We start from the raw sequence: 50,977 nt of genomic DNA on the forward strand, positions 1-50,977 counted from the left end.
GATCGCGGTGTCGAGCGTATCTGCCTCGATCCCCGCGCGTTGTTCAGCTGCACATCGACCGATCCCTCGGTACTACATGCCCAATCGAAAAAGCCCCGGGTGCCACCCCGTCCGGCCGCCTTCACGCAATGTCCGCAGGTGCGTTTCATCGGCCATCCGCAGCTCGAGGCCAACGATCCGTTCCTGATGCCGTGGGTCGAGAAAATCGCCGTGTGGATCGAAGAGGGGCGTACGCCCTATATCTTCCTGCACACCGCCGACAATTTGCTGGCCGCCAAACTGGCGCAACGTTTTCACGCAAAACTGATGCTGCGTTTACCTGGCCTGCCGCCGCTGCCTGAGCTATACAGAGAGCCCGCTGCCGAGCAACTTGGCCTGCTCTGAAGCGGATTCCTTGTCTTTTTCAGGAGCCTGCCAATGGATGCGCAAACCCTTCGAGCCCAAGCGTTCAAAGCACTGCACGAACGCGCGGGGGCTTTTGTCATTCCCAACCCGTGGGATGCCGGCTCGGCGAAGATGCTCGCCAGCCTTGGTTTCGAAGCGCTGGCGACCACCAGCGCCGGATACGCTTTTTCCAACGCCCGCCCCGATGGCGGGCTGACGCTGGACGACACCCTGGCAAACGTTCGGGCGATTGTGGCGGCAACTGATCTGCCCGTCGCCGTCGACCTGGAAAACGGCTTCGCTGACGATCCCGCCGAATGCGCACAGAGCATTTTGCGTGCGGCAGAGGCCGGGGCGGTCGGCGGCTCTATCGAAGATGCCACCGGCCGTGAAGAAGCGCCGATCTACTGTTTTGAGCACGCCGTCGCGCGCATTGAGGCTGCCGTGGCCGCCGCTCGCAGCTTGCCGTTCCCGTTCATGCTCACAGCCCGAGCGGAAAACTTTTTGCACGGCAATCCTGATCTCGCCGATACCATTCGCCGCTTGCAGGCATTTGCCGAGGCGGGCGCCGACGTGCTTTATGCGCCGGGGCTGCGCAGCGCTGAAGAGGTGTTGGCGGTGGTCCGTGCCGTGGCGCCGAAACCGGTCAATGTGTTGATGTCTGGCGGACTGAAATTGACGGTCGAGCAGTTGAGCGAAATGGGCGTCAAACGCATCAGCGTCGGTTCGGCACTGGCCTTGGCCGCCTACGGCGAGTTTTTCCGCGCGGCCGAAGAGATCAAGACGTCGGGCACCTTCGGCTTCACGTCGCGTTCCATGCCGTACGCCCAGGCCAATAAATTGTTCAAAGGCTGACGATGCGGTTTCGGTGGTGGCTGCTGTTGATGCTGTTGATCATCGGCATGGCGGCCGTGAGCGTCTGGCGCGGCTGGGTCTCAGTGCCGGCGCAGTGGAATCCCTGGGCACCGCTGGACGTGAAGGCCGCGCCCAATTTTCTGACCCGCTACAAACTGATGCGCCTGCGCAATGATCAGCAGTTGTGCGATCAAGCCCTGAGCAGCTCCGGATTACGCGTAACCCATCAGGCCGACAGCCCCGATGCGACGTGCCCGTTGCTCAACACCTTGCGTGTGCAGGGCGGCGAGGTGGCGCTGAGCAGCAGTTTCCTCGCCAGTTGCCGCCTGGCGGTGTCGTTCGCCCTGTTCGAACACCACGCCCTGCAACCCGCCGCACAAGCGGTCTACGGCCAAGCGGTCACGCGAGTCGACCATCTCGGCAGCTTTGCCTGTCGCAACGTCTACAGCCGCGAGAACGGCAGGCGCAGCCAGCATGCCAGTGCCGATGCGCTGGATATCGCCGGTTTTCGCTTGGCCGATGGCCGCACCATCAACGTGCTCAAGGATTGGTCGAAGGATAATCAGGACGCGCGGTTTTTACGTCAGGTCCGCGATGGCGCCTGCGACATGTTCAGTGTGGTCTTGAGTCCGGATTACAACGCCGCCCACCGCAATCACTTTCATGTGGATGTCGGGCCGTGGTGGGTGTGTCGCTGAGGGCTTGTTATTGAAAGTCAGGCGGCGATGCGCAGGTTTTGCAGGACGATCGGGCGAGCCCAGCCGTTATCGAAGTCGAATTGTTTCTGTTGTTCCATCAGCTCTTCGGGCGAGAACGGCGGGAAGGGCTTGTCCAGCAGATCGAGTTCGAATTCGGCGATTGGCAGGTGCAGCGCACGCGGTTGTGGCGCCGGACCTGCTTGCGGCACAGGCTGACCTGCGGTGAGCACGATCGGGCGGACCCAACTGCTTTCGAAGTCCTGTTGTTTCTGCTGAGCGACGATTTCTTGCGGCGGGAACGGTGGGAAAGGTTTGTCGGCCAGCTCCATTTCGAACTCGGCAATCGGCAGGAACAGTGGCTCGGGCGGGCGGACCTCGGTTTCTTTCACATCGCATTCGCGTTGGGAAATGATGTGCGCCAGCAGTTCGCTGCCAACGGTGGGTTCGACCGGGCTGTCGAGATCGACCGGTGGAAAGTTGAGAGAAGCCGGTACGACATCGCCCGACTGATCGGCCAGGGCCTGGGCAAAGAAATCCTGCCACAGGTGACTGACGCCGCTCAGTGCTTGGGAGTTTCGCAGGCCAAAATCGCCGTGGGGCGAGATGTAGCCTATCGATGTGCGTTGAATGTCTGACATTTCTCTCGGTCGACGCTCAGCTCTGGCAAAATGCTCGATAGTTTTGTTATCGGCCGTTTTTGCCGATCATTAATTTTTTGAGCGTGTTTTCTCATGATTGAGCAACCTGCGGCCTGCCGCATCCATGTCGAGGCCCTGGCCGCGACTTTTCAGCCACAGGCCGAACAATGGGCCGAGCGCCTGGGTTTGCCGATGCAGGTGGATGACGGTGAGTTCGCCTTGCAGGTCGGCGACCAGGGGTTGCAGCTGCAGCAACTGGGCCCGGACGCGCCGGGACCGGTGCGGGTGGACTTTGTCGAGGGCGGTGCGGCCCATCGTCGGTTGTACGGTGGCGGCAGCGGTCAGATGATCGCCAAGGCTGTCGGGGTTGCCCAAGGCGTGCGTCCGCGCGTGCTGGATGCCACGGCGGGGCTGGGCAAAGATGCGTTCGTGCTGGCGAGCCTGGGCTGCGAGATGAGCCTGATCGAGCGTCAGCCGCTGATTGGCGCGTTGCTTGAAGATGGCCTGGCGCGCGGCGCGGAAGACTTTGAGGTGGCGCCGATCGTGGCGCGGATGCGCTTGCTCAAGGGCAATTCGATCGAGGTGATGCGCAATTGGGAAGGCGAGCCGCCACAGGTGATTTACCTCGACCCGATGTTTCCCCATCGTGAGAAAACGGCCTTGGTGAAGAAGGAAATGCGCCTGTTCCGGCCGCTGGTAGGCGATGACCCGGATGCGCCTGCACTGCTCGAAGCGGCGTTGGCGTTGGCCAGCCATCGGGTGGTGGTCAAGCGCCCGCGCAAGGCGCCCTGCATTGAAGGGCCGAAGCCGAGTCATGCGCTGGACGGTAAATCCAGTCGGTATGACATTTATCCCAAGAAAGCGCTCAAGCCCTGACTCAACACTGATCGTTCCCACGCTCTGCGTGGGAATGCCTCAACGGACGCTCCGCGTTCGGCTTTGGATGGGACGCAGAGCGTCCCGGGCTGCATTCCCACGCAGAGCGTGGGAACGGTCATTGCTCAGGCCGATACGCCCGCATAAACAATTCCACCACTTCCTGCACATGGCTCTCGGCCGCATCCCCGATCAACGGTTCGCCACAACCATAAAGCAGCCTGAAATTCCCTGCCCCCTTGAGCAGGCAGAAGAAATGCTCGGCCGCATTGCGCGGTTTGTCGATGCTCAGCGCGCCGCTGTGATCAACCTTGCTCAGCAACCGCTCCATGCCTTGCAGCATGCGCTCAGGTCCGGCCTCGAAGAAGATCAGCGATAGTTTCGGGTCCTGGCTGCCCAGCGTCATCATCAGCCGATGCAGGTTGACCGATTCGTCGCTGTTGATCAGCTGATGAAAGCCGCGCGCGATGTTCAACAGCACCGTTTCTACGGCAACGCCGTCCGGCAATTCGAAAAACAGCGTCGGCAATTGCTCTTCGCACTTGGCCATCACGGCGGCGGAGAACAGCGTCTCCTTGTCGTTGAAATGGCTGTAGACCGTCAGCTTCGACACACCGGCCTCGGCCGCGACGGCGTCCATGCTGGTATTCGCATAACCCTTGCTCAGAAACAGAATTTTCGCCGCATCGAGGATTGCCTGGCGCTTGGCCAGATCCTTGGGACGGCCCGGACCGTTGGGTGCTGGGAGATTGTTCGACATTCTTCGCTTTTAATACTGGACTGGTGAGTTTGCTATTAATAACATACCGCCCAGTATAATTATTCCAAGCACCATTAGCGAAAGGTCCTTCACCATGTTCCGCTATGCCTTGCCCCTCGCGTTGCCAGTCAGCCTGGCGTTTTTATTGTCTGCGTGTGGTCACGAAGAGGCGCCTCAAGTCACCGTTCGTCCGGCCATGGTCGTGCAGCCAGAGCCGTCATCCCAGGCGATGGAGAGTTTTCCGGGTGAAGTCCGGGCAAGGTATGAGCCGGAGTTGGCGTTTCGCATTGGCGGTAAGGTCAGTCGACGACTGGTCGAAGAGGGGCAGCGGGTCAAGGCCGACCAGCCTCTGGCGGAACTCGATCCTCAGGACGTGCGCCTGCAACTGGAAGCCACTCGCGCCCAGGTCGCCGCTGCCGAGGCCAACCTGAGCCTGGTGCGCGCCGAACGTGACCGCTACAAGACCCTGATGGAACGTCAGATGGTCAGCCGTTCGCAGTACGACAATGCCGAAAACCTTTACCGATCCGGTGAAGCACGCCTCAAGCAAATCAAAGCCGAATTCAACGTCTCGACCAACCAGGCCAGTTACGCGGTGCTGCGTGCGCCGCAGGATGGTGTGGTGGCGAAACGCTCGGTTGAAGTCGGGCAAGTCGTGGCGGCGGGGCAAACCGTATTTACCCTCGCCACCGATGGCGAGCGCGAAGTGTTGATCAGCTTGCCGGAGCAAAGCTTTGGCCGCTTCAAGGTCGGTCAGCCAGTATCGGTGGAACTCTGGACCCAACCCGACCAACGTTTCGCCGGGCGCATCCGTGAGCTGTCGCCCGCTGCCGACCCAAAATCGCGCACCTTTGCCGCCCGCATCGCCTTCACTGCCGGCAAGGTGCCTGCCGAACTCGGCCAGAGTGCCCGGGTGTTCGTTCAAACCTCCGATGTGGTGCCGCTGTCGGTGCCGCTTTCCGCGCTGACTGCGGAAAACGGCGCGACCTACGTCTGGGTCGTCAATGCCAACAACACCCTGAAGAAAACCCCGGTGCGGGTCGGTGCCTTCGGCGAGAAAACCGTCCCGGTACTCGAAGGACTGAGCGCCAGCGACTGGGTGGTGGCCGCTGGCGTCCATGTGCTGCTGGAAGGGCAGCAGGTGCGTCCGGTGGATCGCTCCAACCGCGTGGTCAATCTGGCGGACAAGGAGTAATCCCCGATGGGTTTCAATCTTTCCGAATGGGCGCTGCGCAATCGCCAGATCGTACTGTTCCTGATGCTCTTGCTGGCCATTGTCGGCGCACTGTCCTACACCAAGCTCGGCCAAAGTGAAGACCCGCCGTTCACCTTCAAGGCCATGGTGATTCGGACCATCTGGCCAGGGGCCACGGCGCAGGAAGTGTCGCGCCAGGTCACCGAGCGCATTGAAAAGAAACTGATGGAAACCGGCGAGTACGAACGCATCGTTTCGTTCTCCCGTCCGGGCGAATCCCAAGTGACGTTTGTTGCCCGTGATTCCATGCATTCGGTGGAAATCCCGGAGCTCTGGTACCAGGTTCGCAAGAAGATCAACGACATTCGTCATACCCTGCCACCGGGCATCCAGGGGCCATTCTTCAATGATGAGTTCGGCACGACGTTTGGCAATATCTACGCCCTGACCGGCGATGGTTTTGATTACGCGGTGCTCAAGGACTACGCCGACCGTGTGCAGATTCAGCTGCAACGGGTCAAGGATGTGGGCAAGGTCGATCTGCTCGGGTTGCAGGACGAGAAAGTCTGGATCGAACTCTCCAACGTCAAACTCGCCACCCTCGGCCTGCCTTTGTCGGCGGTGCAGCAGGCCCTTGAAGAGCAGAACGCGGTGTCCACCGCCGGGTTCTTCGAGACCTCCAGCGAGCGATTGCAGCTACGCGTCTCGGGGAATTTTCAGACGGTCGAAGAGATCAAGAGCTTCCCGATCCGCGTCGGTGATCGTACGTTCCGCATCGCCGATGTGGCGGATGTGCGGCGGGGTTTCAACGATCCCCCAGCGCCGAGCATGCGCTTCATGGCGGAAAACGCCATTGGCCTGGCCGTTGCCATGAAGGACGGTGGCGACATTCTGGTGCTGGGCAAGGCACTGGAAATCGAGTTCGACCGAATCCAGAAAAACCTTCCTGCCGGTATGCAGCTGCGCAAGGTCTCCGACCAGCCCGCCGCCGTGAAAAGCAGTGTCGGCGAATTTGTTCAGGTGCTGGTGGAAGCGCTGGCAATCGTCCTGCTGGTGAGTTTCTTCTCCCTCGGCGTGCGCACCGGCATGGTGGTTGCGCTGGCGATTCCTTTGGTATTGGCGATGACGTTCGCCTGCATGTATTACCTGGGAATCGGCCTGCACAAAATTTCCCTGGGGGCGTTGGTACTGGCGCTGGGTTTGTTGGTGGACGACGCGATCATCGCCGTGGAAATGATGGCGATCAAAATGGAGCAGGGCTTCGACCGCATCAAGGCAGCCAGCTACGCCTGGACCAGCACCGCATTCCCGATGCTCACCGGTACGCTGATCACCGCTGCCGGCTTCCTGCCGATTGCCACTGCGCAATCGGGCACGGGTGAATACACCCGTTCGATCTTCCAGGTGGTGACCATCGCGTTGCTGGCCTCGTGGGTGGCCGCGGTTGTGTTTGTGCCTTATCTGGGGGAAAAACTCCTGCCGGATCTGGCGAAGATTCATGCCGCCAAACATGGCACCGGCAATGGCCAGCCCGACCCTTATGGCACGCCGTTCTATCAGCGCGTCAGGCGCCTGGTGGAGTGGTGCGTACGGCGGCGCAAGACGGTCATTGTCCTGACGGCGGTGTTGTTTATCGGTTCTGTCATCCTGTTTCGCTTCGTGCCGCAACAGTTCTTCCCTGCGTCGGGTCGTCTGGAATTGATGGTCGATCTGAAGCTGGCGGAAGGCGCTTCGTTGAGCAACACCCGCGATGAGGTCAAACGACTCGAAGCCCTGCTCAAGGATCACGCCGGTATCGACAACTATGTCGCGTACGTCGGCACCGGTTCGCCACGTTTTTACCTGCCCCTGGATCAACAACTTCCTGCCGCGAGCTTTGCGCAGTTTGTTGTCCTGGCCAAAACCATCGAAGAGCGCGAAGTCCTGCGCACCTGGCTGATCGAAGCCCTCAAGGAACAATTCCCGGCCCTGCGCGCGCGGGTGACACGTCTGGAGAACGGGCCTCCGGTTGGCTATCCGGTGCAGTTCCGGGTCACCGGTGAGCACATCGAGGAAGTTCGCGCGCTGGCCCGTAAAGTCGCGGCCAAGGTTCGCGAGAACCCGCACGTGGTCAACGTCCATCTGGATTGGGAAGAGCCAAGCAAAGTCGTTTATCTGAACGTCGATCAGGACCGCGCCCGGGCGCTTGGCGTGAGCACTGCGAACCTGTCGAGGTTCCTGCAAAGCTCGCTGACCGGTTCCAGCGTCAGCCAGTACCGTGAAGACAACGAGTTGATCGAGATTCTGTTGCGCGGCACGTTGCACGAACGCACCGAACTGTCGCTGCTGCCAAGCCTGGCGGTGCCGACCGACAATGGTCGCAGTGTTGCACTGTCGCAAGTCGCGACCCTGGAATACGGTTTCGAAGAAGGCATCATCTGGCACCGCAACCGCTTGCCGAACGTGACGGTCCGCGCCGACATCTACGGCAAGGAACAACCGGCGACGCTGGTGAAGCAGATCATGCCGACCCTCGATCCGATTCGCGCCGAACTGCCGGACGGGTATTTGCTGGATGTCGGCGGTACGGTGGAGGACTCGGCTCGCGGGCAGAATTCGGTGAAGGCCGGTGTGCCGCTTTTCATCGTGGTGGTGCTGACGTTACTGATGCTGCAACTGCGCAGTTTCTCACGCACGGTGATGGTGTTTCTGACGGCGCCGTTGGGGTTGATCGGTGTGACCATGTTCCTGATGGTGTTCCGTCAGCCGTTCGGTTTCGTTGCCATGCTCGGCACCATCGCGCTGTCCGGGATGATCATGCGTAACTCGGTGATTCTGGTTGACCAGATCGAGCAGGATATCGCTTCCGGGCTCAAGCCCTGGCAGGCAATTATTGAAGCCACGGTGCGGCGTTTCCGGCCGATTGTGTTGACTGCTCTCGCGGCGGTGCTGGCGATGATTCCGCTGTCGCGCAGCGTGTTCTTCGGTCCGATGGCGGTGGCGATCATGGGCGGGTTGATTGTCGCGACGGCGCTGACGTTGCTGTTTCTGCCGGCGCTGTATGCGGCGTGGTTCCGAATCAAAAAGGACCCAGCCTAAACCTCTGTAGGAGCAAAGCTTGCTCGCGATGCAGGCGCCTCGGTTCCAATGGCCGATCGAGGTGCAGCCATCGCGAGCAAGCTTTGCTCCTACAGTTGTTTCAGAATCTTCCGATATTGAGTCAAAGGGATCGGAATGCTGTACTCAAAACTCGGTTTTACGAGTGTTTGAGACAACAATAATGAAAAAGCCGCCCATTTTTAGGGGAAGGACCGACCCGGTATTCGACCTGTTGGGGAAGTCGCCCCACAAGGAACGCCTCTCGGATTACCTCGGCTTGCTCAAGCCGATGGACGACCAGGGGCGTTATCTGCCGTTCGATGAATTGCGCTACCGCTGGGCGCCGGGGCTGGATTCGAATCTGTGCTGGGCGTTGGTGAAGAAAGCACGGACTGCGCAGTACTCAAGTCTTTTGCCTTTGGGCGAGCCGCTTCAATGGGGCAACTTCGTGCTCACTCCGCTCGCGCAGAAAGCTATTTCCGCTGTCGATCGAAAAGCCACGACGGCCGCGCTGGAGTACATGACCAGTCAGATCGGTGAGCATGCGCATTTCAGCTACCTGTTGAATGACTTGATCGAAGACGAAGCCATCAGCAGCAGTCAGCTCGAAGGCGCAGCGACCACCACGCGGGTGGCCAAGGACATGCTCAAGCGCAATCGCCTGCCGCGCACACCGGATGAGCGAATGGTGATCGGCAACTACAAGATGATGAATTTCGCCTGGGAAAAGCGTTATGACGCCCTGAGTGCCGAACTGATTTCAGCCATGCACCGGGTGGGTGTCGAGGGCATTGATGACACGCAATATTCGCCGGGGGAGTTCAGGGGCAACGATGATGTGGTGGTGCAGGACGGTGAGGGAAACACCGTGCATACACCGCCGCCCGCCGCAGGGCTGGCGTCACGATTGCGGGTGCTGTCGACGTGGATCAATCAGCCCCACAACGATCCCGATCAAAAGGATTACCTTCATCCACTGATCAAAGGCATCGCACTGCATTTTGCTCTGGGCTATGAGCATCCTTTTCGTGATGGCAACGGCCGGGTGGCGCGGGCGTTGTTTTATTGGTTCATGTTCAAGAATGACTTCTCTGCCTTTCGCTACATTGCGATCAGCATTTTGCTGCGCAGTGCGCCGGTGAAATACGGACGGTCGTATCTGAACACTGAGGCTGATGACCTCGATCTGACTTATTTCATCGACTTCCAGTGTTCGGTCATCTTGCGGGCTGCCAGCGGTTTTACCGATGCTTATCGGAAAAGTCTGGCGTATGCCGAAAGCTTTGATCGTTGGTTGTTGGAATCCGGTTTGTTAGACCGATTGACCGAGAAGCAACGAGCCGTATTCCAGGTGGCCAAGAGTGGAATGGCCAAGGAGTTTACGGCGGTCAATTTGAAGGAGAACCTGGGCTGTTCCTACAACACCGCGTCGGCCACATTGAATGGCCTGGTCGAGCTGGAGGTGTTTGAGAAAAGGAAGATGGGACGCGAGTGGGTGTTCTTTCTGCGGGTTCAAAACACAACCCCGTTCTGATCATTCCCACGCAGAGCGTGTGAATGATCAGCGGGAGAGAGTACTAGAGGGTGCCAAACACCTTCTTCGCCAAACTGGTCGCTGCCGCCGCAGGATTCTGGCGAATGGTTTCTTCCTGTTTACCAATCATTTCGAACAAACCGTTCAACGCCTGCTCGGTCACGTAGCTTTCGATGTTGGCGTTCTTCGCATCCACCACACCCAGCGTCGCGGCTTGCCCGGCGAACGAGTTGTACTGCTTGGCCAGGCCCACCTGGTCGGTGGCTTGCTTGACGATCGGCAGGAACTTGACGCGGATCTGTTCGCGGCTGGTTTTGCTCAGGTACTGCGTGGCCGAGTCCTTGCCGCCGCTGAGAATGCCCTTGGCGTCCTCCACGCTCATCTTCTTCACCGCGTCCACCAGGATCGGCTGGGCTTGCGTCACCGCGGTTTCAGCCGCTTTGTTCATGCTGGTTTCCAGCTGATCGACCTGGGCGCCCATGCCGAACTGTTTCATCTTGCTGGCGACTTTGCCCAGTTTGCCCGGCAATTCGATTTTCACGTCCGGGTTGTTGCTGAAGCCGCCCGGCGTGCCGAGTTGTTTCACGGCCAGTTGCGCACCTTGGGTCAGGGCATCCTTGAGGCCGCCGGTGGCGTCTTGTTGGGACAGGTCGTTGAGCGACAGTGCCAGGGCGCTGGCGGAGATCATCAAGCCTGCGCACAGGCCGGCGAAGCGAAGGGTAGGACGGAACATGGCAGCTTCCTTGTTCAAAATAGAAAGTTAGCGGGCGGCATCGACGCGGATTTTCAGTGGCTGCGGATCGCTGCCATCCAGCTGAACGGCGTGATGTTCGGTGGTGATGAACATCAGTTCGCCATTCACTTCGATCCGTGCGCTGACCGAATAACGATGGCCCGGTTTGATCTGGGCTGGATCGTAACTCAGATGAAACGGCAGCGGCACCTGGCCTTTGACCGGGCCTTTGTGTTCGTCGAGGACCACGGCGGGCGCGTCGGCCAGGGAAACGTCCTGCAAGCTGACGCTTAAGGTCGCACTCGGCGGCAGGGCGATGCGTTGCAGGTAGAACACTTCGCCATTGAGGCTGGTTTTCGCAGCAGGTTGTATTGATTGGCAGGCAGCGAGTAGAGCCGTAAGCCCTAGAAGCGAGCGTTTTTTCATGAGTTGAATCCCTGTCGTTGGCGCCCGAAGTAGACGAGCGCCAACAGCAATTTAACGGAATTTTCCGGTGATTTCTCCCCATGAATCTTTCGATAAGCGCTTTTTTCAGGTTCTACCAAAAGGTTTCAATACAACGGATCCTGGATAGACCGTAATTGAATTGTGGTACTCATTTTCAGTGGCTGCCAGCGTATAGCGCTTGCCGGGTACGACAGTGTCCGGATCGTATTCCAGATAAAACGCCTCCGCCATTTTTTCGCTGATATGTATTTGCGTCAGTTGTGCAGCCGTATCGTCGTGTTCGTGGGCGACAACAGTCACTGCGTGTTCAGGTTGTACTGCCCGAGGTTCCTGTGCCTGGAGATAGAGGCGGCCGATGGGGCTAAGGTGAAGGGTTTGTCGGTGCGGCGCACGGTGGACGATCACGAAGTAGTCCAGGTCAATCAGCAGTGGAACGCCGTTGTGGGTCATGCTGACGGTGACAAGGTATTTAACGCTGACATCGGAATAGTTGTGTGCAAAGTAAAAGTTCCAGCGCCCACTGCGCAGTACGGGTTCACGGGATTGCGCCACTTTGATGGGGGTGGAAGAGTTTGCGGTATGAACGCTTATATAAGTTTCACCTTCGCCACCGCTGGGCGGAATAAAGTCTTCAGGCAAACTAAAGGTGAGAGTGACGTATGGGGTGGTATTTTCTAATGGGTTCATCGCGATATCCGTATCGAGATTAGTTGTAGAGGGCCTCTATTAATTCATAACTGGGTGATTATAAGAACATCCTTGTTCTTATAATCATTGTCAGAAAGTTACAGCTAATCTCAACTAAACTTGATCCGCCGCATCTTCACTGCGATGCAACGCAACTTGACGAATCGACAAGCGAATCTCCGCGGGCAGCACTCGCTTGGCCGCACCTTCGGCCAGTTCGCCGAGCAGTTCGTGATAGCTCAGCTTGCCGGCTTCGTCGCGCTTGAGCACGTCGAGGTCGAGCAAAGTCTGGATGAAGTGGCGGAACAGGCTCTTGTCGAAAAACTCCGGGGCGTTGAGGCCATGGAGGATCGACAGGCGCTGGGCCATGACCGTGCACAAGTCTTCCAGCTCTTCGGCGCTGATGCTGTTCTGACCGCTGTTGAGCAGCAGCGAGACCGTCATGTAGAAGCGTTGCAGGGTCTGGGCGATGCTTTTCGACAGCAGCGTCAGCAGCACGAAATGCCGCGAGCTCGGCGCCGGCCGCAGGTAGACGTCGTTCTCGAAGCGAAGCAGACCTTGCTCGACGAAGGCTTCGAGCCATTGATCGATCACCGCATCCAGTTCGTCCAGCGACCAGCGAATGAACAGCTCCGATTGCAGGTACGGATACAGCGCGCGGGTGTAGCGCAGGATCTGTTCGCGGCTCATGCGCGAGGCGCTCTGGAAGAAGCTCGCCAGCAGCGCCGGCAAGGCGAAGATGTGCAAAACATTGTTGCGGTAGTAGGTCATCAGGACGGCGTTTTGTTCGTCCAAATACAAAATCTTGCCCAGGGCATCGCTCTGCTCGGACAGCAAATCCATGTCCTTCACATGCTCGATCAACGCGCGGCCGTTACCTTCGGGCAACGTGGTGTGCGGCGAATACGGGACCTTGCGCAGCAGTGCCAGGTACAGATCGAGGACGCGCGCCATCGCACGATCATCCAGCGCGAGACGGCTGGTGGACAGTAGCGCCAGGGCCACCAGGTTGACCGGGTTGATTGCCGCCGCCTCGTTCAGGTGTTGCGCGACTTTCTCGCCGAGGCGGTTGGTGGTTTCGTTGAGCCAGGCCGGTTTGAATTGCGGACCGAGTTCCTGTTGACGCCAGTCCGGCTGCTCGCTGTCTAGGAATTCCGCCAGTTTGATCGGCTCGCCGAAGTTCACCGCGACCTGGCCGAAGCGCTGCTTGAGCGCGCCGATGACTTTGAAGATGTCGAAAATCGATTCTTTCTTCTTGGTCGCGCCACGCAGTTCGCCAAGGTAGGTCCGGCCTTCCAGCACACGCTCGTAACCGATGTAGACCGGGATGAAAACGATCGGCATCCGTGACGAACGCAGGAAGCTGCGCAGGGTGATCGCCAGCATGCCGGTTTTCGGTTGCAGCATGCGCCCGGTGCGCGAACGGCCACCCTCGACGAAGTACTCCACCGGGAAGCCTTTGGTAAACAGGGTGTGCAGGTATTCGTTGAACACTGAGGTGTAGAGCGGGTTGCCCTTGAAGGTGCGGCGCATGAAGAACGCACCGCCACGGCGCAGCAGGCTGCCGATCACTGGCATGTTGAGGTTGATCCCGGCGGCAATGTGCGGCGGGGTCAGGCCGTTGCGGAACAGCAGATAGGACAGCAGCAGGTAGTCGATGTGGCTGCGATGGCACGGCACATAGATCACTTCGTGACCCTGGGCGACCTTCTGCACGCCTTCGATATGGTTGACCTTGATCCCGTCGTAGATCTTGTTCCAGAACCAGCTCAGCACCACTTCCAGAAAGCGGATCGCGGTGTAGGTGTAGTCGGAGGCGATCTCGTTGCCATAGCGCAGGGCCTGGGCCTTGGCTTTCTCCGGGGAGATGTTTTCACGCTCGGCTTCGTCGAGGATCGCTTGCTTGACCAAGGGCTGATTGAGCAGGCCTTTGACCAGGTTGCGGCGGTGGGAAATGTCCGGGCCGATCACCGCGGCTTTCAGGTTGCGGAAGTGCACCCGCAGAATTCGCTGGGCCATGCGCACGGTGCGCTCGTGGCCTTTGTTGTGGTCGATCAGCTCGCGCAAATGGATCGGCGCGGAGAACTGAACGCGGGTCTTGCGCCCCAGCACAATGATGCTCAGCAACCGACGCAAACGCCCGGTGACCGCCCAGCTATCGGCGAAGAGCAGCTTCCACGGGCTCGATTCGCTGTCCGGCGACTGGCCCCAGAACACGCTGACCGGAATGATCTGCGCGTCTTCGGCGGCATTCTGGCTCAACGCGCTGACCAGGCGGGTGAGGGTCGGCGGCGCACCGCGTTTGTCCTGGCGGCCAAGCCAGTCAGGCTCCGGCGTCAGGTAAAAGAACGCGGCGGGTTCTATCAACGCACCCACCGATACCGGCAGCACTGGTCGCGGCAGGCCGGCCTTGCTGCATTCGGTGTCGACCACGGCGAGGTCGGTCAGTGAAGGATTTTGCAGGACGTAGAACACCGGGCGGCTGCGGTCGAGGTTGAGGGTGAACGACGACTGATTGATCGTCTCCGAGCGAACCCAGAGGTAGAGCAGTCGGCGCAGGGTGCCAAACACAAGACGGCGGAACGGGGAACGGGTCATACGGCTTCTGCGTGAGTGGAAAAAACCGAGCAAATGCTCGGGCGGCCGATAGTGTGCCGTATTCGCCGAAAATCGGCAAAAAAGCGGCTAAGTAAAGTGAGTTGAGAGTTTTGGCGGCTGTCATATACTCGGCCGTTCAAAATAAAAACAAGGGGGTACTGACATGGCAACGCGCGAAACCGGCAATGTGAAGTGGTTTAACGACGCCAAGGGCTACGGCTTCATTCAGCGCGAGGATGGGGTGGACGTGTTCGTGCATTACCGCGCGATCCGCGGCGAGGGGCATCGTTCGCTGGCTGAAGGCCAGCAGGTTGAATACGGCGTGGTGACTGGCGAGAAAGGCTTGCAGGCTGAGGACGTTGTAGGCTTGTAAACACAACCCTTCAAAATCACACAACACCCTGTGGGAGCGTGGCTTGCCCGCGATGACGGCGGCACATCCAACAATGATGTGACTGACAAACCGCAATCGCGGGCAAGCCCGCTCCCACAGGTCCGTTGTACGGATTTAAGCGGTTTTCCAGGTGATCTCTTCTTCACCATCGGCGCTAATGCGCATCCAGCGATCCGCTGTCTCTTCACCTTCTTCCTCGACCCAGCTACCCGGTGCGCAACGCACTTCGACGTTCAGCGCGGCAAACGCGGCGCGGGCGCAGGCGATGTCGTCTTCCCACGGGGTCTGGTCGCTGTCCAGGAACAGGCTGTTCCATTTGCCCACGGCTTTCGGCAACCAGGTGACCGACACGTTGCCGGCCTTGCACTTGTAGGTCTGGCCTTTCTGGACCCAGTCGGTGCATGGGCCCAAAGCAGTGCCGAGCCAGGCCGCGACGGCCTTGTAGTCGACGTCGGCGTCTTTCAGGTAAATCTCGATATCGGGTTGGCGCATGGATGTCCTCACTGCGGGTCTGAAAAATCCATTCGCGGATTTAGCCGGCCTAGGGCAAATGCCGAAGACCAAAAAATTAAAAATTATTGAAGTACGAAGTAATCGTAGCGCATCGAAACAGTGACCTCGAACGGCTCGACCTGTTCGATGACCGCCGCCCGGCGTTCAGCACTGGCGCGCCAGCCGTGGGGCGTCATGGCCAACAGGTTTGCACGGTCCTGACCCTTTTCCAGCGTCAGTTTGAACTCCAGGGTTTCACTGTGTTGCAGCGTCATGCCTTCAGGCACCAAAGCCAGATGCTTGTCGTCGGTGTATTCACGCACTTCGTCGTACAGACGTTCGCGCAATTCCATCAGATGGCCGCTGGTCGGCCCGACTTTCATCAAGCCGCCGCCGGGGCTGAGCAGGCGCTTGGCTTCCTCCCAGTCCAGAGGGCTGAACACGCTGGCGAGAAACTGGCAGCTGCCGGAGGCCAACGGTATCCGCGCCATGCTGGCGATCAACCAGGTCAGCTGCGGGTTGCGTTTGCAGGCGCGTTTGACCGCTTCCCGGGAGATGTCCAGCGCGTAGCCGTCGGCGTTCGGCAAAGCCTCGGCGATTTGCGCGGTGTAGTAACCCTCGCCACAACCGATGTCCAGCCAGCGCTGCGGTGCGTATTGCGCCGCCAGTTCCGCCAGACGCTTGGCCACCGGCGCGTAATGGCCGGCGTTCAAAAAGTCCCGTCGGGCTTCGACCATCGCCAGGTTATCCCCAGGGTCGCGGCTGTTCTTGTGCTGCACCGGCAACAGGTTCAGGTAACCCTGGCGCGCACGGTCGAAACGATGCCCGGCGGGGCAGGCCACGCCGTTGTCCACCGCGTTCAGCGGTTCACTGCAGATCGGGCAGGCGAGCATCAGGCGAGCAACTTGATCAGGGTCTGGTAGTAGATTTCGGTCAGCACATCGAGGTCGGCAGCCAGCACGCGCTCGTTGACCTGATGGATCGTCGCGTTGACCGGGCCCAGTTCAACCACCTGCGTACCCATGGTCGCGATGAAGCGCCCGTCGGAGGTGCCGCCACTGGTGGAAGCTTTGGTTTCGCGCCCGGTGATGTCCTTGATGCTCGACGCGACGGCATCCAGCAATGCCCCCGGTTCGGTGAGGAACGGCAGGCCGGACAGCGCCCAGTCGATGTGCCAGTCCAGGCCATGCTTGTCGAGGATGTCGGCGACGCGTTTTTGCAGGCCTTCAACCGTGGATTCGGTGGAGAAGCGGAAGTTGAACACCGCCACCAGGTCGCCCGGGATCACGTTGGTCGCGCCAGTGCCGGAATTCACGTTGGAGATCTGGAAGCTGGTCGGCGGGAAGAAATCGTTGCCGTGGTCCCAGTGCTGGGCGGCCAGTTCGGCCAACGCCGGGGCGGCGAGGTGGATCGGGTTCTTCGCCAGATGCGGATACGCCACGTGGCCCTGCACGCCGCGCACGGTCAATTTGGCGCCAAGGGAGCCGCGACGGCCGTTCTTGACCACATCGCCCACCAGGGTGGTGCTCGACGGTTCGCCGACGATGCACCAGTCCAGACGCTCCTTGCGGGCGGCGAGGCGCTCGATCACCGCTTTGGTGCCGTGGTGCGCCGGGCCTTCTTCGTCGCTGGTGATCAGGAAAGCGACCTTGCCCTTGTGATCCGGGTAGTCGGTGACGAAACGCTCGGCCGCCACGGTCATGGAAGCGAGGCTGCCTTTCATGTCCGCCGCGCCGCGACCGCAGAGCATGCCGTGTTCGTCGATCACCGCGTTGAACGGATCGATCTGCCAGGCGGTCACCGGGCCGGTCGGCACTACGTCGGTGTGACCGGCGAAGCACAGTACCGGACCGTCGTGTTTACCGTGGGTCGCCCAGAAGTTATCCACATCTTCGATGCGCATGGGTTCCAGCATAAAACCGGCATCGCCCAGGCGCTGCATCATCTGCTTCTGGCAATCGGCGTCGACCGGCGTCACGGACGGACGGCGGATCAGGTCGATGGCGAGTTGAAGGGTCGGCGAAAGGTCGGCGTGGGCCGTCATGGGAAACTCCGAAAACATGAAATATGGGCGCGGACTAACTAAATGTGGGAGCCAGCCTGCTGGCGATGGCGGTGTGGCAGTCAACATAAACTGTGATTGTTACATTGCCATCGCGAGCAGGCTCGCTCCCACAGGGATGGATTCACGCCAAGCCCTGCAAAATGGCGGTTATCTTAAAGCAAAACGGCGGCCATTGGCCGCCGTTTAGTGCATCTGGAACGATTTAGACCGCCGGAGCCGTCTCGCCCTCGACCGCCGGTTTCGGCAGCGAAGACAAGAACGCCATGATCAGCGCCGCCAGGTACGGCAGCGACTGCACCAGCAACATGGTCACCCAGAAGCGCATGTCGTTGCTCGGCAGGCCGTTCACCAGGAAAATCCCCAGCGCCGCGCTCCACAGCAGCAGCATGATGAACATTTCTTCGCGAGCCTCCGAAATCGCCACCCAGAAGCCGTGGTTATCGGCGTTTTTCGGGGTGCGGAAGAACGGAATGCTGCTGGTGAAGAAGCCGTACAGCACCGCTTTGGCGATGGTGTGCGACAACGCCAGCCCTGCCAGCGCCGCGCAGAACGCATCCTTCAGGTTCACGCCAACGGCGCGACGGTAAAGGAAGATGATCTTGCCCACCTTGAACACGAACAGCGCCAATGGCGGGATCGCGAAAATCAGCAACGGTGGATCGACCCGCTGCGGCACGATGATCATCGCCGCCGACCACAACAGGGCGCCGACGGTGAAGAAGATGTTCATGCCATCCGCGACCCACGGCAACCAGCCCGCGAGGAAGTGGTAACGCTGGCCACGGGTCAGCTCGGTGTCCTTGCCGCGCAGCAGGCTGGCGGTGTGACGCTTGATGATCTGAATCGCACCGTAAGCCCAGCGGAAACGCTGTTTCTTGAAGTCGATAAAGGTATCGGGCATCAGGCCTTTGCCGTAGCTGGTGTGGTAATACGCCGCTGACAAGCCTTTTTCGAACACGCGCAGACCCAACTCGGCGTCTTCACAGATGCACCAGTCGGCCCAGCCCAGTTCCTCGAGCACCGAGCGTCGGGTCATGGTCATGGTGCCGTGCTGAATGATCGCGTCACGGTCGTTACGAGTGACCATGCCGATGTGGAAGAAACCTTTGTATTCCGCGTAGCAGAGCTTCTTGAAGGTGCTTTCGTTCTGGTCGCGGTAATCCTGTGGCGACTGCACCACAGCGATTTTCGGGTCGGCGAAGTGCGGCACCATGTGCTTGAGCCAGTTCGGGTCGACGCAGTAGTCCGAGTCGATCACCGCAATCACTTCGGCATCCTTCGCAGTGTGCGGAATCAGGTAATTCAGCGCGCCACCCTTGAAGCCGGCCAATGGCGCGACGTGGAAGAACTTGAAGCGCGGGCCGAGGGTTTCGCAATAGTCGCGCACCGGTTCCCAGACCGCCGGGTCCTTGGTGTTGTTGTCGATGATCAGGACTTCGAAGTCCGGATAGTCGAGGTTGGCCAGGGCGTTGAGGGTCTGTTTGACCATCTCCGGCGGCTCGTTGTAGCAAGGTACGTGAATCGATACTTTCGGTCGGTAGTCCGAATCGCCGACCACCGGCAGGAATTCGCGCCGGCGTTTGTGGGTCCAGACCGCTTCGGCCAGTTCATGGGCCTCGGTCAGCAGCACGATAAACACCCCGAGTGCGCCGAGGGCAAGCAAGAAGCCCACCGTCAGGCTGAACCAAGTGCTGTATTGCTGGCTGTAGTCGTAACCGATCCACACCAGCACCGAACCACAGAGGAACGCGATGAAGGTCAGGAAGGTGCGGCCACGCTGACGCAAGGCCGAGCCGTCGATCATCAGCAGGGTCAGGGACAGCAATGCCAACACTACCGAACCGATGGCCAGCACGCGCCATTGCGGGATCGCAACGACCGGGCCTTCAAAGTTGAATTTCTGCTGGCGTGCGGCGTTGAACACGCCCCAGTAAGCGCCCACGGAGCCTTCGTCACTGGCCTTCCACGGTTGGTCAAAGGCTTCGATCACGAAGTAGTTGAAACCCTGGCGATTGAGCTTGTTGACCAAGGTCCGCAGATAAATCGCCTGGTCTGCCGGCGACGCGTCGGCGCCACCGCGCATACGGCCGTTGCTCGGCCAGCCGACTTCCGACAGCAGCAGCGGTTTTTTCGGGAACATCTTTTTCAGGTCGCGGGCGCGGTCGAGGACGAACTGTCCGGACTGCTCCATCGGCACATGTTCCCAGTACGGCAGGACGTGGGCGGCGATCAGGTCGACGTGCTTGGCCAGGCTCGGGTTATCTTTCCAGATGTGCCATTGCTCGGAGGTCGTCACCGGTACTTTCACGGCCGCGCGGACGCGATCAAGGATCACGCTCAGTTCGGCGGCGGTAATTTCCTTACGAAAAATCGCCTCGTTACCGACCACTACACGAACCACGCTACGGGAGGTCTTGGCCAGGTCGATGGCGCGCAGGATTTCACGCTCGTTGCGTTCAAGGTCCGGGCTGATCCAGATACCCAGCGTCACGCGCAAACCGAACTCTTCGGCGAGCCTGGGAATATCACCCAGGCTGCCATCGACCGAGTAAGTACGGATGTTGTCCGTCAGCTTGCTCATGATCTCCAGATCGCGACGCATTTCATCGTCGGTCGGGTATTGCTCTTTTTGCGGGTACTGCCCTTGCTGGAACGGCGAGTACGAAAAGCCGGAGATCTGTTCAGGCCAGTTGGGGGCGGTGACCGGGCGATTGATCAGCGCCCAGAAGCCGGTAAACAAGGCTGCGATGGCGAGCACCACGACCAGGTTGAGTCCAAATTTACGCGATGACATAGCTATTTCAGGTTCCAGGAGCTGCTGAACGAAGGAACGGTCGGCGGCCGATTGCCAAGAGGCTGGGGGCGCGCATCCTACACCGGGCGTTCACTGACCGTACAGCGGACAGGGAAAGGCCGGACGTTGGGCAATCCAAGTCGACTTAAGTTCTTTGACCTGGGCGCTGCAGCTCAATTCCAATAAATTTGTCGTCAATTGAAGCCCTCAAGACTGCCGTCCATAGCCCAAAGGTGCTCTTGCCCGCTGACGGCCCTATAATGCGCGCCGGTTTTTGGGGTAATGGTCATGAGTACAGAAGATCCGCGGTTTGCAGGCATCGCCCGTTTGTATGGCATCGAAGGCCTGGAGCGTTTGCGCGCGGCCCATGTGGCGATCGTCGGCGTCGGTGGCGTCGGTTCCTGGGCGGCTGAAGCCGTCGCCCGTTGTGGCGTGGGCGAGATTTCGCTGTTTGACCTGGACGACGTTTGCGTCAGCAACGCCAACCGTCAGTTGCATGCGCTGGACAGCACCGTCGGCAAACCCAAGGTCGAGGTAATGGCCGAGCGCCTGCGCGGGATCAACCCGGACTGCACCGTGCATGCGGTGGCGGACTTCGTCACCCGGGAAACCATGGCCGAGTACATCACGCCGAACATCGACTGCGTGATCGATTGCATCGACAGCGTGAATGCCAAGGCGGCGCTGATCGCCTGGTGCAAGCGCCGCAAGATCCAGATCATCACCACTGGTGGTGCGGGCGGGCAGATTGATCCGACATTGATTCAGGTGTGCGATTTGAACCGGACCTTCAATGATCCGTTGGCTTCGAAAGTGCGCTCGACCTTGCGCCGGGACTACAACTTCTCACGCACCGTGACCCGCCATTACAGCGTGCCGTGTGTGTTTTCCACCGAACAACTGCGCTACCCGAAACCGGATGGCAGCATTTGCTTGCAGAAGAGTTTTGTCGGTGACGGTGTGAAGCTCGACTGCGCCGGAGGATTTGGTGCGGTGATGATGGTGACGGCGACGTTTGGCATGGTCGCGGCGACCAAGGCTGTGGATAAGATTGTTGCCGGGGTACGTCGCCCCGCCGATCGCATCAAACCGGCCTAACCTGATCGTTCCCACGCTCTGCGTGGGAATGCAGCCCGGGACGCTCCGCGTCCTTTTCTGGATCTGGATCTGGAACGCGGAGCGTCCCTTGAGGCATTCCCACGCAGAGCGTGGGAACGATCAGTTACTGAGCTCTTTCATTCGCTGTAACACGGCATTGAGGCCATTGCTGCGTGAAGGGGAGAGCTGACGACTCAGTCCAAGCTGATTAAACCAATCCGGCAAATCCACCTGCTGCAACTCAACCGCCGACAACCCGTTAACCCGTGCCAGCAACAACGCCACCAACCCGCGAATCAACCGCGCATCGCTGCTCGCGGCAAACTGCCAGTGACCGTCATCCAGCGCACCCACCAACCACACCTGGCTTTCACAGCCGTGCACCCGGTTGGCTTCGACTTTATCGACATCGCTCAAAGCAGGCAGACGGTCGCCCCATTGCATCAACAGCCGCGCCCGTTGTTCCCAGCCGACAGCATTCTGAAAAACCTCCAGCGCCGCAACCGCATCGGCAGGCAAGTTCATCGCAACAACTCCAGCGCCTGATCCAGCGCTTCAAAGAACCGTTCCAGATCTTCGGAATCGTTGTACAGCGCCAACGACACCCGAATCGCCCCGGCCAATTCAAAGCTTTTCAGCAACGGCATGGCGCAGTGATGACCGGCGCGCACCGCGATCCCTTGTTCCGTCAGTAAGTGCGCCAGATCAGAGTTATGCACACCCTCGACGACAAAACTGGCCAGCGCCAGTTGCGGCTTGCCCAGCAACCGAATGCCGTTGCGTGCTTCAAGGCCTTTGAGCAAATAGTCATGCAGCGCTGCTTCATGGGCGCAAACCGCGTCCTGATCGAGCCCCGCAAGATAATCCAGCGTCGCCCCCAGACCAATCACACCGGCAATCGGCGGCGTACCCGCCTCAAATCCCAGTGGCGCCGGGCGGAACCGTGCGCTGTGGTAATCCGCATCCAGCACCATTTCGCCGCCGAATTGCCAGTGGCGCAGTTGCTCAAGCGCTTCATTGCGACCGAACAGCACGCCCAGTCCATCGGGGCCGTAGAGCTTGTGGCTGGAAAACACATAGAAGTCGCAACCCAGCGCTTGCACGTCATGCCGACCATGAACCACACCTTGGGCGCCATCGACCACGGTCAGCGCGTCATGCGCCTTGGCCATCGTCAAGAGGGCGGGCAACGGCTGCCAGGCGCCGAGCACGTTGGACAGCTGACTGACCGCCAGCAAGCGGGTTCGCGGACCGATCAACTGCGTGGCAGCATCAAGGTCGATCAGACCGTCGGCGTCCAGCGGCAGGATCACCAGCTTCAGGTCGCGACGCTGGGCCAGTTGCTGCCATGGCAACAGGTTGGCGTGATGCTCCAGGGCGCTGATGACCACTTCATCGCCCGGATTGAAAAGATGTTCCAGGCCATAAGCCAGGAGGTTCAGCGCCGACGTTGCGCCGTGGGTAAAGACAATCTGCCCGCAATCGCCGGCATTGAGCCAATGGGCGACTTTGCTGCGGCTGGCCTCGAACGCCTGGGTGGCGTGGGCGCCGGGCAGGTGTTGCGCCCGATGCACATTAGCCGCGCCGTTGGCGTAGTAATGCGCCAGGGCATCCAGCAGGGCTTGAGGTTTTTGCGTGGTGGCGGCGTTGTCCAGATACGTCTGGTCTTGCCGTTGCAATGCGGCGATGGCCGGAAAATCGGCGCGCCAGGGAGAGGCAATCATCATGCTATCGAGCCCTGTTAAACATGGGCGGGTGTACGCCTGAACCTGTAGGAGCAAAGCTTGCTCGCGATGCTTTTGGCGGCCTCAAGGGCCCCATCGCGAGCAAGCTTCGCTCCTACAGGTCAGGTGATCGTTTGACGCTCTGCTCAGTTGTGAGCGTGCAGCGCTTCGTTCAGTTCGATGGCCGATTTGTGGGTTTTGCATTCCACGGCACCGGTCTCCGAATTGCGACGGAACAGCAGGTCAGGCTGACCGGCCAGTTCACGGGCCTTCACGACTTTGACCAGTTTGTTGTTTTCGTCCAGCAGCGCCACTTTGGTACCCGCGGTCACGTACAGGCCCGACTCAACGGTGTTGCGATCGCCCAACGGAATGCCGATACCGGCGTTCGCGCCGATCAGGCAGCCTTCGCCAACCTTGATCACGATGTTGCCGCCGCCCGACAGGGTGCCCATGGTCGAGCAACCGCCGCCCAGGTCCGAACCCTTGCCGACGAATACGCCAGCGGAAACGCGGCCTTCGATCATGCCCGGGCCTTCGGTGCCGGCGTTGAAGTTGACGAAACCTTCGTGCATCACGGTGGTGCCTTCGCCGACGTAGGCGCCCAGACGAATACGTGCCGCGTCAGCGATACGCACGCCGGCCGGAACCACGTAGTCGGTCATTTTCGGGAACTTGTCCACCGAGAACACTTCCAGCAGCTCGCCGCGCAGGCGGGCTTCCAGTTGATGCTCGGCCAGTTCGGCCAGGTCGATTGCGCCCTGGCTGGTCCATGCCACGTTCGGCAGCAACGGGAACACACCCGCCAGGTTCAGGCCGTGCGGCTTGACCAGGCGATGGGACAGCAGGTGCAGCTTGAGGTAAGCCTCAGGGGTGGAGGTCAACTGAGCGTCTTCGGCCAGAATGGTCGCGACCAGCGGCTTGTGGCTCTCGGCCAGACGGGTCAGCAAGGCAGCCTGGGCAGCGTCGACGCTTTTCAGGGCCTCAGCCAGTTGCGAGGCCTGGGCGGTGCTGAAAGCGATGGCCTGATTGCCGTCGGTGTAGCCCAGGATTGGCGCAATGGCAGCGACCAAATCGGCCGACGGGTTGAGCAGTGGCTGCGCGTAAAACACTTCCAGCCATGCGCCTTGACGGTTTTGAGTGCCGACACCAAAGGCCAGGCTGAACAGGGTAGTGGACATGTTGATACCTCTAACAAAATGGAACGGGCTGCCTTACTTGAGTGCTGCCGCGTAGATATCTGGCTTGAAGCCAATCAGGGTTCGGTCACCGAGATCAAGCACCGGGCGCTTGATCATCGAGGGTTGTGCGAGCATCAGTTCGATGGCTTTCGGCTGGTCGAGATCGGCTTTGCGTTCGTCGTCGAGCTTGCGAAAGGTCGTGCCAGCACGGTTCAACACCACTTGCCAGCCGTGCTCGTCGCACCATTGGGTCAGGTGTTCACGGTCGATTCCGACCGCTTTGTAATCATGGAAGTCATAGCTGACAGCGTGTTCATCGAGCCAGGTGCGCGCCTTTTTCATGGTGTCGCAGGCTTTGATGCCGAAAAGGTGCAACGTTTTGCTTGAAACGGTCAAGGAATTGCCCCCTTTGCAGGTGCTGAAAATAAAAGGTGACGGATTATGCCATGACCGGACGGTTTCGCGTCGGCGATGGTCGGGTTTGTCTGTAGGTCATGGCGATCAGCTATTGGAAGGGACAAGCGCAGACGTCATCACCCGCTGGTGATGACGTCTGCGAGAGGTGTCTCGGAAGAACCGGATTTAGATGAGGACAATCTTGGGGTGAGGCTCACTCGACGTGATGGACCGCTTGACTGTTAACGTTTGGGATAAAGCAACTTCATGAGTTTTTTATCTTTTTTACTGATCTTTCGGTTGATAGGTAACTCCCAATCGCCCTCTGTCAGTGTGTTAGCGACTGGGTGGTGCATGATCGACTTTCTGTCGTAAGGCGTATAAATCGCTTCGATTGTATTGAAGGGTTGAAAGAGGTTTCTATCGACTTGCTCTTTGGTCAGAGGATTCATTTCCCGATTCTGGTAGAACTCATACACCTTCGGTTTATCCCAGGGAATATTGGCCTCCGGGTGTTGGTGTTCATGCATCGCGCCTAAAGCATGCCCAAACTCATGAGTCACGATTACTTCAAAATCTTCATGTTCAGGTTTGACCCCCAGGTTCATGGTGGGCCAGTCTGGATGGATCAATAACGCGTCAGTGCCCAGCATTGAGCTGTTGTCGTTGTTTTTGGTTGCGATCCGGATATCACCGTCGAGCCCTTCAACGAAATCGAAGCTCAGATTGATATGGGGCAGCCATTGGCGTGCTGCTTTGATGATCTTCTGTTTGTGTTCATCAGTGGGGCCGTCGATAAACGCGATCTTGAGCGTGCGTCCGTTTGCCCAAAGCTTTGAGTAATTGATTAGAGAGCGCTTGCGACGAGTACCGCCGCCGGTACCGGCATTCTCTGGGTTCTCGTTGATGGCGGCTTCATAGGCTTGTTGATCGTCGGGCCATTGGATAAGGGTGCAGTCTTCAATACTGTTCATTGGCTACTTCTTCCTTGAAGTGAGTGGGGTGAATACGCGCTAATGCGCTACTTGAGAGTAAGGGGGCTCTGCAGTTCGGTGAGTTTTAATTTCGGGGGAAGTGTTACCGGTTATAAATGTGTGCCCGCACTGCGTTGCACAGTGCGGGCGGGAGATTACTTGTTACGGGTAATGAACGCGCGAATTCGTTCTGCGGCTTCTATGCATTCGGCCAACGGCGCGACTAACGCCATGCGTACACGACCAGCGCCCGGATTTGCACCGTCGACGTCACGGGACAGATAAGACCCTGGCACGACGGTCACATGCTCTTCGACAAACAGTTCGCGGCAAAACGCTTCGTCATCACCATCAACACTTGGCCACAAGTAAAAGCCGCCGTCCGGGCGCTGCACATCCATGACCGGGCTGAGGATCTCCAGCACCGCGTCATACTTTTCGCGATACAACGCACGGTTGGCGCGCACATGCACTTCGTCATTCCATGCGGCAACGCTGGCCAGTTGGGTTTGAACCGGCATCGCGCAACCGTGGTAGGTGCGGTACAGCAGGAAGCCTTTGAGAATGTCGGCATCACCGGCCACAAAACCCGAGCGCAGGCCTGGAAGGTTGGAACGCTTGGACAGGCTGTGGAACACCACGCAACGCTTGAAGTCCTGGCGGCCCAGTTCCACGCAAGCGCTGAGCAATCCGGCCGGCGGGGTTTGTTCGTCGAAGTACAGTTCGCTGTAGCACTCGTCGGCGGCGATCACGAAGTCGTATTCGTCGGCCAGGGCGATCAGCTTTTTCAGGGTTGCAACCGGGATCAATGCGCCGGTCGGGTTGCCCGGTGAGCACAGGAACAGGATCTGGCAGCGTTTCCAGATGTCCGGTGAAACCGCATCGAAATCCGGGTTGAAGCCATTTTCGTCCAGGCACGGCAGGTAATGCGGCTTGGCCCCGGCCAGGAACGCGGCGCCCTCGTAGATTTGATAGAACGGGTTCGGGCTGACCACCAGCGCATCGTCGCCACGGTTGACCACGGTCTGGGTGAACGCGAACAACGCTTCACGAGTGCCATTGACCGGCAGCACATTGCGCGCCGGGTCGAGCCAGCCGAGCGGAACGCTGAAACGACGTTCGCACCACGCGGCGATGGCTTCGCGCAGGGCCGGAATGCCGAGGGTGGTCGGGTACACGGCCATCTTGTCCAGATTGCTTGCCAGGGCTTCGGCGACAAAGCTTGGCGAGCTGTGTTTCGGCTCACCAATGGACAGCGCAATGGCACGCTTGTCCGGGTTTGGCGTGACGCTGCCGAGCAGGGCGCGGAGCTTCTCGAACGGGTAAGGCTGCAACTGGTTCAAAGCGTTGTTCATGGGGGCCTCGTTCAATGTGGGAGGGCTAGTCTGGTGTTGGGGGCTTGTGTGGTGAGGGGGCTTGCCCCCGTTGGGCTGCGCAGCAGTCGTAAAACCTTTGTATGCGGTGTGTCTGATACATCGCGATGCAGGTTTTGGGGCCGCTTCGCAGCCCAACGGGGGCGAGCCCCCTCGCCACAACAAGCCCCTCTCCACAGGAAGTCCATTCCCACAGGGGGAAATTTTGTTAATTCAGATACTGAGACGCGACAGTTTGATTTCTGATTCCTGATTGACAGTCAGCTGTTCCACGATCGCGTCTTGCAAGCGGCTGCACAGCAATGGATCGGACAACGGCTGGTTGTTCGCATCGGTGATGAAGAACACGTCTTCCACGCGCTCGCCCAAGGTGGCGATCTTGGCGTTCTGCAGCGACAAATCGAACTCCAGAAAGATCGTGCCGATGCGTGCGAGCAGGCCCGGGCGATCGGGCGCGCTGAGCTCCAGCACGGTCACCGGACGCTGGGCGTCGTTGTGGATCGTCACCTGTGGCGCAAACGCGAAATGCTTGAGCTGGCGCGGTACCCGACGCTGAATGATGGTCGGGTAGTCGTCCGGGTTGCGCAGGGCTTCGGTCAGGCCGTCGCGAATCTGTTTGACCCGCGCCGGGTTATCACCGATCGAGTCGCCGTCGGTGTCGAGCACGATGTAGGTGTCGAGGGTGAACTGGCTGCTGGAGGTGATGACCCGGGCGTCGTGAATGTTCAGGTTGAGCTGGTCCATCGCGGCCACGGTCACGGCGAAGAAGTCGTGCTGATCCGGCGCATAGATGAAGATCTGCGTGCCGCCTTCGAACTCGCGCTGGGTGGTTTCCTTGATCAGCACCAGCGGACCGCCGTCGGCTGGCTGCTGGAGGATCGCGTCGCTGTGCCAGGCCACATCGCCAGCGGTATGGCGCAGGAAGTAGTCATCGCCCAATTGCGCCCACAGTTGCTCGACGTCGTCCGGATCGGTGCCGCCGCGTACCAGAATGTCCAGCGCTGCGCTTTGGGTCTGGCGAATCTGCTCTTCGCGGTCCACCGGGTTTTCCAGGCCGCGACGCAAGGCGCGCTTGGTCTCGGTGTAGAGCTGGCGCAACAGGCTGGCGCGCCAGGAATTCCACAGCGTCGGATTGGTGGCGTTGATGTCGGCGACCGTCAGCACGTACAGATAATCGAGGTGGGTTTCGTCGCCGACGATCTGCGCAAAATCGTGGATGACCTGCGGGTCGGACAGGTCCTTGCGCTGGGCGGTGGTCGACATCAGCAAATGGTTCTGCACCAGCCAGACGATCAGGCGGCTGTCCCACACGGGCAATTGGTGGCGCTGGCAAAAGGCTTCGGCATCCACGGCGCCGATTTCCGAGTGATCACCATGCCGGCCCTTGCCGATGTCGTGGTACAGGCCGGCCAGGTAGATCAGCTCGGGTTTGGGCAATTTGCCCATGAGCTTGCTGGCCAGCGGGAATTTTTCCGACACCTGGGTGTACTGCAACTTACGCAGATGTTTGATCAGGTTCAGGGTGTGAGCATCGACCGTATAGATGTGAAACAGGTCGTGCTGCATCTGCCCGACGATAAAACCGAATTCCGGCAAGTAGCGCCCGAGGATGCCGTAACGGTTCATCCGGCGCAGGTTACGATGGATGCCGATCTTGCACTTGAACAGCTCGATGAACAGGCTGGTATTGCGGATGTCGTTGCGGAAATCATCGTCGATCAGGTGACGGTTTTCTCGCAGCAAACGAATGGTGTCGGCGCGCACGCCTTTGATTTCCGGCTGCTGGGCCATCAGTACGAAGATTTCCAGCATGGCGAACGGTGTACGACGGAACACATTGTCGTTGCGCGCCTCGATGTATCCGTCGTGCAGCTGGAATCGCGAGTTGATCGGCTGCGGCGGCGCTTCGTCTTCCGGCGCGAGGATGACTTCCTCGAAGTGCTGGATGATCAGGTCGCTGAGCTGGGCAATGCTCATGACCACCCGGTAATACTGCTGCATGAAGTTTTCGATGGCTTGCTTGGCGTCATCACCTTTGAATCCCAGCAGCCCGGCAATGGTGCGCTGGTGATCAAACAGCAAGCGGTCTTCGGAGCGGCCGGCGAGCATGTGCAGGGCGTAACGAACCTTCCACAGGAATTCCTGGGAGGAGGCCAGCAGCGCGTTTTCGCTCTCGACCAGGAACCCTTCGCCGGCCAGGGCTCGCAGGTTCAGGGTGCCGTATTCACGACGGGCCACCCACAGAATCGTCTGAATATCCCGTAGGCCGCCGGGCGAGCCTTTGACGTTGGGTTCCAGGTTGTATTCGGTGTCGTTGTACTTGTGATGACGGGCCTTCTGCTCGGCGCGTTTGGCCAGGAAGAAATCCTTGCTCGGCCACATGTGCGCGGTGCTGGTCACGTCCAGCATGCGTTGGCGCAAGCGCTCGGGGCCGCAGATGGTGCGGCTTTCCATCAGGTTGGTGACGACCGTCAGGTCGGCGCGGGCCTCTTGGACGCATTCGTCAACGGAGCGAACGCTCTGGCCCACTTCAAGGCCGATGTCCCACAACAGCGTCAGAAAACGCTCGATGGAATCTCGGAAAACTTCGTGATCGGCGCTGTCCAGCAGGATCAGCAGATCGATGTCGGAATAAGGGTGCAACTCCCCGCGACCGTAGCCGCCGACCGCGACCAGCGCGATGTCGGCGTCTTCGCTCCAATCGAACTGCTCCCAGGCCTTTTGCAGGATGTTATCGACGAACCAGGCGCGATCCTCGATCAACCGGCGAATGTCGCGGCCGCTGCGAAAACGCTCGTCGAGCACCTCGCGGGCCTGGCGAATCGCTTTCTTGAAGGCTGCGATCGGGCTTGCCTTCAGGGCCAGTTCAGCCTGGAACTGGCCACGGTCGAAGAGTTCTGGATCCACCTGCGGCATCGATTGGCTTTCCTGTCTATAAGGCTATGGAGCTGCGCGCCCGGATCAGGCCGAAACGCGCGGGATGGTGTCGTCGGCGCGCAGGGTGAAGATCTCATAACCGGTTTCGGTTACCAGCAGGGTGTGTTCCCACTGTGCCGACAGCTTGCGGTCCTTGGTGATCGCGGTCCAGCCGTCGCCCAAAACCTTGGTGTCGGCCTTGCCCTGGTTGATCATCGGCTCGATGGTGAACGTCATGCCCGCTTTCAGCTCCATGCCGGTGCCCGCGCGGCCGTAGTGCAGGATCTGCGGCTCTTCGTGGAATACCTTGCCGATGCCGTGACCGCAGAATTCGCGAACCACGGAAAAACCGTTCTTTTCCGCGTGCTTCTGGATCACTTCACCGATGTCGCCCAGGCGGCAGCCGGGTTTGACGATTTCGATGGCCTTGTACATGCATTCCTGGGTCACTTGCGACAGGCGTTCGGCCCAGACCGGTACGGTACCGACATGGAACATGCGGCTGGTGTCGCCGTGGTAGCCGTCCTTGATGACGGTGACGTCGATGTTCAGCGTGTCGCCATCCTTCAGCGGCTTCTCGTTCGGGATGCCGTGGCAGACCACATGGTTGATCGAGGTGCAGATCGACTTCGGGAAGCCTTTGTAGTTGAGCGGGGCAGGGATGGCTTTCTGCTCATTGACGATATAGTCGTGGCAGATGCGGTCCAGTTCTTCAGTTGTAACGCCCGGCTTGACATGTTCGGCAATCATTTCCAGCACATCGGCGGCCAGTTTGCCGGCGATGCGCATTTTTGCGATGTCCTCTGGGGTTTTGAGGGTGACGGTCATACAGGCTCTCTCTGCGCTCGATGGCGCCTTCTAAAACGGAATGGGCGTTGCGCGATTGATCTTCGCGGCCCTTAAAAACGCGATTCTAACAGACGAGCAGCGCAAATCTGAGCCTCTGTGCATCGCTTCTCCTTATAGAATGGCGCATTCTTGGAGGATTCCAAGGGCCAGAACCAAAGCACGCGCCAGGATTTAACAATCCGGGTTCCGTTTTTTTCTGCCTTGTGATATAAAATGCGCCGCTTTCCGGGGATCCCCTGAAAAGCCTAAATCCACACACGTGTCGACACGATGACCTGGGTGCCTTCAGCTGATGCTGCTGGTTGGTCATTGGGATACGTGGAGGCCAAACCCGACTTATTAAGGAACTATCATGTCCCAAGTCAACATGCGCGATATGCTGAAGGCCGGTGTGCACTTCGGTCACCAGACCCGTTACTGGAACCCGAAAATGGGTAAGTACATTTTCGGCGCGCGTAACAAGATCCACATCATCAACCTTGAAAAAACCCTGCCAATGTTCAACGAAGCTCTGACTTTCGTAGAGCGCCTGGCCCAGGGCAAAAACAAGATTCTGTTCGTCGGCACCAAGCGTTCCGCTGGCAAGATCGTTGCTGAAGAAGCAGCACGTTGCGGTTCGCCGTACGTCGATCACCGCTGGTTGGGCGGCATGCTGACCAACTTCAAAACCATCCGTGCTTCCATCAAGCGTCTGCGTGACCTTGAAGTGCAAGCCGAAGACGGTACTTTCGCCAAGCTGACCAAGAAAGAAGCGCTGATGCGCACTCGCGATCTTGAGAAGCTCGATCGTTCCCTGGGTGGTATCAAGGACATGGGCGGTCTGCCAGACGCACTGTTCGTTATCGACGTTGATCACGAGCGCATCGCGATCACCGAAGCCAACAAGCTGGGCATCCCGGTTATCGGCGTAGTCGATACCAACAGCAGCCCGGAAGGCGTTGACTACATCATCCCAGGCAACGATGACGCAATCCGCGCTATCCAGCTGTACATGGGTTCGATGGCTGACGCTGTTATCCGCGGTCGCAACCACGTTGCTGGCGGCACCGAGCAGTTCGTTGAAGAAGCTCCGGTAGCAGCAGCTGAGTAATTGACGCCCAGGCGTTGACTCAGTAAGCAAAAAGGGGGCTTGGCCCCCTTTTTGCCACCTCGAAAACCGTTTGTCGGCAGCGCAGTTACAGCCTTTGTAGCCTGCAGCAGCCAGCAAAGGTAGTTCGGGAAGAATTGATCGCCCGTTCGATCGGGTGGAATGGTTGAAAACCTATCCAAGAGGAATTTTGAAATGGCAGAGATTACTGCAGCGTTGGTCAAAGAACTGCGCGAGCGTACTGGCGAAGGCATGATGGACTGCAAAAAGGCCTTGACCAAGGCTGGCGGCGACATCGAAAAAGCCATTGATGACATGCGTGCTTCGGGCGCCATCAAGGCTGCCAAGAAAGCTGGCAACGTTGCCGCTGAAGGCGCGATCGCTCTGAAAGAAGACGGTAAAACCGCCGTTCTGCTGGAAGTGAACTCGCAGACCGACTTCCTGGCCCTGCAGGACGACTTCAAGGCATTTGTTGCCAGCAGCGTTGAAAAAGCGTTCGCTGACAAACTGACTGACGTCGCTCCGCTGATCGAAGCTCAAGAAGCTGATCGCCTGGTTCTGGTCGGCAAGGTTGGCGAAAACGTCAACATCCGTCGCCTGGCTCGCGTTGAAGGTGATGTTGTTGGTGGTTACCTGCACGGCAACAAGATCGGTGTTGCGGTTGTTCTTAAAGGCGGCACCGTTGAGCTGGCCAAAGACATCGCTATGCACGTAGCGGCCACCAACCCTGAATTCCTGCTGCCATCGGAAGTTTCCGCTGAAGCGGTCGAGCGCGAGAAAGGCGTGTTCCTGACCCTCAACGCTGACAAGATCGCTGGCAAGCCAGAAAACATCGTTGAAAACATGGTCAAAGGCCGTATCAGCAAGTTCCTGGCTGAAGCGAGCCTGGTTGAGCAGGCGTTCGTCAAGAACCCTGAAATCAAGGTTGGCGAACTGGCCAAGAAAGCCGGTGCTGAAATCGTTTCTTTCACCTACTTCAAAGTAGGCGAAGGCATCGAGAAGCCGGTCGACAACTTCGCTGAAGAAGTTGCTGCCCAGCTGGCTGCCGCCAAGCAATAAGACGGTTTTTTAACTGTCGCCCTGAAGAGGCTGCCCGCTCACGCGCGCAGCCTCTTTTCAGATGGGGCACCAATTTTTTATTTGGTTTCCCTTTGGAACTGGCTTACAAAGCCATGTTCCGATGGCGCTGAAGCAGCGCCAAGTTAGAGTGAACGCCAGCTGTAAACAGCTCGCAAAGAATTTTTAAAATACGCCGCAGGAGAGATTCGCAATGGCTCAGCAGGGCAGTGGTTATCAGGCTCGCTATAAACGCATTCTACTCAAGCTTAGCGGCGAGGCCCTGATGGGCTCGGAAGAGTTCGGGATCGATCCGAAAGTTCTGGATCGCATGGCGCTGGAAGTCGGCCAACTGGTCGGCATCGGCGTTCAGGTCGGTCTGGTGATCGGCGGCGGTAACCTGTTCCGCGGTGCAGCGCTGAGCGCGGCCGGCATGGATCGGGTCACCGGTGACCACATGGGCATGCTGGCCACTGTGATGAACGCCCTGGCCATGCGCGATGCGCTGGAACGTGCCAATATCTCGGCCATCGTGATGTCGGCCATTTCCATGGTTGGCGTAACCGATCACTATGATCGCCGCAAAGCCATGCGCCACTTGAACGCCAAGGAAGTCGTGATTTTCGCGGCCGGTACCGGCAATCCGTTCTTCACCACGGATTCGGCAGCGTGCTTGCGTGCGATCGAAATCGATGCCGATGTCGTGCTCAAGGCGACCAAGGTCGATGGCGTCTATACCGCTGACCCATTCAAAGACCCGCATGCCGAGAAGTTCGATCATCTGACTTACGATGAAGTGCTGGATCGCAAGCTGGGCGTGATGGATCTGACCGCCATTTGCCTGTGCCGCGACCACAAGATGCCGTTGCGCGTATTTAACATGAACAAGCCCGGCGCCCTGCTGAATATCGTGCATGGCGGCGCTGAAGGGACCCTGATCGAGGAAGGCCAACAATGATCAACGAAATCAAGAAAGACGCTCAAGAGCGCATGAAAAAATCCGTCGAGTCGCTGATGCACAACTTCGGCCGTATTCGTACTGGCCAGGCGCACCCAAGCATTCTGGAAGGCGTGATGGTGCCGTATTACGGCTCCGACACCCCGATCAAGCAGGTCGCGAACATCACCGTCAAAGATGCGCGTACCCTGCAAGTCGTTGCCTTTGAGCGCAATATGCTAGGTGCCGTCGACAAAGCCATCGGCAGCGCGGGTCTGAACCTCAACCCAACCAACCTGGGTGAATTGCTGCTGATCTCCATGCCGGCCCTGACCGAAGAAACCCGCAAGGGCTTCACCAAGCAGGCTCGCGATGTCGCTGAAGATGCTCGTGTTGCGGTGCGCAACATCCGTCGTGATGCGAACAGCCAGCTCAAGGATCTGGTCAAGGAAAAGGAAATCAGCGAAGACGAAGAGCGTCGCGCCACTGGCGAGATCGATGATCTGACCAAAAAATACGTGGCTGAAATCGACGCGAATCTGGCGCAGAAAGAAAAAGACCTGATGGCCGTATAAGGGTCACGTTTTAATGGATAAGACAAAGCAGACTGCGCCGTCCGCGGTGCCGCGCCATGTCGCGATCATCATGGATGGTAATAATCGCTGGGCGAAAAAACGCTTTATGCCGGGTGTCGCCGGTCATAAAGCGGGCGTGGATGCGGTTCGTGCGGTAATCGAGGTGTGCGCCGAGGCCGGGGTCGAAGTATTGACCCTGTTCGCCTTCTCCAGCGAGAACTGGCAGCGCCCGGCCGACGAGGTCAGCGCCTTGATGGATCTGTTCTTCAAGGCATTGCGTCGCGAGGCCAAGCGCCTGAACGAGAACAACATCAGTTTGCGCATCATTGGCGATCGTTCGCGCTTTCACCCAGAGCTTCAGGCAGCCATGCGTGAAGCCGAGGCAATGACGGCGGGCGCCAATCGCTTCGTCCTGCAGATCGCTGCCAACTATGGTGGGCATTGGGATATCGCGCAGGCCGCACAACGTCTGGCTCGGGAAGTTCAGGCCGGGCACCTGCGTCCGGAAGACATTACCCCGGAACTGTTGCAAACCTGTCTGGCTACCGGCGATTTACCGTTGCCGGACTTGTGCATCCGTACCGGTGGCGAGCACCGCATCAGTAACTTCCTGCTGTGGCAGCTGGCATACGCCGAGTTGTACTTCTCCGACCTGTTCTGGCCGGACTTCAAACACGATGCCATGCGTACCGCGCTGGCCGATTTTGCTTCTCGGCAGCGCCGCTTCGGTAAAACGAGCGAGCAGGTCGAGGCTGGAGCCCGGGTTTAATGCTTAAACAACGAATCATCACCGCGCTGATCCTGCTGCCGATTGCCTTGGGTGGGTTTTTCCTGCTCGAAGGCACCGGTTTTGCGCTGTTCATCGGGCTGGTCGTGACCCTCGGTGCATGGGAGTGGGCTCGCCTGGCGGGTTTCACTGAACAGCCGGCCCGCGTTGCCTATGCGGCTGTGGTCGCGTTGATGCTGTTTGTCATGCATGTCGTGCCTGGGCTCGCGCCTTGGGTATTGGGTGCTTCGGTGCTGTGGTGGGGCGTTGCAACCTATCTGGTGCTGACGTATCCGCGCTCCAGCGAACTTTGGTCCAGTGCTGCCTGCAAACTGATGATCGGTCTGCTGATCCTGCTGCCGGCCTGGCAAGGCCTGGTCCAGATCAAGCAGGAGCCTTTGGGCAACTGGTTGATCATGGCGGTGATGGTGCTGGTCTGGGGTGCTGATATCGGTGCCTATTTCTCTGGCCGGGCTTTTGGCAAGCGCAAGCTGGCGCCACAGGTCAGTCCCGGCAAAAGCTGGGAGGGCGTCTACGGCGGCCTCGCGGTGAGTCTGGTCATTACTGTCATTGTCGGACTGGTTCGGGACTGGACGGTGGCGCAGCTGTTCAAAGGTCTGATCGGTGCAGCCATCATCGTGTTTATCTCTGTAGTAGGTGACCTCACCGAAAGCATGTTCAAGCGTCAGTCCGGGATCAAGGACAGCAGTAATCTGCTTCCCGGGCACGGCGGCGTGCTGGACCGTATCGACAGCCTGACGGCAGCGATTCCAGTGTTTGCCGTGCTGCTGTGGATGGCGGCACCGTGAGCCGCCCGCAGCAGATTACCGTCCTGGGGGCGACCGGTTCGATTGGTCTGAGCACGCTTGACGTCATCGCTCGTCATCCCGAGCGTTATCAGGTTTTCGCCTTGAGCGGCTTCACCCGGCTGAACGAGCTGTTGGCGCTGTGCGTTCGTCATGCGCCGCGGTTCGCCGTGGTGCCTGAGACGGGTGCTGCCCGAGGCTTGCAGGACGAATTGCGTGCCGCAGGTCTGTCGACTCGCGTGTTGGTGGGTGAAGAGGGCCTGTGTCAGGTTGCTTCCGACCCTGAGGTCGATGCGGTCATGGCGGCCATCGTTGGCGCTGCGGGCTTGCGACCGACTCTGGCGGCGGTCGAAGCCGGCAAGAAAATCCTCCTGGCCAACAAAGAAGCGCTTGTGATGTCCGGTGCGCTGTTCATGCAGGCGGTGCGCAAGAGTGGTTCGGTGTTGCTGCCGATCGATAGCGAGCACAACGCGATTTTCCAGTGCATGCCTCAGGATTTCGCTCGTGGGCTGGGTGCCGTCGGGGTGCGTCGGATTTTACTCACGGCCTCTGGCGGTCCGTTCCGACAGACACCTATGGCTGAACTGGTGCATGTTTCCCCTGAGCAGGCGTGTGCTCATCCGAACTGGTCCATGGGGCGCAAGATTTCGGTGGATTCGGCCAGCATGATGAACAAGGGGCTGGAGTTGATCGAAGCCTGCTGGCTGTTTGATGCCAAGCCGTCCCAGGTCGAAGTGGTGATTCATCCTCAGAGCGTGATTCATTCGCTGGTCGATTACATCGACGGTTCGGTATTGGCCCAGTTAGGTAACCCTGACATGCGCACGCCGATTGCCAACGCGCTGGCCTGGCCGGAGCGAATCGATTCGGGTGTTGCGCCGCTGGACCTGTTTGCAATTGCGCGGCTGGACTTCCAGGCGCCTGACGAAGAGCGATTCCCGTGTCTGCGCCTCGCACGTCAGGCGGCCGAAGCCGGCAACAGCGCGCCGGCCATGCTGAACGCGGCGAATGAAGTGGCGGTCGCGGCCTTTCTCGACGGGCGGGTTCGCTACCCGGAAATCGCGAGTATCATCGAAGAGGTGTTGAACATCGAGCCCGTGGTTGCGGTTGGCGATCTCGAGGCAGTGTTCACGGCCGACGCGAAAGCGCGAGTACTGGCCGAACAATGGTTGAGTCGTCACGGGCGGTAAATGCTGCAATACGTTGACCCATGCGGCACTGGACAGGATTGCGGAGAAAGTAGATGAGCGCGCTCTATATGATTGTCGGCACCCTGGTGGCTTTGGGTGTGCTGGTCACCTTCCACGAATTCGGCCACTTCTGGGTCGCACGTCGCTGTGGGGTCAAAGTGCTGCGTTTCTCCGTGGGCTTCGGTATGCCGTTGCTGCGCTGGCACGACAAGAAAGGCACTGAGTTCGTTGTCGCCGCGATCCCGCTGGGCGGTTACGTGAAAATGCTCGACGAGCGCGAAGGTGAAGTGCCCGCCGATCAGCTTGATCAATCTTTCAATCGCAAATCCGTCCGCCAGCGTATCGCTATTGTGTCGGCGGGGCCGATTGCCAACTTTTTACTGGCGATGTTTTTTTTCTGGGTGCTGGCCATGCTCGGCAGCGAGCAAGTGCGCCCGATCATTGGGGCAGTCGAATCCGGCAGTATCGCCGCCAGGGCTGGTTTGAGCGCGGGTCAGGAAATCATTGCCATCGATGGCGAGCCAACTTCCGGCTGGGCTGCGGTGAACCTGCAGTTGGTCCGTCGTCTTGGGGAGAGCGGTTCCCTGCAATTGCTGGTCCGTGACCAGGGTTCCACGGTGGATTCGCCCCGTGAGCTGATGCTGGATAAATGGCTCAAGGGTGCCGATGAGCCTGATCCGATTCGTTCGCTGGGATTGCGCCCTTGGCGTCCGGCACTGCCGCCGGTCCTGGCCGAACTTGACCCGAAAGGCCCGGCGCAGGCTGCTGGCCTGAAGACCGGTGACCGACTGTTGGCCCTGGACGGCAAGCCACTAGATGACTGGCAACAGGTGGTGGACATAGTCCGTATGCACCCTGATACCAAAATCATGCTGCGCGTCGAGCGCGATGGTGCTCAAATCGACGCCCCAGTGACGCTGGCCGCTCGCGGCGAGAAGAAGGCACCCAGTGGTTATCTAGGGGCTGGGGTGAAGGCTGTTGATTGGCCGCCAGAGATGATTCGCGAAGTTAGTTATGGTCCTGTGGCCGCGATTGGGGAGGGTGCTCGACGCACCTGGACCATGAGCGTACTGACCCTCGATTCGCTCAAGAAAATGTTGTTCGGTGAGCTCTCGGTAAAAAACTTGAGTGGACCGATAACCATTGCTAAAGTGGCGGGCGCTTCTGCCCAGTCGGGTGTCGCTGATTTCCTGAATTTCCTTGCTTATCTGAGTATTAGCTTGGGAGTTCTGAATTTGTTGCCCATTCCTGTACTGGATGGGGGGCATTTGTTGTTTTATCTGATCGAGTGGGCGCGTGGTCGCCCCTTGTCGGATCGGGTGCAGGGTTGGGGGATACAGATCGGTATCAGTTTGGTGATCGGGGTGATGTTGCTTGCTCTTGTCAATGATCTGGGCCGACTGTAACGCTTCGCTGAATTGCGAATCTGCCGCATTTTGCGGCAGTTTGTTTATTGCCAGTTGGAATAAGAAAGGACTTCATGAAACGTCTGCTGCTAACTGCGGTTCTCACCGTATTGATGATCGCCGAAGTTCACGCCGAGTCCTTCACTATCTCTGATATTCGCGTCAATGGCCTCCAGCGGGTCTCCGCGGGTAGCGTCTTTGGTGCTTTGCCGTTGAACGTCGGTGAACAGGCGGATGATCGTCGCCTGGTGGAATCCACTCGTGCGTTGTTCAAAACCGGTTTCTTTCAAGATATCCAGCTGGGCCGCGATGGCAACGTCCTGGTCATTACTGTAGTCGAGCGCCCGTCGGTCGCCAGTATCGAGATCGAGGGTAACAAGGCGATCTCCACTGAAGACCTGATGAAAGGGCTCAAGCAATCCGGTCTGGCCGAAGGCGAGATCTTCCAGCGCGCCACCCTCGAAGGTGTGCGTAACGAGCTACAGCGTCAATACGTCGCTCAAGGCCGCTACTCGGCCACCGTTGACACCGAAGTGGTGCCGCAGCCGCGTAACCGCGTTGCGTTGAAGGTCAATATCAACGAAGGCACCGTTGCTGCCATCCAGCACATCAACGTGGTGGGTAACACCGTCTTCCCTGAAGAAGACCTGATCGACCTGTTTGAGCTCAAGACCACCAACTGGCTGTCGTTCTTCAAGAACGATGACAAGTACGCTCGTGAAAAACTTTCCGGTGACCTGGAGCGTCTGCGTTCCTACTACCTGGACCGTGGCTATATCAACATGGATATCGCTTCGACCCAGGTGTCCATCACCCCGGACAAGAAGCACGTCTATATCACCGTCAACGTCAATGAGGGCGAGAAGTACACCGTCCGTGACGTCAAGCTGAGCGGCGACCTGAAAGTCCCTGAAGACCAGGTCAAGTCCCTGCTGCTGGTGCAGAAAGGCCAGGTGTTCTCGCGCAAGTTGATGACCACCACATCCGAACTGATTACCCGCCGCCTGGGTAACGAGGGTTATACCTTCGCCAACGTCAATGGCGTGCCTCAGCCGCACGATGAAGACAACACCGTCGACATTACATTCGCCGTCGATCCGGGCAAGCGTGCTTACGTGAACCGCATCAACTTCCGTGGCAACACCAAGTCCGAGGACGAAGTGCTGCGCCGCGAAATGCGTCAGATGGAAGGCGGCTGGGCTTCGACCTACCTGATCGACCAATCCAAGACCCGTCTTGAACGTCTGGGCTTCTTCAAGGAAGTCAACGTCGAAACACCGGCCGTGCCGGGCGTCGACGACCAGGTAGACGTGAACTACAGCGTTGAAGAACAGGCCTCCGGTTCGATTACCGCCAGCGTCGGTTTTGCCCAGAGCGCCGGTTTGATCCTCGGCGGTTCGATCACCCAGAACAACTTCCTGGGTACGGGTAACAAGGTCAGCGTCGGCTTGACCCGCAGTGAATACCAGAGCCGTTATAACTTCGGTTATGTCGACCCGTACTGGACTGCTGATGGCGTCAGCCTGGGTTACAACGCGTTCTATCGCACCACTGACTACGACGACCTCGACGTCGATGTTGCCAGCTATGCCGTAGACAGCCTGGGTGCTGGCGTGAGCGTCGGTTACCCGATCAGCGAGACTTCGCGTCTGACCTTCGGCCTGACTGCGCAACAAGACAAGATCAAGACCGGTCAATACACCGTTGACGAGATCTTCGACTTCGTTAACAAGGAAGGCGACAACTACCTGAACTTCAAGGCTTCGGCCGGTTGGTCCGAGTCCACCCTGAACAAAGGCGTACTGGCGACCCGTGGTCGTTCCCAGAGCCTGACTCTGGAAACCACCACCCCTGGCAGCGACTTGTCGTTCTTCAAGCTCGATTACCGTGGCCAGTTGTTCCAGCCATTGTCCGAAAACTACACCATGCGCCTGCACACCGAGCTGGGCTATGGCGATGGTTATGGTTCTACCGATGGCTTGCCGTTCTATGAAAACTACTATGCTGGTGGTTTCAACTCGGTTCGTGGCTTCAAGGACAGCACTCTGGGGCCTCGCAGTACACCAAGTACCGGTAAAAACCCGGGTACGTCGTTTGACCCGGATCAGGATCCGCTGCCGTTCGGTGGTAATGTCCTGATCCAGGGCGGTGTTGAGGTTCTGTTCCCGCTGCCGTTCGTCAAGGATCAGCGTTCCCTGCGTACTTCGGTATTCTGGGACGTGGGTAACGTGTTCGATTCGACGTGCAAAGAGACCAGGAACGCTGACGGTTCGAAGTCCAATACGCAGTGCAACGACATCAGCCTGAGCAACATGGCCAGCTCCGTCGGTATCGGCGTGACCTGGGTTACCGCGCTGGGTCCTTTGAGCTTCGCGTTGGCCATGCCGGTCAAGAAACCGGATGACGCTGAGACTCAAGTGTTCCAATTCTCCCTCGGCCAGACGTTCTAAGCGTCTGACCCAAGATAACGACAATGGATTTTGTAGGAGTGCATCGTGCGTAAGTTGACTCAATTGGTTCTCCTGGCGACCGTACTGGTCGCAGGTCCGGCTTTTGCCGACATGAAAATCGCCGTTCTGAACTATCAGATGGCTCTGCTGGAATCCGATGCGGCCAAGAAGTATGCCGTTGATGCCGAGAAGAAGTTCGGCCCACAGCTGACCAAGCTCAAGACACTGGAAAGCAGCGCCAAGGGTATCCAGGACCGTCTGATGGCTGGCGGCGACAAGATGCAGCAAGGTGAGCGTGAACGCCTGGAACTCGAGTTCAAGCAAAAGGCCCGTGACTTCCAGTTCCAGTCCAAGGAACTGAACGAAGCCAAAGCCGTTGCCGACCGTGAAATGCTGAAACAGCTCAAGCCGAAACTGGACAGCGCTGTGGAAGAAGTCATCAAGAAAGGTGCTTTTGACCTGGTCTTCGAGCGTGGCGCAGTGATTGATGTCAAGCCTCAGTACGACATCACTCGCCAGGTTATCGAGCGCATGAATCAGCTGAAGTAACCATGACAGCGACTATAAAGCTCGGCCAATTGGCCGAGTTCCTCGGCGCCACACTGCGTGGCGACCCGGAGAAAGAAATTTCTGGGCTAGCCACTTTGCAAGAGGCTGGCCCAGCTCAGTTGAGCTTTCTCGCAAACCCCCAATACCGTAAATACCTGGCTGACAGCCGGGCCGCAGCCCTGTTGCTGAAGGCCGCTGACGCTGAAGGTTTTGCAGGTAATGCGCTGGTCGTGCCTGATCCGTACCTGGCCTACGCGCGGATTTCCCATCTGTTCGATCCCAAGCCAAAGGCCGCTGCCGGTGTTCATCCGACAGCTGTTGTAGCGCCGGATGCAGTGGTCGATCCAGCAGCGAGCATTGGCGCGTTCGTGGTGATCGAAAGCTGCGCACGAATTGCAGCGGGGGTGACCGTTGGCGCGCACTGCTTCATCGGTGCCCGCTGCGAGATTGGCGAGGGCGGTTGGTTGGCCCCGCGAGTCACGCTGTATCACGACGTACGCATCGGTAAGCGGGTAGTGATTCAATCCGGTGCCGTACTGGGTGGCGAAGGTTTCGGTTTTGCCAACGAGAAAGGTGTCTGGCAGAAGATCGCCCAGATCGGTGGTGTGCTGGTCGGTGACGACGTTGAGATCGGCGTGAATACCGCTATTGATCGCGGTGCGCTGGCCGATACCGTTCTGGGTAACGGGGTGAAACTCGACAACCAGATTCAGATCGCCCACAACGTCCAGGTCGGTGATCACACCGCCATGGCCGCGTGCGTGGGGATCTCCGGCAGCACCAAAATCGGCAAGCATTGCATGCTCGCCGGTGGCGTAGGGCTGGTGGGGCATATTGAAATTTGCGACAACGTTTTTATCACCGGGATGACCATGGTGACCCACTCGATTACCGAAAAGGGTTCCTATTCTTCCGGTACGGCCATGCAACCGGCGGCCGAATGGCGCAAAAGCGCGGCCCGTATCCGTCAGCTCGATGACATCGCGCGGCGTCTGCGACAGCTGGAAAAGCGTGTAGGGGACGTGACCCCTGACGGTAATGCTTCATCTGATGGCTGATACCATTTCCATATCAAGTGTGCACAGCCGCTAGACTGCCTCCTTGATTTGCTAGAGGGGTGCGCGTCAGTCGCGCCTCCCAATCTTTACATAGGCTTCCCCCCGAAATGATGGACATCAACGAGATTCGCGAATACCTGCCTCACCGTTACCCGTTCCTGCTGGTGGACCGGGTCGTGGATCTGGATGTGGAAGGCAAGCGCATTCGCGCCTACAAGAATGTCAGCATCAACGAACCTTTCTTCAATGGTCATTTCCCTGCGCATCCAATCATGCCGGGCGTATTGATCATCGAAGCGATGGCTCAGGCTGCTGGCATCCTTGGCTTCAAAATGCTCGATGTGAAGCCTGCCGACGGTACGCTCTACTACTTCGTCGGCTCCGACAAGCTGCGCTTTCGCCAGCCCGTCACCCCAGGCGATCAGTTGATCCTCGAAGCCCGCTTCATCAGCTGCAAGCGCCAGATCTGGAAGTTCGAGTGCCAGGCTTCGGTCGATGGCAAGCCAGTCTGCTCTGCTGAAATCATCTGCGCGGAACGCAAACTATGAGTTTGATTGACCCTCGCGCAATCATCGATCCGGCGGCTATCCTGGCCGACGGCGTCGAGGTCGGCCCTTGGTCGATCATCGGTGCAGGTGTGGAAATCGGCGAGGGGACAGTGATCGGGCCGCATGTGATTCTCAAAGGCCCGACCCGAATCGGAAAGCACAACCGCATCTACCAGTTTTCTTCGGTAGGCGAGGACACGCCCGATTTGAAATACAAGGGTGAAGAAACTCGCTTAGTCATTGGTGACCACAACGTCATCCGTGAAGGCGTGACGATTCACCGTGGGACCATCCAGGATCGTGCTGAAACGACCTTGGGCGATCACAATCTGATCATGGCCTATGCCCACATCGGCCACGACAGCGTCATCGGCAACCACTGCATCCTGGTCAACAACACCGCGTTGGCGGGCCATGTGCACGTTGAAGACTGGGCGATCCTGTCCGGTTTTACCCTGGTTCACCAGTATTGCCATATCGGCGCCCACAGTTTTTCCGGTATGGGCACCGCAATCGGCAAGGATGTCCCGGCGTACGTCACGGTGTTCGGCAACCCGGCCGAAGCCCGCAGCATGAACTTCGAAGGCATGCGTCGTCGCGGTTTCAGCGAAGATGCGATCCACGCTCTGCGTCGTGCCTACAAAGTGGTTTATCGCCAGGGCCTGACGGTTGAACAGGCACTCGCCGAGCTGGCCGAACCTTCGGATCAGTTCCCGGAAGTCGCGGTGTTTCGTGATTCCATCCAGTCTTCGACCCGCGGCATCACTCGTTAATCATGGCTAATCTGCGTATAGCGCTGGTGGCGGGTGAGGCTTCCGGCGACATTCTTGGCGCGGGTCTCATGCGCGCACTCAAGACTCAGCACCCGGCAGTGGAGTTCATTGGTGTCGGCGGTCCGCTGATGCAGGCCGAAGGCCTGACCTCGTATTTCCCGATGGAGCGTCTTTCGGTCATGGGCCTGGTGGAAGTGCTGGGCCGGTTGCGCGAGTTGCTGGCACGCCGCAAAAAGCTGGTTGCCGACCTGATCGCCGAGAAGCCGGACGTGTTCATCGGTATCGATGCTCCGGACTTCAACCTCAATATCGAACTCAAGCTGCGTCAGGCCGGCATCAAGACCGTGCATTACGTGAGTCCGTCGGTTTGGGCGTGGCGGCAGAAACGGGTGCTGAAGATTCGCGAAGGCTGCGATCTGATGCTAACGCTGTTCCCGTTCGAAGCGAAATTCTATGAAGAGAAGGGCGTGCCGGTGCGATTTGTCGGGCACTCCCTGGCCGATGCGATTCCGCTTGAGGCTGATCGCGCCGCAGCGCGGGCCGAACTTGGCTTGCCGGATGGGCCGCTGGTCGCCCTGATGCCGGGCAGCCGTGGCGGTGAGGTTGGGCGCCTTGGTGCGCTGTTCCTCGATACCGCCCAGCGCTTGCGGGCCCTGCGTCCGGGCGTACGCTTCGTCATGCCATGCGCGAGCCCGCAGCGCCGGGCCCAGCTTGAAGAGCTGCTGGCCGGTCGCGATCTGCCGCTGACCTTGCTCGACGGTAAATCCCACCTGGCCCTGGCTGCTTGCGACGCCGTGTTGATTGCTTCGGGCACCGCTACGCTGGAAGCATTGTTATACAAGCGGCCGATGGTGGTCGCTTATCGCTTGGCACCGCTGACGTTCTGGATTCTCAAGCGGATGGTGAAGAGTCCCTACATCTCGTTGCCGAATTTGCTGGCCCAGCGCCTGCTGGTGCCGGAGTTGTTGCAGGACGATGCGACGGTAGAGGCTTTGGCCCAAACCCTGTCGCCACTGATTGAAGGTGGCCAGGAACAGACCCGAGGCTTTGACGAAATCCACCGAACCCTGCGCTTGGATGCCTCCAATCAGGCAGCAGACGCGGTACTGAACCTGATTGGCAGAGCATAATGAGCAAAGCAAGCAAGCAGATGGGCCTGGATTTTATGCTAGTCGATGAGCTTGAAGATCTGGTGGCGGGTGTCGATGAAGTCGGTCGCGGCCCGCTGTGTGGTGCGGTGGTGACGGCGGCAGTGATCCTCGATCCGAGCCGCCCCATCCTGGGCCTCAACGACTCGAAGAAGCTCACCGAGGCTCGCCGTGAAGCGCTTTACGACGAAATCTGCGAAAAGGCCTTGAGTTGGTATATCGCCCGCGCTGAAGTAGAAGAAATCGACGACCTGAACATACTTCACGCCACCATGCTGGCCATGCAGCGTGCCGTCGAAGGGCTGCACATTCAGCCGAAACTGGCGATGATTGACGGCAACCGTTGCCCGAAACTGTCCATGCGTGCCGAATCGGTGGTGCAGGGCGACGGCAAGGTACCGGCCATCGCTGCAGCGTCGATTCTGGCCAAGGTCAGCCGCGACCGCGAGATGGCAGCGTTCGAATTGATTTACCCGGGTTACGGTATCGGTGGCCACAAAGGCTACCCGACGCCCGTTCACCTGGAGGCGCTGGCCCGCCTGGGGCCGACGCCGATTCACCGCCGCTCGTTCGCCCCGGTACGCCTGGCTTACGAGGCGCGGGAAAACCTGATCGAGAGTTAGTCGCAAGGCTGATGTTTTTGCCAAGGCCCGGTACAATCCGGGCCTTGTTGTCTTCACGTTTCTAGTTTCTAGACAGGATCACTATGCCGGCTTCATTCGTTCATCTACGCCTGCACACTGAGTACTCCCTGGTCGACGGTCTGGTGCGGATCAAACCGCTGGTCAAGACCCTGGTCGGCATGAACATGCCTGCCGTAGCGGTCACCGACCAGAACAACATGTGTTCCCTGGTCAAATTCTATAAAGCCGCCATGGGCGCCGGGATCAAGCCGATCTGTGGCGCCGACCTGTGGCTGTCGAACAAGGATCCGGATAACGCCCTGAGCCGGATCAGCCTGCTGGCGATGAACGCCGTGGGTTATCGCAACCTCACCGAACTGATTTCCCGCGGCTTCATCGACGGCCAGCGCAATGGCTCGGTCATCATCGAGCGCGAGTGGGTGGCCGAAGCCAGCGAAGGCTTGATCATGCTGTCGGCGGCGAAAGAAGGCGAGATCGGCCTGGCGATGCTCAGCGGCAACCCGGCCGAAGCGGAAAACCTGGCGCGCGAATGGATGGCCGTGTTCCCGGATCGTTTCTATCTGGAGATCCAGCGCACCAACCGCCCCAATGACGAAGAACAGTTGCATGGCGCCGTGGCCCTGGCTGAAAAAATCGGTGCGCCGCTGGTCGCGACCAACGACGTGCGCTTCATCAAGCAGGAAGACTTCGCCGCCCACGAAACCCGCGTTTGCATCGGTGAGGGCCGCGCCCTCGACGATCCGCGGCGTTCGAAGAATTACAGCGATCAGCAATACCTCAAAAGCGCCGAGGAAATGGCCGAGCTGTTCAGCGACATTCCCGAAGCGCTGGAAAACACCGTCGAGATTGCCAAGCGCTGCAACATCGAAGTGAAGCTGGGCACTCACTTCCTGCCCAACTTCCCGATCCCCGATGGCATGACCATCGACGAGTATTTCCGCAAGGTTTCCTTCGATGGCCTGGAGGATCGCCTCAGCGTTCTGCTGCCCAAGGACACTACCGAAGATTACGAAGCCAAGCGTCAGGTCTACGTCGACCGGTTGAACTTCGAGCTGGATATCATCATCCAGATGGGGTTCCCCGGTTACTTCCTGATCGTTATGGACTTTATCCAGTGGGCCAAGAGCAACGGCGTGCCGGTAGGTCCAGGCCGTGGGTCGGGTGCCGGGTCGCTGGTGGCCTACGTGCAGAAGATCACCGACCTTGACCCGCTGGAATATGACCTGCTGTTCGAACGTTTCCTTAACCCGGAACGGGTATCGATGCCCGACTTCGACGTCGACTTCTGCATGGACGGTCGTGACCGTGTAATCGACTATGTGGCCGAGAAGTACGGCCGCAACGCGGTAAGCCAGATCATCACCTTCGGTTCCATGGCGGCGAAAGCGGTGGTCCGTGACGTGGCGCGGGTGCAGGGCAAGTCTTACGGCCTGGCGGATCGTCTGTCGAAGATGATTCCGTTCGAAGTCGGCATGACCCTGGAAAAGGCCTACGAACAGGAAGAAATCCTCCGTGACTTCATCAAGGTCGATGAAGAAGCCGCCGAAATCTGGGAAATGGCCCGCAAGCTGGAAGGCGTTGTGCGTAACGTCGGCAAGCACGCCGGTGGTGTGGTTATTGCTCCGACCAAGCTGACTGACTTCTCGCCGATTTATTGCGATGAAGCCGGTGACGGCCTGGTGACCCAGTTCGACAAGGATGACGTTGAGGCTGCTGGCCTGGTGAAGTTCGACTTCCTCGGTCTGCGGACCCTGACGGTCATCGACTGGGCGCTGAAAACCATCAACCGCGATCGCGCCAAGGTTGATGAGCCGCCGCTGGATATCGCGTTCATCCCGCTGGACGACAAGCCGACTTACCAGTTGCTGCAAAAAGCGGAAACCACCGCGGTGTTCCAGCTCGAGTCGCGCGGCATGAAAGAGCTGATCAAAAAGCTCAAGCCCGACTGCCTGGAAGACTTGATCGCACTGGTGGCCCTGTTCCGTCCGGGTCCGTTGCAATCGGGCATGGTGGACGACTTTATCAACCGTAAGCACGGTCGCGCCGAACTCGCGTACCCGCACTCGGATTACCAGTACGAAGGCCTCAAACCGGTTCTGGCACCGACTTACGGCATCATCCTGTATCAGGAGCAGGTGATGCAGATTGCCCAGGTCATGGCCGGTTACACCCTCGGCGGCGCGGACATGCTGCGTCGAGCCATGGGTAAGAAAAAACCCGAAGAAATGGCCAAGCAGCGCGGCGGTTTCATTGACGGTTGCAAGACCAACAATATCGACGCCGACCTGGCCGGCAACATTTTCGACCTGGTAGAAAAGTTCGCCGGTTACGGCTTCAACAAATCCCACTCCGCCGCTTATGGCCTGGTGTCCTACCAGACCGCCTGGCTGAAAACGCACTACCCGGCGCCGTTCATGGCCGCGGTACTGTCGGCGGATATGCACAACACCGACAAGGTCGTGACCTTGATCGAAGAAATTCGCACCATGAAGCTGCGTCTCGACGCGCCGGATGTGAATACTTCGGAGTTCAAGTTCACGGTGAATGACGAAGGCCGGATTATCTACGGCCTCGGCGCGATCAAAGGGGTGGGCGAAGGTCCGGTGGAAGCCATCACCGAGGCGCGTCAGGACGGTCCGTTCAAGGATCTGTTCGATTTCTGCGCCCGCGTCGATCTCAAGCGTATCAACAAGCGCACCTTGGACGGTTTGATCCGCAGCGGTGCGCTGGATCGCCTGGGCCCTTACTTCCATGACGAGCAGAAAGCCTATCAGGCCAATATCGACCGCAACCGGGCGGTTTTGCTGAATGCCATGGAAGGGGCGATCAAGGCGGCCGAACAAACCGCTCGTACTCATGACAGCGGTCATGTCGACCTGTTTGGCGGTCTGTTCGTAGAAGAAGACGCCGATGTCTACGCCAATCACCGCAAAGCCAAGGAGCTGACCCTCAAGGAGCGCCTGAAGGGGGAGAAAGATACCCTCGGCCTGTACCTGACCGGTCACCCGATCGACGAATACGAAGGTGAGATCCGCCGTTTCGCCCGTCAGCGCATCATCGACCTGAAACCGGCCCGTGATACCCAGACCGTCGCGGGCATGATCATCGCCCTGCGAGTCATGAAGAACAAAAAGGGCGACAAGATGGGTTTCATCACCCTCGACGACCGTTCGGGCCGGATCGAAGCGTCGCTGTTCGCCGAAGCATTCCATTCGGCGCAGTCGCTGTTGCAGACCGACGCGATGGTGGTGGTCGAAGGCGAAGTCAGCAACGATGATTTCTCCGGTGGGCTGCGGCTGCGCGTCAAGCGGGTGATGAGCATGGAAGATGCGCGCACCAATTTGGCCGAAAGCCTGCGCTTGAAGCTGCAGACCCAGGATTTGAAAGGCGATCAGCTACGCTGGCTCGGTGAGTTGTTCAAGCGTCACCGTGGCGCGTGCCCGATCACCATGGAATACACCAGTCCCGATGCGAAGGCCTTGCTGCAGTTCGGCGAGACCTGGCGGATCGACCCGGCGGATGCCTTGATTCAAGCCCTGCGTGACCAGTTCGGGCGAGACAACGTCTTCCTCCAATACCGTTGACGGTCAGGTGCAATAGACGCGCCTGATCTCGACCTGAATTTTTAATCTCGACCTGAACGCGCCTCTCCCTTAAGGTAGGGCGCGAATAGACAACCGGCCGGCCCAAGCTCTCTTGGATGTCGACCCAAGACGGACGCCTATGAACCCGAATTTTCTAGATTTCGAACAGCCGATCGCCGACCTGCAAGCCAAGATCGAAGAGTTGCGCTTGGTCGGTAATGACAATTCGCTGAATATCGGCGATGAGATCTCCCGCCTGCAGGACAAAAGCAGCACGCTGACCGAAGACATCTTCGGCAAGCTGACCAGCTGGCAGATCGCGCGTCTGGCGCGTCACCCGAAACGTCCATACACCCTGGACTACATCGAACATATCTTCACCGAGTTCGACGAACTGCACGGCGACCGTCACTTCTCCGACGACGCTGCGATCGTGGGCGGCATTGCCCGTCTGGACGACCAGCCGGTGATGATCATCGGTCACCAGAAAGGCCGTGAAGTTCGCGAGAAAGTTCGCCGCAACTTCGGCATGCCGCGTCCGGAAGGCTACCGCAAGGCGTGCCGCCTGATGGAAATGGCCGAACGCTTCAAGATGCCAATCCTGACCTTCATCGACACCCCGGGCGCTTACCCAGGTATCGACGCTGAAGAGCGCAACCAGAGCGAAGCGATTGCCTGGAACCTGCGCGTCATGGCTCGCCTGAAAACCCCAATCATCGCCACCGTGATCGGTGAGGGTGGTTCTGGCGGTGCTCTGGCGATCGGTGTTTGCGATCAACTGAACATGCTGCAGTACTCGACCTACGCGGTGATTTCGCCGGAAGGTTGCGCCTCGATTCTGTGGAAGACCGCCGAGAAAGCGCCGGACGCAGCCGAGGCCATGGGCATCACCGCCGAGCGCCTGAAAGGCCTGGGTATTGTGGATAAAGTGATCAGCGAGCCTTTGGGCGGCGCGCACCGTAATCCGGCGGCTGCGGCTGCATCGATCCGTGCAGAACTGAGTTCGCAACTGGCGATGCTGAAGAAGTTCGATAACGAAGCGCTGTTGGCTCGCCGTTACGAGCGCCTGATGAGCTACGGTCTCTGATCTGACCTCGCTATACCCATGTGGGAGCGAGCCCGCTCGCGATGGCGGCTTAACATTCAACTAATCTGTTGGTTGTTATGCCCCTATCGCGAGCAGGCTCGCTCCCACATTTGTTTTGTGTAAAGGGAACGCTATGAGTCGGCCAATGATTGATTTGCCTGCCAAGTTGTTGCTGAATCTGAAACCGTGGCGCAATGCTACAACCTGGCGCATCGCGTTCTCCGGTGGTCTCGACTCCACCGTCCTGCTGCACCTTCTTGTACACCTCGCGAAAACCGAATCCCTGCCGACGCTAAGCGCCATCCATGTTCATCACGGCCTTCAAGCGGCGGCTGATGCGTGGCCGGATCATTGTCAATCGGTCTGTGATGCGCAGGGGGTGTCGCTGCAGGTTGTTCGTGTGCAGGTTCAACCCGGCGCCAGTATCGAGCGTGCAGCCCGGGATGCGCGATATGCCGCGTTCATCGAGGCGACTCAAGCCAATGAGGTGTTGATGACCGCCCAGCACCGTGACGATCAGGCGGAAACCTTGTTGTTTCGACTGTTGCGTGGGGCAGGGGTGAGGGGGTTGTCG

The 50,977-nt window shown here is 58.9% G+C and carries 45 protein-coding genes (1 of these 45 cut by a window edge); 27 read left to right on the forward strand and 18 right to left on the reverse strand.

Annotation, left to right across the window (positions count from 1 at the left end; all coding sequences use genetic code 11):
- The 3 genes in view from AC3WP4_RS18595 to AC3WP4_RS18605 are tightly spaced (at most 33 nt apart) and all read left to right on the forward strand, a layout consistent with a single transcriptional unit that may run on beyond the window.
- Positions 1 to 384 carry the end of a DUF72 domain-containing protein gene (locus AC3WP4_RS18595; RefSeq protein ID WP_102615595.1) on the forward strand. It extends 477 nt beyond the left edge of the window, so the window shows 384 of its 861 coding nt (coding positions 478-861); its start codon lies beyond the left edge, outside the window; the stop codon is at positions 382 to 384.
- A gap of 33 nt (positions 385 to 417) precedes the next feature.
- Positions 418 to 1,239, forward strand: a complete 822-nt coding sequence (locus tag AC3WP4_RS18600; RefSeq protein ID WP_102615594.1) for an isocitrate lyase/PEP mutase family protein — start codon at positions 418 to 420, stop codon at positions 1,237 to 1,239.
- 2 nt (positions 1,240 to 1,241) lie between these two features.
- Entirely contained in the window at positions 1,242 to 1,937 is a 696-nt protein-coding gene (locus AC3WP4_RS18605) for an extensin-like domain-containing protein (RefSeq protein WP_074879767.1), read from the forward strand.
- A gap of 17 nt (positions 1,938 to 1,954) precedes the next feature.
- Here AC3WP4_RS18605 and AC3WP4_RS18610 read toward each other — a convergent pair whose 3' ends face one another.
- A complete protein-coding gene (locus AC3WP4_RS18610; protein WP_102615593.1) occupies positions 1,955 to 2,575 on the reverse strand; it encodes an energy transducer TonB in 621 nt (206 codons plus the stop codon).
- A gap of 93 nt (positions 2,576 to 2,668) precedes the next feature.
- On the opposite strand from AC3WP4_RS18610, the gene AC3WP4_RS18615 reads away from it, so the two are divergent.
- A complete protein-coding gene (locus AC3WP4_RS18615; protein WP_008146717.1) occupies positions 2,669 to 3,451 on the forward strand; it encodes a class I SAM-dependent methyltransferase in 783 nt (260 codons plus the stop codon).
- Positions 3,452 to 3,569: 118 nt separating this feature from the next.
- On the opposite strand, the gene AC3WP4_RS18620 is transcribed toward AC3WP4_RS18615, so the two are convergent.
- Positions 3,570 to 4,211: a TetR/AcrR family transcriptional regulator gene (locus AC3WP4_RS18620; RefSeq protein ID WP_102615592.1), complete on the reverse strand. Its 642-nt coding sequence runs from the start codon at positions 4,209 to 4,211 to the stop codon at positions 3,570 to 3,572.
- Between the two features lie 94 nt (positions 4,212 to 4,305).
- Between AC3WP4_RS18620 and AC3WP4_RS18625 the strand changes: the two genes are divergently transcribed.
- From AC3WP4_RS18625 to AC3WP4_RS18635, 3 genes are all read left to right on the forward strand, one after another.
- Positions 4,306 to 5,406, forward strand: coding sequence for an efflux RND transporter periplasmic adaptor subunit (locus AC3WP4_RS18625; RefSeq protein WP_074879759.1), 1,101 nt, complete (start codon positions 4,306 to 4,308; stop codon positions 5,404 to 5,406).
- 6 nt (positions 5,407 to 5,412) lie between these two features.
- Positions 5,413 to 8,484, forward strand: a complete 3,072-nt coding sequence (locus tag AC3WP4_RS18630; RefSeq protein ID WP_102615591.1) for an efflux RND transporter permease subunit — start codon at positions 5,413 to 5,415, stop codon at positions 8,482 to 8,484.
- A 181-nt stretch (positions 8,485 to 8,665) separates the two neighbouring features.
- A complete protein-coding gene (locus tag AC3WP4_RS18635; protein WP_102615590.1) occupies positions 8,666 to 10,018 on the forward strand; it encodes a Fic family protein in 1,353 nt (450 codons plus the stop codon).
- Positions 10,019 to 10,061: 43 nt separating this feature from the next.
- On the opposite strand, the gene AC3WP4_RS18640 is transcribed toward AC3WP4_RS18635, so the two are convergent.
- The 4 genes from AC3WP4_RS18640 to plsB form a co-directional block, all read right to left on the reverse strand.
- Positions 10,062 to 10,751: a DUF4197 domain-containing protein gene (locus AC3WP4_RS18640; RefSeq protein ID WP_074879751.1), complete on the reverse strand. Its 690-nt coding sequence runs from the start codon at positions 10,749 to 10,751 to the stop codon at positions 10,062 to 10,064.
- Between the two features lie 27 nt (positions 10,752 to 10,778).
- Positions 10,779 to 11,177: a YbaY family lipoprotein gene (locus AC3WP4_RS18645; protein ID WP_102615589.1), complete on the reverse strand. Its 399-nt coding sequence runs from the start codon at positions 11,175 to 11,177 to the stop codon at positions 10,779 to 10,781.
- A 105-nt stretch (positions 11,178 to 11,282) separates the two neighbouring features.
- A complete protein-coding gene (locus tag AC3WP4_RS18650) occupies positions 11,283 to 11,885 on the reverse strand; it encodes a hypothetical protein (RefSeq protein WP_102615588.1) in 603 nt (200 codons plus the stop codon).
- 114 nt (positions 11,886 to 11,999) lie between these two features.
- A complete protein-coding gene (gene plsB / locus AC3WP4_RS18655; protein WP_076029915.1) occupies positions 12,000 to 14,483 on the reverse strand; it encodes a glycerol-3-phosphate 1-O-acyltransferase PlsB in 2,484 nt (827 codons plus the stop codon).
- A 163-nt stretch (positions 14,484 to 14,646) separates the two neighbouring features.
- On the opposite strand from plsB, the gene AC3WP4_RS18660 reads away from it, so the two are divergent.
- Complete coding sequence (locus tag AC3WP4_RS18660) at positions 14,647 to 14,856, forward strand: cold-shock protein (RefSeq protein WP_008146705.1); 210 nt, start codon at positions 14,647 to 14,649, stop codon at positions 14,854 to 14,856.
- Between the two features lie 135 nt (positions 14,857 to 14,991).
- Here AC3WP4_RS18660 and AC3WP4_RS18665 read toward each other — a convergent pair whose 3' ends face one another.
- The 4 genes from AC3WP4_RS18665 to AC3WP4_RS18680 all read right to left on the reverse strand — a co-directional run bounded on the left by AC3WP4_RS18665 (position 14,992) and on the right by AC3WP4_RS18680 (position 20,228).
- The gene (locus tag AC3WP4_RS18665; RefSeq protein ID WP_074879738.1) at positions 14,992 to 15,369 is read right to left on the reverse strand and encodes a hypothetical protein; all 378 of its coding nucleotides are present in this window, start codon (positions 15,367 to 15,369) and stop codon (positions 14,992 to 14,994) included.
- A gap of 83 nt (positions 15,370 to 15,452) precedes the next feature.
- Positions 15,453 to 16,262, reverse strand: coding sequence for a putative RNA methyltransferase (locus tag AC3WP4_RS18670; RefSeq protein WP_074879735.1), 810 nt, complete (start codon positions 16,260 to 16,262; stop codon positions 15,453 to 15,455).
- On the reverse strand, positions 16,262 to 17,413 hold the full coding sequence (gene dapE, locus AC3WP4_RS18675; RefSeq protein ID WP_102615587.1) for a succinyl-diaminopimelate desuccinylase: 1,152 nt from the start codon (positions 17,411 to 17,413) through the stop codon (positions 16,262 to 16,264). Before dapE ends, AC3WP4_RS18670 begins: the two co-directional genes overlap by 1 nt.
- Before the next feature lie 223 nt (positions 17,414 to 17,636).
- Positions 17,637 to 20,228 carry a glycosyltransferase gene (locus AC3WP4_RS18680; RefSeq protein WP_076029916.1) on the reverse strand — a complete coding sequence of 864 codons (2,592 nt, stop codon included), beginning with the start codon at positions 20,226 to 20,228 and terminating at the stop codon, positions 17,637 to 17,639.
- 288 nt (positions 20,229 to 20,516) lie between these two features.
- Here AC3WP4_RS18680 and tcdA point away from each other — a divergent pair, with 288 nt between their 5' ends.
- Positions 20,517 to 21,326, forward strand: a complete 810-nt coding sequence (gene tcdA, locus AC3WP4_RS18685; protein ID WP_173860471.1) for a tRNA cyclic N6-threonylcarbamoyladenosine(37) synthase TcdA — start codon at positions 20,517 to 20,519, stop codon at positions 21,324 to 21,326.
- 120 nt (positions 21,327 to 21,446) lie between these two features.
- Here the strand turns inward: tcdA and AC3WP4_RS18690 are convergent, their stop codons facing one another.
- The 8 genes from AC3WP4_RS18690 to map form a co-directional block, all read right to left on the reverse strand.
- Entirely contained in the window at positions 21,447 to 21,851 is a 405-nt protein-coding gene (locus tag AC3WP4_RS18690) for a SufE family protein (protein ID WP_102615586.1), read from the reverse strand.
- Positions 21,848 to 23,053 carry an aminotransferase class V-fold PLP-dependent enzyme gene (locus AC3WP4_RS18695; RefSeq protein WP_102615585.1) on the reverse strand — a complete coding sequence of 402 codons (1,206 nt, stop codon included), beginning with the start codon at positions 23,051 to 23,053 and terminating at the stop codon, positions 21,848 to 21,850. The genes AC3WP4_RS18690 and AC3WP4_RS18695 overlap by 4 nt, the downstream gene beginning before the upstream one ends.
- Positions 23,054 to 23,196: 143 nt before the next feature.
- On the reverse strand, positions 23,197 to 24,231 hold the full coding sequence (gene dapD, locus AC3WP4_RS18700) for a 2,3,4,5-tetrahydropyridine-2,6-dicarboxylate N-succinyltransferase (RefSeq protein WP_074879716.1): 1,035 nt from the start codon (positions 24,229 to 24,231) through the stop codon (positions 23,197 to 23,199).
- A 33-nt stretch (positions 24,232 to 24,264) separates the two neighbouring features.
- Positions 24,265 to 24,627: an ArsC family reductase gene (locus AC3WP4_RS18705; RefSeq protein WP_059407789.1), complete on the reverse strand. Its 363-nt coding sequence runs from the start codon at positions 24,625 to 24,627 to the stop codon at positions 24,265 to 24,267.
- Between the two features lie 242 nt (positions 24,628 to 24,869).
- A complete protein-coding gene (locus tag AC3WP4_RS18710) occupies positions 24,870 to 25,601 on the reverse strand; it encodes a M12 family metallopeptidase (protein ID WP_102615584.1) in 732 nt (243 codons plus the stop codon).
- A gap of 155 nt (positions 25,602 to 25,756) precedes the next feature.
- The gene (gene dapC, locus AC3WP4_RS18715) at positions 25,757 to 26,956 is read right to left on the reverse strand and encodes a succinyldiaminopimelate transaminase (RefSeq protein WP_102615583.1); all 1,200 of its coding nucleotides are present in this window, start codon (positions 26,954 to 26,956) and stop codon (positions 25,757 to 25,759) included.
- A 231-nt stretch (positions 26,957 to 27,187) separates the two neighbouring features.
- Complete coding sequence (locus AC3WP4_RS18720; RefSeq protein WP_076029922.1) at positions 27,188 to 29,890, reverse strand: [protein-PII] uridylyltransferase; 2,703 nt, start codon at positions 29,888 to 29,890, stop codon at positions 27,188 to 27,190.
- 45 nt (positions 29,891 to 29,935) lie between these two features.
- A complete protein-coding gene (map, locus tag AC3WP4_RS18725) occupies positions 29,936 to 30,718 on the reverse strand; it encodes a type I methionyl aminopeptidase (protein ID WP_074879701.1) in 783 nt (260 codons plus the stop codon).
- A gap of 373 nt (positions 30,719 to 31,091) precedes the next feature.
- On the opposite strand from map, the gene rpsB reads away from it, so the two are divergent.
- From rpsB to tilS, 18 genes are all read left to right on the forward strand, one after another.
- Positions 31,092 to 31,829, forward strand: coding sequence for a 30S ribosomal protein S2 (gene rpsB / locus AC3WP4_RS18730; protein ID WP_003219330.1), 738 nt, complete (start codon positions 31,092 to 31,094; stop codon positions 31,827 to 31,829).
- Positions 31,830 to 32,021: 192 nt separating this feature from the next.
- A complete protein-coding gene (gene tsf / locus AC3WP4_RS18735; protein WP_010462832.1) occupies positions 32,022 to 32,885 on the forward strand; it encodes a translation elongation factor Ts in 864 nt (287 codons plus the stop codon).
- A gap of 211 nt (positions 32,886 to 33,096) precedes the next feature.
- Complete coding sequence (gene pyrH / locus AC3WP4_RS18740; protein WP_003172271.1) at positions 33,097 to 33,840, forward strand: UMP kinase; 744 nt, start codon at positions 33,097 to 33,099, stop codon at positions 33,838 to 33,840.
- On the forward strand, positions 33,837 to 34,394 hold the full coding sequence (gene frr, locus AC3WP4_RS18745; RefSeq protein WP_074879698.1) for a ribosome recycling factor: 558 nt from the start codon (positions 33,837 to 33,839) through the stop codon (positions 34,392 to 34,394). Before pyrH ends, frr begins: the two co-directional genes overlap by 4 nt.
- Positions 34,395 to 34,407: 13 nt before the next feature.
- Positions 34,408 to 35,163 carry a polyprenyl diphosphate synthase gene (gene uppS, locus AC3WP4_RS18750; RefSeq protein WP_102615582.1) on the forward strand — a complete coding sequence of 252 codons (756 nt, stop codon included), beginning with the start codon at positions 34,408 to 34,410 and terminating at the stop codon, positions 35,161 to 35,163.
- A complete protein-coding gene (locus tag AC3WP4_RS18755; RefSeq protein WP_074879693.1) occupies positions 35,163 to 35,969 on the forward strand; it encodes a phosphatidate cytidylyltransferase in 807 nt (268 codons plus the stop codon). Before uppS ends, AC3WP4_RS18755 begins: the two co-directional genes overlap by 1 nt.
- Positions 35,966 to 37,156, forward strand: coding sequence for a 1-deoxy-D-xylulose-5-phosphate reductoisomerase (ispC, locus tag AC3WP4_RS18760; RefSeq protein WP_102615581.1), 1,191 nt, complete (start codon positions 35,966 to 35,968; stop codon positions 37,154 to 37,156). Before AC3WP4_RS18755 ends, ispC begins: the two co-directional genes overlap by 4 nt.
- A 53-nt stretch (positions 37,157 to 37,209) precedes the next feature.
- Positions 37,210 to 38,562: a sigma E protease regulator RseP gene (gene rseP / locus AC3WP4_RS18765; RefSeq protein WP_102615580.1), complete on the forward strand. Its 1,353-nt coding sequence runs from the start codon at positions 37,210 to 37,212 to the stop codon at positions 38,560 to 38,562.
- Between the two features lie 74 nt (positions 38,563 to 38,636).
- Entirely contained in the window at positions 38,637 to 41,012 is a 2,376-nt protein-coding gene (gene bamA, locus AC3WP4_RS18770) for an outer membrane protein assembly factor BamA (protein ID WP_074879687.1), read from the forward strand.
- Positions 41,013 to 41,057: 45 nt separating this feature from the next.
- On the forward strand, positions 41,058 to 41,561 hold the full coding sequence (locus AC3WP4_RS18775) for an OmpH/Skp family outer membrane protein (protein ID WP_008028980.1): 504 nt from the start codon (positions 41,058 to 41,060) through the stop codon (positions 41,559 to 41,561).
- A gap of 2 nt (positions 41,562 to 41,563) precedes the next feature.
- On the forward strand, positions 41,564 to 42,619 hold the full coding sequence (lpxD, locus tag AC3WP4_RS18780) for a UDP-3-O-(3-hydroxymyristoyl)glucosamine N-acyltransferase (protein ID WP_074879684.1): 1,056 nt from the start codon (positions 41,564 to 41,566) through the stop codon (positions 42,617 to 42,619).
- Positions 42,620 to 42,726: 107 nt separating this feature from the next.
- The gene (gene fabZ / locus AC3WP4_RS18785; protein WP_008154051.1) at positions 42,727 to 43,167 is read left to right on the forward strand and encodes a 3-hydroxyacyl-ACP dehydratase FabZ; all 441 of its coding nucleotides are present in this window, start codon (positions 42,727 to 42,729) and stop codon (positions 43,165 to 43,167) included.
- Positions 43,164 to 43,940 (forward strand): acyl-ACP--UDP-N-acetylglucosamine O-acyltransferase, encoded by a 777-nt coding sequence (lpxA, locus tag AC3WP4_RS18790; RefSeq protein WP_074879681.1) that lies wholly within the window; start codon positions 43,164 to 43,166, stop codon positions 43,938 to 43,940. The genes fabZ and lpxA overlap by 4 nt, the downstream gene beginning before the upstream one ends.
- Positions 43,941 to 43,942: 2 nt before the next feature.
- Positions 43,943 to 45,070 (forward strand): lipid-A-disaccharide synthase, encoded by a 1,128-nt coding sequence (gene lpxB / locus AC3WP4_RS18795; RefSeq protein ID WP_102615579.1) that lies wholly within the window; start codon positions 43,943 to 43,945, stop codon positions 45,068 to 45,070.
- The gene (gene rnhB / locus AC3WP4_RS18800) at positions 45,070 to 45,711 is read left to right on the forward strand and encodes a ribonuclease HII (RefSeq protein ID WP_074879676.1); all 642 of its coding nucleotides are present in this window, start codon (positions 45,070 to 45,072) and stop codon (positions 45,709 to 45,711) included. Before lpxB ends, rnhB begins: the two co-directional genes overlap by 1 nt.
- Before the next feature lie 83 nt (positions 45,712 to 45,794).
- Positions 45,795 to 49,316: a DNA polymerase III subunit alpha gene (gene dnaE, locus AC3WP4_RS18805; RefSeq protein WP_074879673.1), complete on the forward strand. Its 3,522-nt coding sequence runs from the start codon at positions 45,795 to 45,797 to the stop codon at positions 49,314 to 49,316.
- A gap of 139 nt (positions 49,317 to 49,455) precedes the next feature.
- Positions 49,456 to 50,403 carry an acetyl-CoA carboxylase carboxyltransferase subunit alpha gene (locus AC3WP4_RS18810; RefSeq protein ID WP_008154040.1) on the forward strand — a complete coding sequence of 316 codons (948 nt, stop codon included), beginning with the start codon at positions 49,456 to 49,458 and terminating at the stop codon, positions 50,401 to 50,403.
- Positions 50,404 to 50,536: 133 nt separating this feature from the next.
- A partial coding sequence (gene tilS, locus AC3WP4_RS18815) for a tRNA lysidine(34) synthetase TilS (RefSeq protein WP_102642458.1) occupies positions 50,537 to 50,977 on the forward strand: 441 nt, incomplete at its 3' end.

It is taken from the genome of Pseudomonas sp. FW305-20 (assembly GCF_058788075.1).

Bases quoted from the DNA above. Each gene is read 5' to 3' on its own strand.
- AC3WP4_RS18600 (WP_102615594.1), top strand. From the start codon at position 418: ATGGATGCGCAAACCCTTCGAGCCCAAGCGTTCAAAGCACTGCACGAA.
- AC3WP4_RS18605 (WP_074879767.1), top strand. From the start codon at position 1,242: ATGCGGTTTCGGTGGTGGCTGCTGTTGATGCTGTTGATCATCGGCATG.
- AC3WP4_RS18610 (WP_102615593.1), bottom strand. From the start codon at position 2,575: ATGTCAGACATTCAACGCACATCGATAGGCTACATCTCGCCCCACGGC.
- AC3WP4_RS18615 (WP_008146717.1), top strand. From the start codon at position 2,669: ATGATTGAGCAACCTGCGGCCTGCCGCATCCATGTCGAGGCCCTGGCC.
- AC3WP4_RS18620 (WP_102615592.1), bottom strand. From the start codon at position 4,211: ATGTCGAACAATCTCCCAGCACCCAACGGTCCGGGCCGTCCCAAGGAT.
- AC3WP4_RS18625 (WP_074879759.1), top strand. From the start codon at position 4,306: ATGTTCCGCTATGCCTTGCCCCTCGCGTTGCCAGTCAGCCTGGCGTTT.
- AC3WP4_RS18630 (WP_102615591.1), top strand. From the start codon at position 5,413: ATGGGTTTCAATCTTTCCGAATGGGCGCTGCGCAATCGCCAGATCGTA.
- AC3WP4_RS18635 (WP_102615590.1), top strand. From the start codon at position 8,666: ATGAAAAAGCCGCCCATTTTTAGGGGAAGGACCGACCCGGTATTCGAC.
- AC3WP4_RS18640 (WP_074879751.1), bottom strand. From the start codon at position 10,751: ATGTTCCGTCCTACCCTTCGCTTCGCCGGCCTGTGCGCAGGCTTGATG.
- AC3WP4_RS18645 (WP_102615589.1), bottom strand. From the start codon at position 11,177: ATGAAAAAACGCTCGCTTCTAGGGCTTACGGCTCTACTCGCTGCCTGC.
- AC3WP4_RS18650 (WP_102615588.1), bottom strand. From the start codon at position 11,885: ATGAACCCATTAGAAAATACCACCCCATACGTCACTCTCACCTTTAGT.
- plsB (WP_076029915.1), bottom strand. From the start codon at position 14,483: ATGACCCGTTCCCCGTTCCGCCGTCTTGTGTTTGGCACCCTGCGCCGA.
- AC3WP4_RS18660 (WP_008146705.1), top strand. From the start codon at position 14,647: ATGGCAACGCGCGAAACCGGCAATGTGAAGTGGTTTAACGACGCCAAG.
- AC3WP4_RS18665 (WP_074879738.1), bottom strand. From the start codon at position 15,369: ATGCGCCAACCCGATATCGAGATTTACCTGAAAGACGCCGACGTCGAC.
- AC3WP4_RS18670 (WP_074879735.1), bottom strand. From the start codon at position 16,262: ATGCTCGCCTGCCCGATCTGCAGTGAACCGCTGAACGCGGTGGACAAC.
- dapE (WP_102615587.1), bottom strand. From the start codon at position 17,413: ATGACGGCCCACGCCGACCTTTCGCCGACCCTTCAACTCGCCATCGAC.
- AC3WP4_RS18680 (WP_076029916.1), bottom strand. From the start codon at position 20,228: ATGTCATCGCGTAAATTTGGACTCAACCTGGTCGTGGTGCTCGCCATC.
- tcdA (WP_173860471.1), top strand. From the start codon at position 20,517: ATGAGTACAGAAGATCCGCGGTTTGCAGGCATCGCCCGTTTGTATGGC.
- AC3WP4_RS18690 (WP_102615586.1), bottom strand. From the start codon at position 21,851: ATGAACTTGCCTGCCGATGCGGTTGCGGCGCTGGAGGTTTTTCAGAAT.
- AC3WP4_RS18695 (WP_102615585.1), bottom strand. From the start codon at position 23,053: ATGATGATTGCCTCTCCCTGGCGCGCCGATTTTCCGGCCATCGCCGCA.
- dapD (WP_074879716.1), bottom strand. From the start codon at position 24,231: ATGTCCACTACCCTGTTCAGCCTGGCCTTTGGTGTCGGCACTCAAAAC.
- AC3WP4_RS18710 (WP_102615584.1), bottom strand. From the start codon at position 25,601: ATGAACAGTATTGAAGACTGCACCCTTATCCAATGGCCCGACGATCAA.
- dapC (WP_102615583.1), bottom strand. From the start codon at position 26,956: ATGAACAACGCTTTGAACCAGTTGCAGCCTTACCCGTTCGAGAAGCTC.
- AC3WP4_RS18720 (WP_076029922.1), bottom strand. From the start codon at position 29,890: ATGCCGCAGGTGGATCCAGAACTCTTCGACCGTGGCCAGTTCCAGGCT.
- map (WP_074879701.1), bottom strand. From the start codon at position 30,718: ATGACCGTCACCCTCAAAACCCCAGAGGACATCGCAAAAATGCGCATC.
- rpsB (WP_003219330.1), top strand. From the start codon at position 31,092: ATGTCCCAAGTCAACATGCGCGATATGCTGAAGGCCGGTGTGCACTTC.
- tsf (WP_010462832.1), top strand. From the start codon at position 32,022: ATGGCAGAGATTACTGCAGCGTTGGTCAAAGAACTGCGCGAGCGTACT.
- pyrH (WP_003172271.1), top strand. From the start codon at position 33,097: ATGGCTCAGCAGGGCAGTGGTTATCAGGCTCGCTATAAACGCATTCTA.
- frr (WP_074879698.1), top strand. From the start codon at position 33,837: ATGATCAACGAAATCAAGAAAGACGCTCAAGAGCGCATGAAAAAATCC.
- uppS (WP_102615582.1), top strand. From the start codon at position 34,408: ATGGATAAGACAAAGCAGACTGCGCCGTCCGCGGTGCCGCGCCATGTC.
- AC3WP4_RS18755 (WP_074879693.1), top strand. From the start codon at position 35,163: ATGCTTAAACAACGAATCATCACCGCGCTGATCCTGCTGCCGATTGCC.
- rseP (WP_102615580.1), top strand. From the start codon at position 37,210: ATGAGCGCGCTCTATATGATTGTCGGCACCCTGGTGGCTTTGGGTGTG.
- bamA (WP_074879687.1), top strand. From the start codon at position 38,637: ATGAAACGTCTGCTGCTAACTGCGGTTCTCACCGTATTGATGATCGCC.
- lpxD (WP_074879684.1), top strand. From the start codon at position 41,564: ATGACAGCGACTATAAAGCTCGGCCAATTGGCCGAGTTCCTCGGCGCC.
- fabZ (WP_008154051.1), top strand. From the start codon at position 42,727: ATGATGGACATCAACGAGATTCGCGAATACCTGCCTCACCGTTACCCG.
- lpxA (WP_074879681.1), top strand. From the start codon at position 43,164: ATGAGTTTGATTGACCCTCGCGCAATCATCGATCCGGCGGCTATCCTG.
- lpxB (WP_102615579.1), top strand. From the start codon at position 43,943: ATGGCTAATCTGCGTATAGCGCTGGTGGCGGGTGAGGCTTCCGGCGAC.
- rnhB (WP_074879676.1), top strand. From the start codon at position 45,070: ATGAGCAAAGCAAGCAAGCAGATGGGCCTGGATTTTATGCTAGTCGAT.
- dnaE (WP_074879673.1), top strand. From the start codon at position 45,795: ATGCCGGCTTCATTCGTTCATCTACGCCTGCACACTGAGTACTCCCTG.
- AC3WP4_RS18810 (WP_008154040.1), top strand. From the start codon at position 49,456: ATGAACCCGAATTTTCTAGATTTCGAACAGCCGATCGCCGACCTGCAA.